We start from the raw sequence: 57,076 nt of genomic DNA, 5'->3' as shown, positions 1-57,076 counted from the left end.
GCGGCGTTGAAGAACAGCTCCGGCACCCGCATCAGCGCCGGGTCGGCGATGACCTCCAGCCCGGGGTGGTAGCTGAAAGGCAGTACGGTTCCGCTCACACTTCCCGCCAGTTCTTCGGCCTTGTCGCGGCCGGCGAAGGCGACGTAGGTGCCCTTCAGCGACTCCTTGACCGCCTGCAGGTCCAGGCGGGCGTCACCGGGAACCACGGCCAGCACATACCGGGTCCGCTTCTTGCCGAGCTTGACCATGACGATCAGGCACTTGGCCGCGTGCGCGACGTCGTGCCCGCGCAGCGCGCTCACCACCTCGGTACGTCCTTCGGGCGGATGGTCTATGAGTCGGTAGCGGGCCCCGGCCGCGTCCAGATCCGTGATCAACCGTGCGTGAAGCCCCGTGTCGAACGCGTCGGTAGCTTCGAGGCCGAGGCCGGCGGTATCGCCCTGCAGCTCACCACTCACCGCTCAACATCTCCTTCGCCTCGGCGATACGGTCCTCATCGCGCTGATAGAACACCCACTGTTTGATCTTCTTGCCGCGCACCAGACCCGCCTGCGAGAGCACCCGTAGATGCTCACCACAGGTCGGCTGGCTCACCCCGAGCTTCTGGGCGATCAGCAGCGAGCAGACGCCGTCACGCACCAGGTCACCGTCACGCTGTGGCGGAAAGTGGCGCTCCGGGTCACGTAGCCACTCCAAGATGAGCAGGCGCCTGTCGTTCGCCATCGCCTTGATCAGGTCCACATCGAGCACTTAGGGAATATGGCAATTTGCTAAGTGCCTGTCAAGCACGGACGGACGTGCACATCATGCGGTCTTGACGTTATGAGTGCTGTTCCTTGACACCGTCGCCGTGCCGGTTCTGGGACGCTGGAGTCGCGCACCGGGCGGGGGCGGCGCGCCCGGTCGGGCGGTACGGTCACGACCGTGCCGGCATGATCGTCGAAGGCCGGGGCCACCCGGTGCGATGTGGTCCGCACCTGGGGCGGGCATCTTCGGCGCCGTGTCCCGCGGCCGGTCCCCGCTTGCCTACAACGGACGTCGCCAGTGCAACATCCGTGGCAAACCCCGTAGGCTCGTGCCACACGCGAAGCCATGAGGAGCGCACGATCGTGAATCCAGGTGATGTCAACCTGCAGCAGTTGCTCGAGCAGGCGCAGCTCATGCAGCAGCAGCTCGCGACCGCACAGCAGGAGCTCAACGACGCGGAGGTCGAGGGCACGGCCGGCGGCGGCCTGGTCGTCGCCACCGTCAACGGGAGCGGCGAGCTGCTCGAACTGAAGATCAGTCCCAAGGCCATCGACCCCGGTGACCCGCAGGACACGGCCGACACGATCGCCGACCTGGTGATCGCGGCGGTGCGCGACGCCGTCCGCGCGGCGGCCGACCTCCAGCAGGAGAAGCTCGGCCCGCTGGCCCAGGGCCTCGGCGGGGGCGGATTCCAGCTTCCGGGGTTCTGACCGCCATGTACGAGGGGGTCGTCCAGAACCTGATCGACGAGCTGGGCCTGCTTCCCGGCGTCGGTCCCAAGAGCGCGCAGCGCATAGCTTTCCACCTGCTGGCCGCCGACCCGGCCGACGTCAAGCGGCTGGCGCACGCCTTGCTGGAGGTCAAGGAGCGCGTCCGCTTCTGCCGCGTCTGCGGGAACGTCGCGGCCGAGGAGGAGTGCCGCATCTGCCGGGACGCCCGGCGCGATCCCCATGTCATCTGCGTCGTCGAGGAGTCCAAGGACGTCGTCGCCATCGAGAAGACCCGCGAGTTCCGCGGCCGCTACCACGTGCTGGGCGGGGCGATCAGCCCCATCGAGGGCGTCGGCCCGGACGACCTGCGCATCCGCGAGCTGATGACGCGGCTGGCCGACGGGCGGGTCACCGAGTTGATCCTCGCGACCGATCCCAACCTGGAAGGGGAGGCCACGGCCACCTATCTGGCCAGGTTGGTCAAACCGATGGGTTTGAAAGTCACACGATTGGCCAGCGGTCTGCCAGTGGGCGGAGACCTCGAGTACGCCGACGAGGTCACCTTGGGCCGCGCTTTCGAAGGACGGAGGCTGCTGGATGTTTGACGAGTGGAACGCCATGGCGGACCGCATCGCCGCGCACGCGCAGAACTATCTCGACGGCTTGACGAGACTGGCGGGCGGCGAGGGCGGCGACGCCATGCTGCCCATGCTGCTCGTCGAGGTCTCGCAGGTCAGTCTGGCGGGTGCGCAGCTCGGAGCGGCGCAGGATGTGATCCTGCAGGGCAATTTCGAGCCCGCGACCGGTCCCGACCCCGACCTCGACGGGGTGCGCACGGCGCTCGCCACGCGTCTTGGCCCGGTAGACGACTACGCCGAGGTGTTCGACCCCTACAAGGACACCGGGGTCACGGCCTACCGCCTGTCGGACGACCTGGCGGCCGTCGCGGCCGATCTGATCCACGGGCTCGGCCACTACCGCGCGGGGCGCCCGCTGGAGGCGCTGTGGTGGTGGCAGTACTCGTACTTCAACACCTGGGGCAACCACGCGGGGGCGGCCATGCGGGCGTTGCAGGCGCTGGTCGCCCACACCCGCCTGGACGTGGTGGAGGAGACGACCACCGCGTGAGTCCGGCGGCCGGCGCGGGGGCCCCGCGCCGGCACGGTCGTCCGTGGGATCAGTTGTACACAGGCAGGTCCGGTTCGGGCTGGTCAGCGGGGTCGGTTGTCCACATGCTGGGCTTAATCGGCGGCGGTCATGGGTGCCCCCAGTAGACTGTGAGCTCCGCATACTGAACCTTTGGGAGACATCCCGTGGCGCTCGTTGTCCAGAAATACGGTGGTTCCTCCGTCGCCGACGCCTCCCGCATCAAGCGGGTGGCCCAGCGGATCGTCGCGACGAAAAAAGCCGGCAACGACGTCGTGGTGATCGTCTCGGCGATGGGCGACACGACCGACGAGCTGCTCGACCTGGCCCAGCAGGTGACGCCGCTGCCCCCGGGGCGCGAGCTCGACATGCTGCTGACCGCCGGCGAGCGCATCTCGATGGCGTTGCTGGCGATGGCCATCGCCAACCTCGGCGACGAGGCGCGGTCGTTCACCGGTTCCCAGGCCGGCGTGATCACCGACTCCACCCACGGCAAGGCGCGCATCATCGACGTGACGCCCGGCCGCATCCAGGAGGCCGTGCGCAGCGGGCAGATCGCCATCGTCGCCGGCTTCCAGGGCGTCTCCCAGGACACCAAGGACATCACGACGCTCGGGCGGGGCGGTTCCGACACCACGGCCGTCGCGCTGGCGGCGGCCCTGGGCGCCGACGTCTGCGAGATCTACACCGATGTCGACGGCATCTTCACCGCCGATCCGCGCATCGTCCCGGCCGCCCGCCAGATCCCCCGCATCTCCTACGAGGAGTCGATGGAGATGGCGGCCTGCGGCGCCAAGATCCTGCACCTGCGCTGCGTGGAGTACGCCCGGCGGTTCAACCTGCCGATCCACGTCAGGAGCTCGTTCAGCAGCAAGGAAGGCACCTGGGTCGTCTCCGATCCCCACACTGAAGGAACCGAGATGGAGCAGCCGATCATCTCCGGCGTCGCGCACGACCGGAGCGAGGCAAAGATCACTGTCGTCGGGGTTCCCGACAAGGTCGGAGAGGCCGCGGCCATCTTCAGAACGCTCGCGACCGCCGAGATCAACATCGACATGATCGTGCAGAACATCTCGGCCGCAGCCACCGGGCGCACCGACATCTCCTTCACGCTGCCCTCGGCCGACGGCACCTCCGCCGTCACGGCCCTCAAGCGCATCCAGGAGCAGATCGGCTTCGAGAAGATCCTCTTCGACGATCAGATCGGCAAGGTCTCGCTGATCGGGGCGGGCATGCGCTCCCACCCCGGCGTCACCGCCACCTTCTTCGGCGCCCTGGCCGACGCCGGCATCAACATCGAGATGATCTCGACCTCCGAGATCCGCATCTCGGTCATCGTCAGCCAGGACGAGGTGGACGCGGCGGTCGCCGCCGCACACCGGGCCTTCGACCTCGACAGCGACCAGGTCGAGGCCGTGGTCTACGGAGGCACCGGAAGATGAACGCCCACGAGCACACCGGCGAGGAGAGTGACCGAGCAGTGAGTTCCGACAAGCCCACCCTGGCCGTCGTCGGCGCCACCGGAGCCGTCGGCACGGTGATGCTGGAGATCCTGTCCAGCCGCCTCGACGTCTGGGGCGAGATCCGCCTCATCGCCTCACCCCGCTCGGCCGGCAAGAAGCTGGTGGTCCGCGAGCGGGAGGTCGAGGTCGTCGCGCTGTCGCCCGAGGCGTTCGACGGGGTCGACGTCGCCATGTTCGACGTGCCCGACGAGGTGTCGGCGCAGTGGGCGCCGGTGGCCGCCTCCCGCGGCGCGGTCGCCGTGGACAACTCCGGCGCCTTCCGCATGGATCCCGACGTGCCCCTCGTGGTGCCCGAGTGCAACCCCGAGGCGATCGCCCGGCGGCCCAAGGGCATCATCGCCAACCCCAACTGCACGACGCTGTCGATGATGGCCGCCCTCGGCGCTCTGCACCGCGAGTACGGCCTGCGCGAGCTGGTCGTGGCGTCGTACCAGGCCGTCTCCGGCATGGGCGTCGCGGGGCCCGAGCGGCTCTACGACGAGATCGCCGCTGTGGCGGGAAACCGGGCCATCGGCACGGTGGCCGGCGACGTCCGCAAGGCCGTCCCCGACCTGGTCGACTCGCCGTTCCCGGCTCCGCTCGCGTTCAACGTGGTGCCCGCCGCGGGCTCGCTCAAGGAGGACGGCTGGTTCTCCGAGGAGCTCAAGGTCCGCAACGAGTCGCGCAAGATCCTCGGCATTCCCGACCTTAAGGTCTCGGCCACCTGCGTCCGCGTGCCGGTCATCACCACCCACTCGCTGGCCGTGCACGCCACCTTCGACGAGCCGGTGACGGTGGCCGCGGCCCGGGCGGTGCTGGAGGCCGCGCCGACGGTGGTCGTTCTGGACGACCCGGCGAAGGGCGTGTTCCCCACCCCTGCCGACGTCGTGGGCACCGACCCCACCTACGTGGGGCGCATCCGCCAGGCGCTCGACTTCCCCAACACGCTCGACATGTTCGTCTGCGGCGACAACCTGCGCAAGGGCGCCGCACTGAACACCGCCGAGATCGCCGAACTGGTCGCCGCCGAACTCTCCTCCCGCTGACCCACCCGCACACCACTCGATCGCGTCCGCCCTCGGCCGTTACATCGCGTTCCGCCTCGGCCGCGGGCGGGTGCGGCGTGGGTGCCGGTAGTGGGTCGATAGTGGGTGTGCGCCGGACGCGCCGGCCGCCGTCCACCCGCGCGATCAAACGCGCGGGCGTGTCCCGTGCTGCCAGGCGCCCCCTCGGGCCGTCGAAACAGACCCGGAGCGGGCGATCGCTCCATCGCAAACGATCGCCCGCTCCGGGAGTCACTGGTCACACACACGGCTAGCGGCAAGCCAGGCCGTCAGTGGTGTGGGTGTGGGGTGGTCAGAGGAATGTGATGTCCCAGTGGCTCGGCTCGTTGGCGTAGGTGGTGTGGCCCTGAGGGCGGTGCTCGTAGAACAGCCGGGCGCCGTCGCCGCGGACCCGTCCCTGGTGCTTGCTTCTGATGAACCGGTCGATGCACCGGTTGTGGGCGACGTCGATCTTGTAGCCCTTGCCGTGGCTGAGCACGCCTCCGGCGTGGCCGGTCTCGGTGCCCCCCGTGACCAGGACGTCGCAACCGCTGCGGCGCTTGAGGTCGACCAGGCCCCACAGCGTCTGCAGTCGCACGGTGGCCAGCGAGGTGCAGGAGTGCCGGTGCCGGTTGACGCAGTTGCCCGACGACCGCCATCGCAGGCCCGCCCGCTGGAGCCGTCGCGCGGCCTGCGGGTGCCGGAGCCGCAGGCCCGGGTACAGCAGATGCTGCCTCCACAGCATCGGGCTGACCATCCCGGAGGCCATGGCGACGCGCTGAGCCATGCGCGGCGACGCCGCCGCGCGCCGCGCGGCGGCCACCCGGACGGCGACCGGCGCTCGGCGGACCCCCACCGCGGGCAGGCCTCGGCGGACGCCTACTGCGGGCAGGCCTCGGCGGGCTCCTACTCTGGGCATGCCTCGGGGGACGCCTGCCGTGGGCAGGCCTCGGCGGGCTCCTACTGCCGGTAGGCCTCGGCGGATGGGGGCGGCCATGCGGAGGAACGCTTCGCGACGCGAAAGGCCTGCTTTGGGAGCGAAGGACCCCCGGCGTGTGGCCTTCGGCGTGAGTGCTCTTCGACCGGCGCCGGCGGTGTTCACCATGAGGTTCGCGCGCCGCGTCGGAGCGGTCTCGATGGCAAGGCGTGCGCGCCGGGACGGAGCGGCTTCGACGGCAAGGCCTGCTCGCCGGTAGTTCGTGATCGCGCTGGAGGACATGGAGGTGCGGACCGCCGAGGTCTCCGGAGCGAGGGCCGCCGCGTTCCTTGACGTCGCGGTCACCCTGACGCGGGCGGCCTTCGGGGTCTGCGGAGTCTTCGGGGTCTCCGGGATGACCTTGACCCGAGCCGCTTTGGTGATGGCCGCGGTCGCCTTGAGCCGAGCCGCTTTCCGGAGGGCCGCGGTCGCCCGGGCGGGAGCCGCCTTCGGGGTGGTCGTGGTCAGGGTGGTGCGGGGCGCCTTTCGAGCGAGGGCGGTGTCCGCGGGGGTGGCGGACCGGGTGAGGGCGGTGCCGGTGCGGGTGGTGCCGGTGCGGGTGGTGGCGCGGCGGACTGCCGCGTCCGGGCCGGCCGCCTCAGGGATGCCCCTTTCGGGTGTCACCCGTTCCGGTACCGCCGGATCGAGGGCGACCTGCCGCGGGAAGCGGGCTGCGGCGCGGCCGGAGGCCATGCCGGAGCCGCTCGACGTCGTGCCGAGCCGATCGGGCGCGGAGCGGAGGTCCGTGCCGCCCGGCCGTGGAGCGGCCGCCGAGGCGGGCTCCGCCGAACCCAACGCCGTCACTGTGATCTGCACGGCGAGCAACGCGCAGGCACCAAGCCACGCGGGTCCCCGTGTGCATGGATGCACACCCATATTGATCCTCTGTCGCAGGGCGCCCCTCCGCCAGAGGATCTATCCCACCCGCCCAAAGTGCTGACTCCACTACTCTGCGTGTTTTTGCGGGAAAATGGCGGGCATGCTGTGCGTCTGTGACCATGGAGGGTTCCTGGCCGTACAGTTGCCACGTGGTCGAATCGACGCCGAGAGCGCGTGGGGGAGAAAAGACCCGGGAGGTCATCGTCGAGACGGCCCTGCGCCTGTTCAGGGAGCGGGGGTACGAGGCGACGACCATGCGGGCCATCGCGGCCGAGGCGGGCGTCTCCGTAGGAAACGCTTACTACTATTTTTCGTCGAAAGAGCAGTTGGTCCAGGCTTACTACGATCGGGCGCAATGCGAGCACGAGGCCGCCTGCCGGGAGCTCCTGGCGGGCGAGCGCAGGTTCGCGGCCCGGCTGAGCGGGGTGCTGCGTGCCTGGGTCCGGGTGTCCGAGCCGTACCACGGGTTCGCCGTCAAGTTCTTCAAGCACGCCTCGGAGCCGAGCAATCCGCTGAGTCCTTTCAGCGGGGAGTCGGCGCCGGCGCGGGAGGCGGCCATCGCGATCTACCGGGAGGTCGTGGAGGGCTCCGCCGACCGCATCGACGCGGAGCTGCGCGAGGAGCTGCCCGAGCTGCTGTGGTTGTCCTCGCTGGGAGTGGTGCTGTTCTGGGTCCATGACACCTCGCCGGGGTGCGAGCGCACGTACCGGTTGATCGAGGTCATGGTGCCGCTGATCGACCGGCTGGTGGGGCTGTCCCATCTGCCGGGCCTGCGCGGGGTGACCAAGGACTTCATCACCGCCATGCGGGAGCTGCGCGCCTGAGCCGGCGCGAACGGTGAGATGACCCGTGCGCGGCATACCGTCCGGTTGGTATGGTCGGCCGTCAGGAGGTGGACAGTGAAGCGCTGGGGCATCACGATCCCGTTCTTCGACCGCACGATGGCCGAGTCCAAGGAGCTGGTGGCCGAGCTGCCGGGGCTCGGTTACACCGACGCCTGGTCCGCCGAGGTCAGCGGCACCGATGGCTTCGTCCCGCTCGCCCTGGCCGCCGACTGGGCGCCCGCGCTCCGGCTGGGCAGCGCGATCATCCCGGTGTCCACCCGGGGTCCGGGCCTGCTCGCCATGTCGGCCGCCACACTCGCCGACCTGGCGCCCGAGCGGTTCGTGCTCGGCATCGGCGCCTCGTCCCCGGTGATCGTCGAACGGTGGAACGCCGGAGAGTTCGTCAAGCCGTACGCCAGGACGCGTGACACGCTGCGCTTCCTCAGGAAGGCCCTCGCGGGCGAGAAGGTCACCGAGAGGTACGAGACCTTCGAGGTGAAGGGCTTCCGGCTGGAGCGGGCGCCGAAGGTGCCACCGAAGATCGTCCTCGCCGCGCTGCGTCCGCGCATGCTGGGCCTGGCGGCGCGGGAGGCCGACGGGGCCATCACCAACTGGCTCTCCCCGCAGGACGTCCGCACCGTGCGCGCCGAGCTCGGACCGGAGACCGAGCTGATCGCCCGCCTGTTCGTCTGCGTCAGCGAGGACGCGGAGAAGGTCAGGAAGCTCGGCAGGCGCATGCTGACCGCCTATCTGACGGTGCCGGTGTACGCGGCCTTCCACGACTGGCTGGGACGGGGCGAGGTGCTTCGTCCCATGCACGAGGCGTGGGCGGCGGGCGACCGCAAGGGCGCGCTCGACGCGATCCCGGACGAGGTGGTGGACGCGCTCATCGTGCACGGCGACGCGGCGACCTGCCGGGCGCGCATCGAGGAGTACGTCGCCAACGGGCTGACGACCCCCGTGCTGGCTCCGATCGCGACGGGTGAGGTCCCGATGGCTCAGGCCGTCCGCGACCTCTCTCCGGCCGCCTCCACCTCCTCCCCGGCCGGCTGAGGGCTGCCAGGCGAGGACGGGCGGCCAGGATGCCCGGCCAGGGTGCGTGGGCAGGGCGCGTGGCCAAGACGCGTGGCCAAGGCGGGCGAGGGGAGTGCCGGCGGCGAGGTCGGGCGGGAGACCGCGCCGGCGGGCCGTCCAGGGCGGAACTCCGGGACGGGGGCGGGCGTTATCCGGGTGCGGTTGGGTAGTGGCGTCCCTCGACGAGTCCCGACCGTGCGCGTTTGGCGGTGGCACAGACGGAGGTGGCCCTCATGAGCAAGGCTGGACGCGCGGCCGCGGCCTACCGCGCCTATCAGGACATCAGCCGCCCGGGCTCGCCCGGGCTGATGGCGCGGCTCAGGGCGCTGCCGAGGATGATCGGTGGCGCGCTGCGCGGGGAGTACAGCGACCTGGGCAAGGGCAAGCTCGCTCTGATGGGCCTCGGCATCGTCTACATCGTCTCGCCGATCGACGTGCTGCCCGACTTCCTGCCGCTGATCGGGGTCGCGGACGACTTCGGCGCCTTCCTGTGGCTCATGAGCTCGCTGCTGGGCGAGAGCGGCCGCTACCTCGACTGGGAGCGCAAGCAGGTGCGGGGCGAGGTCTCGGGTGTCTCCGAGGTCTCCGAGGTCTCGCGGCGGCGGCGTCGCTCGCGGGCCTAGTCTTCGCCCTCGCGCAGCAGCCAGGCCCGGGACGGCAGGGGATGGCCGAACAGACGGGCGGCGTTGCCGTAGGCCACCCTGCCGATGTCGGCCGGGGGAAGGCTGCCCAGGTTGCGGGCCAGGGCCTGCTGGACATCCGGCCAGGTGGACTCCGAGCGCGGGTAGCCGCTCTCGAGCAGGACGTGCTCGAGCCCGACGGCCAGGCGCACGCCGGAGAGCGCGTAGTCGTCCAGCGTGCCGAAGTAGAAGTTGCGGCGGAGCACCTCGCTCGGCTTGAGCCCGCCCTCCCAGGTCGCCTCGTCCGCGACCGGATGGTCCAGGGCGTAGTCGGCCCGCGCGGCCAGCATGGGCAGCCATCCGACGCCGCCCTCGACGATGAGGATGCGCAGCTTGGGGAAGCGCAGCGGGATGCCCGACCAGAGCCAGTCGGCGCAGGCGAACATCGCGCTCGCCGGGATCATCGTGGTGATGGCCTCGATGGGCGTGTCCGGCGAGGGTACCGGCGACCACGACGAGGCGCCGGTGTGCAGGCAGACGACCGTGCCGGTCTCTTCGCAGGCGGCGAAGAACGGATCCCAGTGGCCGGTGTGGATGGAGGGCAGCCGCAGCCGGGTCGGGAACTCGGGGAAGACCACCGCCTTGAACCCGCGGGCGGCGTTGGCGCGGATCTCCTTGGCGGCGACCTCGGGGTCGGGCAGCCAGGGGAGCTGGAGCGCGATTATGCGCTCGGGGTAGGTGCCGGCCCAGACGTCGCAGTGCCAGTCGTTCCACGCGCGGATGAGCGCGAGGCCGAGATCCTGGTCGCGGGTCTTGGCGAAGGCCATGCCCGCCTGCACGGCCAGCATGCCGGGGAAGCTGAGCGCGGCCCAGACCCCGGCGATGTCCATGTCCTTGACGCGGGCCTCGATGTCGTGGCAGCCGGGCCGCATCTCCTCGAAGCGCACCGGGTCGAGCGTCCACTGGTCGCGCGGAAGGCCGGCGCCGGCGTCCATGCCGGCGCACGCGTAGGTGGCTCCGCCGTATCGCCACACCTGATGGCCCGCGTCGGTCTCGACGACCTTGGGGGCCATGTCGACGTACCTCTCGGGAAGCCGGCCTTCGAACAGATCCGGCGGTTCGATCAGGTGATCGTCGACGCTGATGATCACATAATCTCGCCGCCTCGGCTCGGGGTCAGGGGGCAGCGATGAGTTCACAGGGAAAACCGTATGCCGCAGGAATAACACCAGACAAGCTGGGAGGTCTCCGATCGGTATCCGTTCGCGCGCGCAGCGGTGTCCGCCGCCGTGAGAGCCCTTACCTCAAAACGTGACGATTACGACAAGCGGTCGGTCATGGGACGCTCGCTCGCGGCGCGGAAAGCGGCCGGTGGCAGGCCCGTGGCCGCCGGTGGCAGCCCGGTGGCAGGTCGCTGTCAATGGCCGGTGGGAGGCCGGTGGGAGGCGGCCGTCAATGGCCGCCGGTGGCGGGGGCTTCCCCGGCGACCGGCTGGTCGGCGCCGGGAGCGGGGAGGGCGTCGGCGGCCGGGGCGGCGTCGCTCTCGGCCCTGAGGTCGTGCGCCTCGCGGCGGATCAGGGTGAACCACCCGCCGATCGCGATGCCGATGAACAGCCACCACTGGACGGCGTAGGCGAGGTTGAGGCCGCCGCCTCCGCCCAGGTCGGGCTCGGGGACCGGGTCCGGCGCGGCGGCCGCCACTGGCTGCTGCGCCGTCAGCTCGACGTACCCGCCGAACAGCTTGTACGGCATCGTCCGGGCGAGCTTCGCGGTGTCGATCAGCAGGACCTGGCGGGGCGGCAGCCCGGCGCGGTCGGTGATGCCGGTGTTGTCCCCGGTCTCCGCGGGGCGTAGCCGGCCGGTGACACTTACCTCACCCGCGGTGGGCGGCGGCACCTCCGGCGGGGCCTCGGCGGTCGGTCCCATTTGAACCCAGCCCCGGTTGACGATGACGGCGGCGCCGTCCGCGGTCACCAGCGGAGTGATCACGTAGAAACCGGCCTGCCCGTTCTGCGGGCGGCGGCGAACCACCAGCTCATGCGCCTGATCGAAGCGGCCGGTGACCGTGACGGTGCGGAACTTCACCGCCTCGGGCACGCTCGCGCCCGGCCGGTCCAACTCGGCGAGCGGGACCGTCGCCGCGGCGATGTTGGCGTGCGCCCGCTCGCTGGCCGCCGACCGCTCCTCGTAGCGCCCGAACTGCCATCTGCCCAGGAAGACGAACGCGGGGATGAGCAGCAGGACCAGCAGGTGGAACGCCAGCCATCGCGGTCTCAGCAGGAACCGGTACACGCTTTCAGCCTAGGCAGGCCGGTGAGTGGTCCAGGACCCGGCCACGGCAGGCGGCCGACGCGGTCACGCCATGCGCGTCCTTGTACGTGGTGAAGGTCCCCCCACCGGCCGATCATGATCTCGTGGAACCACTCGCGGACGGGGGAGGCATGCCGTACGGTCGTACCGATTTCATCCACGGCACGTCGCTCTGTCCCGCAGGAGCCGTCTCGCATATGACCGCGTCCACTCTCGCGTCGCCGTCCGCCGCCGCCCCGCACCCGGCGTTGCCGAGGATCTCCGTTCTCGTCCGGCACGCGGCGCCGCGCGTGCTGGAGGGCATGATCCTGCCCGTCGCCGTGTTCTACGCGGGCCTCCTGGTGGCCGGGGTCAACGGCGGGCTGGCCATGGCGGTGGCCTGGGTGTACGGAGGGGCCGCGCTGCGGCTGGTCAGGCGGCAGAGCGTTCCCGGCACCGTGCTGCTGGCGATACTGGCGATCACGGTGCGGGCGGCGCTGGCGCTGGTCACCGGCGACGTGGTCATCTACTTCCTGCAGCCGACGCTCGGCGTGTTCTGCGCGAGCCTGGCCTTCCTGGCCACGGCCGCCGCGCCGCGCCCGCTGATCCAGCGGGTCACCACCGACCTGGTGCCGCTGCCCGAGCATCTGCTCCACCATCCGGTGATGCGCCGGTTCTTCCGGCACCTGTCGCTGTTGTGGGGAACGGTGCAGTTCGTCAACGGGACGCTGAGCCTGTGGCTGCTGTTCAGCGAGTCGATCGAGACCTACCTGATCGTCCGGACGTCCGCGGTGGCCGTCCTCATGGTCGCCGCGGCGGGGGTCTCGCTGCTGGCCTTCCGGCGGGTGCTCCGCGTCCTGCAGAGGCCGTGACCGGGCGGCCGTGTCGCGGCCGGGACGGGCTCGGGGCCGGTTCCTCGATGCCGCGATGGGCTGGCCGGGCGGATGCCCGGCGTCAGCCGGCCAGGCGCGCGCCGGGGCCGAGGCGGGGGGTGACCTCGCGGGGCGAGGGCACCTCGTGGCCGTCCGCGCAGCGCATGTGCAGTTCGACGGGGGAGCCGCAGTCGCGGTGGGTCAGGACGACCGAGGGGCCGTCGGGGTCGGCCACGTAGCGGTCGCCCCAGTGCATCAGGCTGACCATGATCGGGTACAGGTCGAGGCCCGCCTGCGTGAGGCGGTACTCGTCGCGGCTGCGGCTGCCGGGCTCGCGGTAGGGGACCTTGCGGAGCAGCCCTTCCTCGACCAGCCGCGTGAGGCGGGCGCTGAGCACCTGGCGGGGGGCGCCGGTGCCGGCCTGCATGTCGGCGAACCGGCGCACGCCGTTGAAGATCTCCCGTAGCACGAGGAGCGTCCATTTCTCGCCGATGACCGCGAGCGTGCGCTCGATCGAGCAGTTCTCCACCCGGAAATGGGTTCGCCCGGACATGGAGGCATCGTAGGCGTTCATTTCCCTCCCTCCAATGCGGCTAAGTCTAGTTGACAGACTCAGGCGGGCTGGGCGAGCCTGGGTTCATGATTCAGACTCAGGCCGACTTGCGTCGTGCGTTCCCCTCCGCTCCCGGGACGCCCGCGCCCCGACCCGGTACGGCGCCGGTCGCCGCGGTGCGCGTCCGTCCCGCCCGAATGGACGACGAGGACAGAGTGCGGGCCTTCGTCGCCGGACTGTCCCTGCGCAGCCGGTCGCTGCGCTTCTTCGGCGGAGTCTCGCGGCCCGGCAGGGCGCTGGTGAGCGCCATGGTCACCGTCGGCGAGGCGCGCGACGTCCTGCTGGCCGTGGACGCCGGCGAGCGGATCATCGGGCACGCGATGAGCTTCACCCGGGACGGGTCGACCGAGATCGCGGTGGTCGTCGCCGACGCGTGGCAGGGCGTGGGGCTCGGCTCGCGGCTCGTGCGCAGGCTGCTCGCCCGTGCCGTCGCCCGCGGCGCGACGGCGGTGACCATGGACGTCATGGGAGAGAACCGCAAGGTGCTGTCCATGATCGCCCGGTGGTGGCCGCACGCGCGGATGCGCGTGGTCTCCGGCACCGTCGAGATCGCCGCGTCGCTCGAGGCGGCGCCGGCCGCCGGCTGAGCCGCACGCCCCGCCGCCGCCGTCGCTCCCAAGGTCGTTAGGATGGGGTGCGCTCGGAGGGTTGCGCCCCGGGGTTTGCAGAACAAGGTTCTGTTGAGTCACCATTGACATCGTGAAGACCGCGAAGAACGGACGAGACGGCCGCACCCGCATCATCGAGGGTGCCCTGCGCCGCTTCAGCCAGGACGGAGTCTCGGCCACGACGCTCGCCAGCCTCCGCGAAGAGAGCGGCGTCAGCGTGGGGAGCTTCTACCACCACTTCGCCAGCAAGGAACACGTCTTCGGAGTGCTCTACTCCGAGATCCAGAACATGTACCAGCAGGCGTTCGTGGAAGAGCTGTGCCGCCATGACAGCGCCCGGGGCGGCATCGAGGCGATCGTCGCCATGCACATGGCCTGGTGTGGCGAGCACCCCGAGCGGGCCCGCATCCTGATCAGCGAACGCCCGCCCCGCCGCGACGAGCCGGGCGGCCCCGAGGTCGCCGAGTCCCGGCGGGCCTTCTTCCGCCAGGTGTCCGACTGGTGGCGCCCGCACATGAAGGACGGCGTGCTGCGGCCGGTGCATCCCACCATGTGCTACGTGCTGTGGCTCGGCCCGGCCACCGAGATGTGCCGCCTGTGGTTCTCCGGGGCCCACCAGCCGACCGAGGAGGAGATCAGGTCCCTCTGCGAGGCCGCCTGGCTGAGCCTCCGGCTCGCCTGACCCGGCGCGCCTGCGGCCGGGGGTCCCGGCCGGCCGCCTAGAGTGGGCCACCCCCGTTCCGCGCGGCACAGGACGGGGGCGACCATCATGGAGGTAGGGCTCGGGCTGCCCGTCGGTGACCTCACGGTGCTGCGCGACTGGGCGTCCCGCGCCGAGACCGGTCCGTTCTCGGCCCTCGGCCTGCTCGACCGCCTCGTCTACGACAACCCCGAGCCGCTGGTCACCCTCGCAGTCATCGCCGGGGCGACCTCCCGCGTCCGCCTGATGACCGAGGTGCTGGTCGCGCCCCTGCGACCGGTCGCCCTGCTCGCCAAGCAGTGCGCCACGCTCGATCGGCTCTCCGGCGGCCGCCTGACGCTCGGGATCGGGGTCGGCGTGCGCGAGGACGACTTCCGGGTCGCGCAGGTCGACTACCGCGGGCGCGGCCGGCGCCTGGACGAGCAGATGAGGACCATGCGGCGCCTGTGGGCCGGCGAGGCGTACGGCGGGGGCGCCGGGCCGATCGGGCCCGCGCCGGCCCGCACCGGGGGTCCCGAAGTGCTCTTCGGCGGCTTCGTCCCGGCGACCGCCGACCGCGTGGCGCACCACGGCGACGGTTTCCTCGGGGCGATGTTCGGGCCGCAGGACATGGGCCGCTTCTTCCGGACGGTGGAGCGGGCGTGGCGGTCGGCCGGGCGCGAGGGCCGTCCACGGCTGGTCGCGCAGGCCAACGTGGCCCTCGGCCCCGGACAGGTCGTGGACGACGCCGGGCGGGCCCTGCGGGCGTACTACGACTTCGGCGACTACCGGCACAAGGTGGTCCAGGGGCTGCTGACCACGCCGGACGCCGTCAGGCACGCCGTCACGGCCTTCGGCGACGTGGGCGCCGACGAGGTGATGCTCTACTGCTGGTCCGCCGACCCCGGCCAGGTCGGGCGCATCGCCGACGCCCTTCCTTGAGCCGACCGCTCCTGCGGTGCCCCTTCCCGTTTCGGCGCGCCCGCGCACCGAAAGCTCTAATCGTCTTGACAAGAAAGTTTGTCGGTGAGACGGTACGACCAGAGGCGCTGATCGGGGCCCGCGAAGGCGGCGATCACGCCGGGGACGACCGCGTGAACGACCACCGACCACGAAGGAATGTGCGATGAACGCCAATGGTGAGATCACCCCCGACCTGCGGGCCGGGCGGCGCGAATGGATCGGGCTCGCCGTGCTGGCCCTGCCGACTCTGCTGATGTCGCTGGACATCAGCGTGCTGTACCTGGCGCTTCCCCAGCTGAGCCGGGGCCTCGGCGCCGACTCCACCCAGCAGCTGTGGATCCTGGACATCTACTCGTTCATGCTCGCCGGGTTCCTGGTCACCATGGGCACCCTGGGCGACCGCATCGGCCGTCGCAAGCTCCTGCTGGCCGGCGCCGCGGCCTTCGGCGCCGCCTCGATCCTGGCCGCGTACTCGGTCAACCCGCAGATGCTCATCGCCTCCCGTGCGCTGCTCGGCATCGCCGGGGCCTCGCTCATGCCCTCCACGATGGCGCTGATCCGCAACATGTTCCGCGACCCCAAGCAGATGGGCGCCGCGATCGGCATCTGGTTCGCCTGCTTCATGGGCGGCATGACGGTCGGCCCGCTGGTCGGCGGACTGCTTCTCGAGCACTTCTGGTGGGGCTCGGCCTTCCTGCTCGGCGTCCCGGTCATGGTGCTGCTGCTGGTCGTCGGCCCGCGCCTGCTGCCGGAGTACCGCGACCCGAACGCCGGCCGCCTCGACCTGGCGAGCGTCGCGCTGTCCCTGGCGGCGATCCTGCCCGCCATCTACGGCCTGAAGGAACTGGCCCGCGACGGCGCGCACGCACTGCCCGTCGCCTCCCTGGTCGCCGGTGTCGCCATGGGCGCCGTGTTCGTCCTGCGCCAGCGCGGGCTCGCCAACCCGCTGCTCGACCTGCGGCTGTTCGCCAACCGCACCTTCAGCACCGCGATGGGCGTCGGGCTGGGGGCGGGCGTCGTGATGGCGGGCACCACCCTGCTGTCCAGTCTCTACCTGCAGACCGTTCAGGGCCTGGGCCCGATGGACTCCGGCCTGTGGCTCCTCCCGCAGAACGTGGCCATGGTGGCCGGCTCGATGGTCGCCCCGGCGCTGGCCCGCAAGATCCGCCCCGCCTACGTCATCGCCACCGGCCTGCTGATCGCTGGCGCCGGTCTGGTCGCCCACACCCAGGTCCCGGCCGTCGACGGCCTGCCGCTGCTGGTCACCGGCCTGGTGCTGGCGTCCTTCGGCATCGCCCTGCCGATGTCGCTCACCATGAACCTCATCATGGGCTCGGTCCCGCCGGAGAAGGCCGGGTCCGCCGCCTCGATCACCGAGACCAGCGGCGAGTTCGGCGTCGCCCTGGGCGTCGCAGCCATGGGCAGCCTCGGCACCTTCGTCTACCGCACCGAGCTCACCGGCGGCCTGCCCTCGGGCGTTCCGGCCGGCGCGGCCGACACGGCGCACCAGAGCATCACCGCCGCGCTCGGCGCCGCGCAGCAGGTCGGCGGGCAGCTCGCCGCCGACCTGGTCGAGACGGCCCGGGCCGCCTTCACCAGCGGGCTGAACGTCGTCGCCGCCGTCGGCGCGACCGTCTTCATCGGCCTGGCCGTCCTGTCGGCGGTCGTCCTGCGGGACAGCGGCGTCCCGGCCGCGCCGGCGCCGCGGACCGAGGACGCCGACGGTTCCGGCGAGACGGTCCACGCCGAAGCCGCCGAAGCCGCCGAAGCCGCCGAGGCCGCTGAAGGCGCCGAGGGCGCGCGCCTCCTGGCGAGCGTCGACTGACCCAGACCAGCCCAGCCCAGACCAGCCCAGCTCGGCCCGTTCCGAAGCCGGAGCCGGGTGGCCGCGAGACTTCGCCGGCCACCCGGCTCCATCCATGCGCGGCCCATGGCGCGCTGACCGTCGAGCCGCCACAGCCGATCGGGCCCTCGCCGGGACGTCAGGCCCGGGTGGTCTCGGCCGCTTCGGAGGCGGTCGGCGACGCCGGTGGACCAGGGACCGGGGCGCCGGGCCCGGACTCCCGGTGGTGGGCGGCCACGGCCAGATCGAGGAGGAACGGCGCGAACAGCGCCGTCAACGCCCCGAGCACGGCGCCCGGCGTGACCTCCCCGGCGAGGACCACGGTCAGCACCGCGAGGACGATGGAGCCGGCGGCCAGCAAGGCGGTCCGCCTCCGCGGCAGGTGGCGGACATGGCGGACCAGGCGCGGCGCCGCGTCGCCCAGGACCAGGCCGGCGACGTAGGCGCCGCAGACCAGGACCCCGACCAGCAGGACGACGCCGGGCGGCGGATGTCCGGTGAAGTGTGAGACCGCCGCCGCGATCGCCCCGGACACGACGGCCGCGAGCCGGTGGGGGTGTGAGACCCGCATGGAGACGCCTCCCTTCAGAAGTCCGCTATGAGATCGGTCAGCACCGTTCCCAGGGAGGCCGGATCGGTGGCGTAGTAGACGTGGCCGGACGTGGCGTCGGCGATCCGCCCCATGGCATTCGCCGTCGCCGAGTCGATGTCCGCGCCGTAGGCGACGATGAGGACCCGGACCGCGCACGGCCGATCAGGGCTGCCGAGCTTCTTGACCAATTCGTCGAGGGTCGGCCCGGTCTTCCTCGATCCCTTCGTGGTGGAGGTCTTCTGCTCGGAGTCCGCGCCGTCGGTCAGGACGACGACCGAGCTGGCGGAGCCGGTCGCGCACCGCCCGGCCATGTCCGTGACGGTGTCGGCGATGCTGTTGTAGAGCCCGGTCCGGCGCGTGCCCTCGCGGAACCCCATGGTGACGAACCGCTGGAAGTTCGCCTGTACGTCGGTCAACGTGCTCTTGGTGACGTCGGAGAGCGGGATGATGTCCTGCCAGTCGCGTCCCAGCTCGGGGTGCAGGGTGGCGAAGACGCGGACTCCGACCCTGTCGCCGTCGTGGAAGCCGGCGATCATCTGCTCGACCCCCGCCATCGCGATGTCGATCTTCCTGGCGCCCGTTTCCCGCACCGGGTCGCTCATCGACCCCGAATAGTCGACCAGCACGTGGGTCTGCACGGGTTTGCGAAGCTCTGTCGCCCAGGTGGTGAGGACGTCGTCGAAGAATCCACGCGGGCAGTCGATCGTGCCGTTGTTCCCGCCGGCGCCGACGGCGTCGTTCCCGCCGGCGTTCCCGGCGGGTTCGGTCGCGACGCACGGCGGATCCGACAGGTGATCATTGGTCCCCTCTTCGTAGACCGCGTCGTACCCGTCCGGATACAGATCCTGAATCTGCCGCGCACCCAGGGCGAGCCGATTATGGGCCGCCGGGTCGGGCACCCGGAATCCGAGGTCCTGGAATTCCTTCTGCAGTTCGGGTTGGAGAAGATGGCTCTGGAAAGCCTGTGCGACCTTGTTCTCCGCCGAATGCGCCCGCGGCGTGGGATCGATGAGCACGAATGGGTGGTCCGAAAGTATGGAGCGGTGTTTGAGGAAGATCGGCACCAGCGGGTCGTCCGGCCGTCGCTCCGTCCCGGCGCCGGGACAGCCCACCTTGGCCGGTCCGCCGGTGTTGTACAGCCACACCGTCTGTTCCTCGATGACGATCGCCTGGGCGGAGTCGCCGGACTTCCTGGTGAGCCCGCACAGCAGGTCGACCGTGGTGTGCCCGTAGTGGCCGAAGGCCTTCTCCATGGCGCGGACGCCCTCGCGCACCTTCCCCCGCAGTGCCGTGGTCTCGGCGGGGAACGGATTCCTGGCGTCCGGCTTGCGCACCATGTCGGCGATCTCCTTGACCGCGCCCCCCTTCTTCGGGTCTCCGGCCTCCCAGATCATGCCGAGCGCGGTCTCCAGCCCGATCGTCGACACGTTCGGATTGGTCTTCCCCAGGGGCGGATCGCAGGGCGCACCCCCGCAGTCGGTGAGGTCCTTCCAGGTGATGGTCGCGGTCTTGAACCTGTCCAGCGACCTCCGGGAGGAACGGCGTACGGCTATGACCATCGGTGAGCGCGCCAGGGACCTGGGCGGCGTGTTGGACAGGCCCAATTCGTTCTTTTCGCACTGGTAGGCGTTCACATGAGCACCGCACGAGTCGGTGCGCTCCTTGAGCTGCACCCACCACATGGAGGAGGCGGGCATCCAGATCAGCGGATAGTCGTCCAGCGGCCCGGGCGCGTCCACCGCGCCCGGCGCGCTGTGCCGGCGCCACGCTTCGATCAGTTTGAGAAGGGTCGACCCCGACTGCGAGTTGAGGACGTTCATGCAGACTCGCCTGCCGTCCATCTCGTAACCGTGCGGGCCGGTGAACCGCTGGGCCAGGCGCCGTATGACGCCGATCTTGTCGACGGACGCGACGACGGGAATGGTGCTGTCGCCGACGCATCCCTCTCCCCGCGGCCGGGTGGTCAGGGTCCCGGAGAACGGGACGAGCACGGAGGCGGCGAGCACGGCCGCGACCAGCCCGCCGATCCGGGGCCCTTGTGCGCGACCTGCCAAAGCCAGCCCTTCTTCTCGGAAATCGGTGCGAGAAGAATATGGTGCCAGATATGGCAATTACCGCCGTATCACTTGACTGATCCGGAGCTCCGCAACCGGGTGCCGAAAGAGGGTGCCGCCGATACGGTCTCGGCTTTTCATGCCATTCGGGTGAGCCGAATCGACGCCGTCGTAAACGCGGACCGATCTTAGGCGGCCCGGGCTGGGCCGCCTAAGACTGATTTATCCGATCTATCCGAAATAGCGAATAATAGAGGTTTGCTCCATATTCAGACCTGCTGCGGGAGCCGGTCGCGGAGTCCTGCCTGCTGGATCCAGGCCGGGTACGGAGGAAGGGCGTCGCGGCTCACCTCGTCGAGCCGGGCCAGGTCGTCCTCGGTCAGCGTCAGTTCGGTGGCCGCGAGGTTGTCGGTGAGCTGGTCCAGCCGCCTGGCGCCGATGATGACGCTGGTGACGGCGGGCTGTGCCAGCACCCAGGCGAGCGCGACGCGGGCCGCGCTCACCTCGTGGCGGGCGGCGACGGCCTTGAGCACGTCGATGACGTCGTAGGCCTTCTCCGTGTCGACCGGCACGAACTGCGCCTGGGCGTGCCGCGCGCCGGCGTCGGAGACGCCGTTCCGGTCGGTCTTGCCCGACAGCAGGCCGCCGGCGAGCGGGCTCCACACCATCAGGGCCAGCTCCTCCGACCGCAGCATCGGGATGAGTTCCCGCTCGACGTCGCGTCCCACCAGCGAGTAGTACGACTGCACCGAGACGAACTCCGCCAGGCCGCGCGCCGCCGACACGCCGAGCGCCTTGGCGACCTCCCAGGCCGCGAGGTTCGAGCAGCCGATGTAGCGGATCTTGCCCTGGCGCACCGCGTCGTCCAGCGCGCGCAGCGTCTCCTCGATCGGCGTATAGGGGTCGATGCTGTGGATCTGGTACAGGTCGATGTGGTCGGTCCCCAGCCTGCGCAGGCTGTCCTCGAGGCTGCGCGCGAGGTGCAGGCGTGAGAGGCCGACGTCGTTCGGGCCCGGCCCGGTGCGGGCGGCGAGCTTGGTGGCCAGGACGACATCGTCGCGGCGGCCCTTGAGGGCCCGGCCGAGCAGCGTCTCGGACTCACCGTCCGCGTACATGTCGGCGGTGTCGATGAAGTTGACCCCCGCGTCCAGGGCGGTGCCGACGATCTGGTCGGTGTCGTCCTGCCCCAGCCCGCCGACCATCTTGAACACCGGGTGGTCGGCGCCGCCGAACGTCATCGCGCCCAGGCAGAGCTCGGATACGTAGACCCCCGTACGGCCCAACGGTCGATATTTCATGTTTTGTCCCCCTTGTTACAGTTCGTCTTGCAGGTTACGGAGTTCGTCAACGACAATCCATGCGTGAAAGTCCGTTTTTCTTGACCGATCGTCCGGAGGTCGCGTGGACCCTCTGTCGACCGTGCTGTCGCTGCTGAACGTCGAGAGCGCCCTGCCCCTGCGTTTCGAGGCGGGCGGCTCCTGGGCGATGACCTTCGACGGGTACCCGCACGTGAAGTGCGGCGCCGTGCTCGCCGGTTCGTGCTGGATCGCCGTCGGCGACCTCGCGCCCGTGCTGGTCGAGGCCGGCGACTGCTACCTGATCAACGGCGGTGCGCCGTACCGCATGTTCAGCGACCCGCTGGTCGAGCCCGTCCACGCCTCCGTCGTGTTCCGCGAGACCGTGGACGCGGTGCTCCGCTGGGGCGGGGACGAGGTCGTCATCGTCGGCGGGCCGATCACTCTGGACATGGCGAACGCCCGGCTGCTGCTGGACGTCCTGCCGCCGTTCGTCCACGCGCCCGCCGAATCCGACCAGGCCGAGGTGCTGCAGGCGGCGCTGCGGCTGCTGGCCAGGGAGAACGCCGCCCCGGGGCTCGGCAGCGAGTTCATGACCGACCGGGTCGCGCAGATCATCTTCATCCAGATCCTGCGCGCCCACGCGCGGGCCGCCTCCGGCGAGGGCCGCGCGCCGGGCGGCTGGCTCAGCGCCCTCATGGACCCGCAGATCGGCACGGCCCTGCGGCTCATGCACCAGGACAACGGGCGCCGGTGGACGGTGGCCGAGCTGGCCGCCGAGGTCGGCATGTCACGGTCGAGCTTCGCGGAGAGGTTCAGGTCGGCCGTCGGCTCGGCGCCGCTGGACTACCTGCTGCGCTGGCGCATGCACTCGGCCGGTCAGGATCTGCGGGCGACCGGCCGGACGATCAGTGCCGTGGCGGCCGCCTGGGGCTACGGCTCCGAGAGCGCCTTCAGCAACGCCTTCAAGCGCGTGATGGGCGTCTCTCCGCGGGCCTACCGCGCAGGCCGCGGCGCGGCACAGGCGGCTAGGTGAGCTGACGGAGGCGGGTGGGGACGCGCCAGACCTCCTTGTCCAGGGAGATGTCCAGGCGCATGTCCATGCGGTGGCGGCGCAGGCCGGGGACCCGGAAGCGGTCGTGCACGTCGAAGCGCCCGCGGCGGGGATAGCCGAACCCGAGCGCGTCGGGCAGCACGCGCAGATCGTCCCGGTTGCCGCAGCGCGGACAGGTCCACGCGACCAGGTCCATGCCGCGGTTGTAGTCGTGGCAGGCGAGGAAGTACTCCTCCGGACGGAACCGGGACTCGCAGGCGAAGCACGGGATCAGCATGGAGATCCGCTCCTTGGTGCAGGTGGTGCGGGCGTACGCCCCAGGTCTACCTGTACCCGCTTACGTGCGGCTTGCCGTTCACTTGAGCGCCCGGTACCCCAGGTTGATCCGCCGAGGGCCCGCTTGCAGGGGTGCGATCGGCCGTTGATCCGACGTTGAACCCCGGGCGCGAGCCTTGACGGCAGAGGCGCGGAGCTTGGGGGGTTCAAGATCCGTGCTGACGTCCGGCCGGTCGTCGTCGTGAGGCGGCCGGTCGCCGCGAAGGCGCCACCGGTGACCAACCGGGCCCCCGGCGCCCCGCGGCGGCAGACGACCGGCCGGGCACTTTCACCCCCAGATAGGGCAGACAACGCCGTCATGCGACATATCGGGATGCAGAGTGATAAATCACGTGTGGATGACCAGGTTGGACGACGAACCCATGAGCGGGGTCCGCGAGCTAATCGCCGACCTGATCCAGCTTCAGGAGCGCGCGCAGGTCGTCGGCCTCGGGGGAGCCCAGCCGGGTGAAGATGTCCAGGGCCCGCTTGAAGCAGTCACCGCTGCGCCGGACGCTGCCGAGCCCGGTGAGGGCACGGCCTAGCACGGTCAGCGACAGCGCCTCGCCGTACGGGTGCCCGATCTCCCTGCTCAGCGTGAGCGCCTGCTCGGCGTACCGCGCCGCGTCCTTGTAACGCTCGGCGGCGATGAACGTCTCGGCGAGCCGGGTGCACACCCGCTGCTCCCACACCTTCTGGCCGCCGGCGCGGAAGAAGTCCAGGCACTCGGCGTGATGGACGACCGCCTCGGTGAGGCGGCCCACCCGTGACAGGACGATGCCGAGCTGGTACCGCGCGCGGGCCATGCCCGGCTCGCTCCCCAGCTCGGTGAAGATCGCCAGCCCCCGGTGGGCGGCGGCGATCGCCTCCTCGCTGTTGCCCAGGCCCAGGTGGTCGCGGGCGGAGTAGCTGGCCACCAGGGCCTCTCCGGCCGCCGCGCCGATGTCCTGGTAGGCCTTGAGAGCCGAGTCGAACAGGGCCAGCGCGTCCTGGTGGCGGCGCCTGCGCCCGGCGACGACGGCCAGGCCGTTGTAGATCTCTCCCCGGACGATGTGGTCGCCGGTCGAGTCGGCCAGGTCCAGGGCCGCGCGGAACTGCTCCTCGGCGTCGTCCATCCGGTTGCTGCCGAACAGCACGCGGCCCAGGACGTACCGGCAGCGCAACTCGCTGACCTTGTCGTTGACGGCCTGCGCCGCGGCGATCACCGCGCCGGTGCGCGAGACGAACTCGCGGCCGTAGGCGCCGGACTCCAGCAACGGCTCCATCGCGACCAGCAGGTCGGCGGCGGACGACAGCGCCTCGGCGGAGGGGCCCGACTCGGCGATCTGCCCGATGATGGCGAACATCGCCTCGGCCTCGACGGTCAGCCAGGTCACGGCCTCGTCGGCGCCCGCGAAGGTCCGGCCGGGCACGCCCGAGGACACCAGGTGGTCGGAGATCACACTGCCTTCGTAGGCGAGCCGGTGCGCCGCCTGGGCCGAGGTCAGGTAGAACCCGAGCAGCCGGCGCAGCGCCAGCGCCCCCGCCTCGGGGCTCTCGGTGGCCTCCGCCTGCTTGCGGGCGAACAGCCGCAGCAGGTCGTGGAAGCGGTACCGGCCGGGCGCCGGCGCCTCCAGCAGGCTGACGTCGACCAGCGACTCCAGGATGTCCTCGGTCTCGATCATGCTGAGCGACAGCACCGCCGAGGCCGCCTGGATGCCGATGTCCGGCCCGTTCGGCAGCGAGAGCAGGCGGAAGGCCCGCGCCTGGCCGGGGTCCAGGTGCCCGTAGCCCAGCGAGAAGGTGGCGTCCACGGCCAGGTGCCCGATGCGCATCTCGGAAAGGCGCCGGCGCTCGTCCGCGAGCCGGGGCACCAGCGAGGCCACCGTCCACGACGGCCGGGCCGCGAGCCTGGCCGCGACGATGCGGACGGCCAGCGGCAGGAAGCCGCAGATGGCGACCACGTCCATGGCCGCGGGACGCTCCGCCGCCACCCGCTCGGCGCCGGCGACCGCCGAGAACAGCGTCAGCGCCTCGTCCGGCTCCATGACCTCGAGATCCAGCAGCCGGGCCGAGGGCAGGTCGGCCAGCTTCCCCCGGCTCGTGATGATCGCCGCGCACCCGGCCGTCCCGGGCAGCAGGTGCTCCACCTGCTCGGCGTCGCGGGCGTTGTCCAGCAGGACGATCATTTGCCGGTCGGCGAGCAGCGAACGGAACAGCGCGCCGCGCTCGGCGAGGCCGTCGGGGATGATGTCCACCGGGATGCCGAGCGCGCGCAGGAACGCCGCCAGCACCGACTCGGGGGCCGTCGGCTCCTTGCCGTAGCCGCGCAGGTCGGCGTACAACTGCCCGTCGGGGAACACGTCGTGCAGCGAGTGGGCCACGTGCACGGCGACCGCCGTCTTGCCGACCCCGCCGATGCCCGAGACGGCCGCGACGGGCATGCCCTCGGAGCCGGTGGCGCTGGTCAGCAGCGTGCGCAGCCGGTTGACGACCTGCCTGCGGCCGGTGAAGTCGCTGACGGCCGCCGGGAGCTGGGCGGGACGGGGCATCTCCTGGAAGCCCTCGTGCTCGGCCTCGGCGCTCTCCGCGCCGGGGAAGGTCGTCTCGCCCGTGGTCCTCGTGGCGGGGGTGTGCGGGGCGCCGCCCTGCTCGCGGCGGTCGGTGGTCCCCGCCGGGGCGGGAGGGGCCGCGGGGCGCCGTTCCTGCGCGGTGGGCGCCCACGCGAGCCGCGGATCGGCGCCGAGGATGCGCTGGTGGAGCGAGGACAGCTCGTGGCCGGGGTCGATGCCCAGCTCCTCCACCAGGGCCCGCCGGGTGTCGGAGAACACCGCCAGCGCCTCGGCCTGACGCCCGCAGCGGTAGTAGGCGAGCATGAGCTGGCCGCGCAGTCGCTCGCGCAGCGGGTGCTCGGCCGTCAGGGCGATCAGCTCGGGGATGACGTCGGCGTGCCGGCCGAGCTGGAGGTCCAGCTCCATCAGGCTCTCGACGACGCCGATGCGCCGCTCGACGAGCCTGCCGCGCTGGCTCTCGATGTACGGGCCGAGCGCCCCGGCGAGCGGTTCACCCGACCACAGGGCGAGGGCGTCGCGCACGGTGGCGGCCGCGCCCGGCAGGTCGCCCGCCTTGCGCCGCGCCTCCGCGGCGGCCACGGAACGCTCGAAGAGCGCCAGGTCCAGGGCGTCGGGCGCCAGGCGCAGCGCGTACCCCCGTCCCACCGATGTGAGCAGCTCAGGGCGCATGCGGGGCGAGCGGTCCGGCTCCAGTACGGCCCGCAGCCGCGACACGTACGTGCGCAGCGCGCCGAGCGCGCGCGGCGGGGCGTCCTCCCCCCAGATGGCGTCGATCATCTCCATCGGGGTCACCGCGCGGCCCTCGCGGAGCAGCAGCATGGCGAGGATGGATCGTTGCAGAGGGGTGCCCAATTCGACCTCGCGGCCGGACAGCCAGGCCTGAACCGGTCCGAGCACCGCGAAGCGAAGGCCAGCCGCAGCCTCTTGACCAGCCATTTTCCCTGCTTCTCCACCCTCAAGACGGTTCTATTGGCAAATGATAGGTCCCCACATGCTTTATTCCCTATGCGGCGCCCGTCGCGTTAATCGAGTCGTTGATTTCTCGTTGATCTGCCGTTGACCGGTCGCGGCGATGCTGATGGCACGTCGAACGCGGCCCACCGAAGGGGGGCGGCCACGGGCGGCGGCGGCACCGCCGCCGGATCCGGGTCAGGGGAACCGGGATCCGGCAGGAGCCGGGCAAGTGCCTTGCAGGCGGAGGTAAGGCCGTTGTAAGCGCCCTGCAGGCGATGGGTTCTATCAATTTGGTCATAAGCCCCGAAGCACCAAGCACACGGGGGAACCCGCAATAGGAGAACCGCAATGCACCGCTCGATCCGCAACGTCCTGGGCCTGGCCGCAGCCTCCGCCGTCATCGCGGTGGGCCTCCCCGCCCTCGCCACCTCCGCCTCCGCGGCGACCGCCACGAAGACGGCCTCCGCCTCCAGCTACGACTTCGACGACGACTGGGGCTACTACTACTCCAAGTACTTCAACGGCTCCCGCGCCAAGGCCCGCGGCACCGTCTACGAGGACGAGGACGGCGACTTCCACGTCGAGGGCCGGCTGTACGACAAGTCCTCGCCGGGCTGGCTCTGCGGCTACGTCCAGGTCAAGTTCGAGAACGAGGACGGCGACGACTCGACGTACTGGGCCAAGAAGTGCGGCTCCAGCGGGTCCCGCTACTTCCACTTCTCCTCCGACGACGTCGACAACATCTCGGTCCGCGTCTGCTACTGGGACAACCACCACGCCGCGAAGAAGTACTGCGGCCGCTGGAACTACGTCTACGAGAGCGACGGCGACGAGTGATCCACGCCACCGAGGCGTCCGCCGGATGAGGCCACGGCCTGATCCGCGCGGCGAGCCCGCGGCACGTTGGGGACGCGCCGCGGGAGCACCACAGGGGACGCCCCAGGGGGTTGAACGGGGGAAGTGAGACCTCCTGGGGCGTTATTCACCGGGGAGACCCGGAGGACACGGGGGAAGTGCCGGGGAGCCGGGTCGCACGGGGGGTGCGGCCCGGGGAGCCGGGAACGCGGGGGAAGTGCCGGGGAGCCGGGTCGCACGGGGGGTGCGCCGGGGAGCCGGAGACACGGGGGTGGTGCCGGGGAGACCCGGAGAGCAGGGGGAGCTCGCAGTACACGGGGGAAGCGGGGGGAAACACACAGCCCGCCCAGTGGCCGGGGAGGCTACCGGGCGGGCTGCGCGTTCCATGGGTTCATCGAAGGGACGGGGAGCTCACGCGGCTTCCACGAGACCGAGTCTCGCGTGCATCCGTTCTCGAACCACCGGCCATTCACCGGCCAGGATGGAGTAGTACGCGGTATCTCGGACCGTGTCGTCGGCGCCTCGGCTGTCCGCCCGCCGCACACCGTCCAGGTGTGCGCCGAGGGCCTCGATGGCGGCCCGGGAACGCAGATTGCGTACGTCTGCCTTGAGGGTGATGCGGTGGACCTGCCAGGTCTCGAAGGCGAGCGAGAGCATCAGGTACTTGCTCTCCCGGTTCACGCTGGTGCCCTGGGCCGATGCGGCCAGCCAGGTGTAACCGATGTCCGCCACGGACGGGACCTCGCCCACCACGCCCCGCGTGCCGGGAGGCCAGGGCAGGGGTCCCTGCCAGTACTCCAGGTGCATGAGACGGGTGGCACCGACGACTCTGTCGGTGTGCAGCCACCGGATGGCGAAGGGCATGGTGCGGCCCTCCGCCTGCTCAGCCTGAGCGGCCTCGACGTACGAGGTCATCTCTTCCCGACTGGCGGGAACCCGAGTGAAGGCGTAGGTGGAACGGTCTTCACTCGCCGCGGCGACCAGGTCGTCGACCACCGCGAGGCTGAGTGGTTCCAGGCGCACGGAGCGCCCGGACAGGGTGACAAAAGCGGGCATGAGCACATGATGAGGGCTCCATTGCAGACTCTGCGCCAAATCGGATGGAACTTCTAGGTGAGCGTCCAGGAAAGCGGTGATCATGAGGGTAAAGGCGCAGGTCAGAGCCATGATCACCGCATTTTCCGGTGCTGGTTGACGGTAAAGGTTCGGTAATGCCGATCAGGGTGCCGCCGGTGCCAGCGAGGCGGGCGGCCAGGCCGCCGGACACCCCCTCGGAGTGAGCGCCGCGAGGGCGCCGTCAAGGTGTGAAAGGGCGGCCGCCACCCACGGCAGTTCGAGCGGTTCCGGGCTGTCGAGCGCGGCCAGCCGCCGCTCCTCGTCCTCGCCGTACAGCAGGCTCGTGGCGACCCGGACGCTCAGGTCGGCGGGCCGGTCGCCGAAGGCGGAGCCGGGCAGGACGCCCACGCCGTGCCGTTCGAGCAGGACGGTGGCCAGCTCGCCTGAGGTGCCGAACCGTCCGAGCGGAGTGAGGTCGGGATACAGGTAGAAGCCGCCCTGGGGCTCGGCCACGATGGCGCCCGCCCGCGTGAAGCGGCCGGCCACCGCGCGGGCCACGATGCCGTGAAGCCTCCTGCTCGCGGCCACCCGCTCGACCAGCTCCGGCGGTTCGGTGTAGGCGTAGGCCGCGGCGTGCTGCACCGGGGCGGCCGGGCTGGACCAGATCTCCGAGGCCACGGCGAGCATCGCCTCCCGGAGCGGCCACGAGGGCAGCCGCGCCACGCCGATGCGCCACCCGCCGAGGGCGAGGCTCTTGCTCAGCCCGCTGGTGACCACGGTGCGCTCGGGCGCGACGTCCGCCGGGCTGAGGAACTCGGCATCGGGATCGTGGACGAGGTCGCGGTAGATCTCGTCGGAGATGATCGTCAGGTCCAGCTCGCGGGCGACCTGGGCCAGGCGGCGCACGGTTCGCGGGGTCGCGAGCCTGCCGGTCGGGTTGTCGGGCAGCGTCACCAGCACCGAGCCGACCGTGCGTCCCCGGGCGCGCGCCCGTGAGACCGCCGCGGCCACCTGCTCGGGATCGGGCGTCCCCCCCTCGCCGGAGGGCGCCGGAACCATGATCGGCTGCACGCCGGCCAGACCGGTCTGGGCCGCGTAGCTCACCCAGCTCGGCATCGGCAGGACGATGTCGCCGCCGATCGCCAGCAGCAGGGCGTACAGCAGCGGCTTGCTGCCCGGGCCGCAGACCACCAGGTCGGGATCGGTGGGCAGCCCGCGGCGCTCCCAGTAGCCGGCCGCCGCCTCGCGCAGGGCCGCCGCGCCGGCGACCGGCCCGTAACCGTTCTCCCGCGAGGCCGCCTCGAGGCGCTCGCGCAGTGCCGGGTGGACGGGGAGGCCCGCCTCGCCGAAGGCCAGGTTGAGAACCCGTTCTCCGGCGCGGCGTCTTCGGGCGATGTCCTCATTAGCTGCCAGGGTTGCTGAAAGCGTGACATTCATCGTCATAACCTCCTGGTGTCTGGGGACCTGCCCAGCTTGAACGGGTACACCCATCGGCACAAGCGAGGCTTTTCGGTGGTGAGCACAAGGAGAACCGATGCTCGACTTACGGCGGCTGTCCCTGCTCCGCGAGTTCGCGCGCAGGGGCAGCATCGCCGCCACGGCGGCGGCGCTCGGCTACAGCGCCTCGGCGGTGTCGCAGCAGCTCGCGACCCTGGAACGCGAGTCGGGTTCGGCGCTGTTGGACCGCACATCCCGCAGCGCCGAACTCACGGAGGCCGGGTACCGGCTCGTCGAGCACGCCGAACGCATCCTCGCCATGGTGGAGACCGCCGAGTCCGACCTGTCGGCCCATGCCGCCACGCCCTCGGGGCGCGTGGTCGTGACCGCCTTCCCCACGGCGGCCGTCGCCTTCGCCCCGGTCCTCGTGCGGTCGCTGCGCCGGCACACCGCACTGTCGCTGCGGCTGCGCCAGGGCCGGTCCGGCCGCGGCATCAGGGAGGTCGAGGCGGGAGAGGCGGACATCGCGCTCGTGGACGACTGGTACGGCGGCATGCGTTCGCGTGGCACCGACACCTTGCGCGTGCTGCCGCTGCTGCACGACCCCATCGTGCTCGTCGTGCCCCGCCGGCACCGGATGGCCGACCCGTCGGTTCCGGTCGACATGCTGACCCTGCGCGACGAGCCGTGGATGGCCACCCCCGACGGAGAACCGTCGCGGATGGCGGTGGACCGCCTGCTGTCGGACGTCGGAGGCGCCCTGCCGGTGCCGTGGGAGTTCGAAGGGCTCGGCACCATCCTCAGCCTGGTCGCCAAGGGCATCGGCATCGCCGCGGTGCCGGCGCTGGCCCTGGCCGCCGGAGTGCGGGGCGTCGCGGTGCGCGAGATACCCGGCAACCCGGTCACCCGGGAGGTGCGGGCCGTCGTCAGGACGGCGAGCGTCAACCGTCCGTCGGTCGCCGCGACGCTGCGAGCCCTGCACGTGGCGGCCCGCTACCTCGCCGCCGACCTCGCGCCCGTCCGGTCCTCCACCGACTAGTGCGGTGACCACATGCGTTCACCGGGCGCGGCTCTCCACCCCCGGCCACGTGCCGCAGTGATCGGCGCCGCGTCGGCGGGTCGTGGTACGGCGATGCCGGCGCCTGCCCCGCGCCTCAGGTCAGCAGTCGACCAGGTCGGGCCGCTGGTTGAGGATCTGCGCGCGGGCGGTGACGAACTGCGCGTGCGCCTTCTCGGCCGCGGGGTCGAAGACCGCGACGCGGTGGCAGTTCTGGAAGGCGAGCCGCACTCCGAAGTGCCGTTCGAGCGCGCCGCGCATCGCGTCGCTCGCCAAGCAGCGTAGCAGCTGGCCCCGCGCCGCCTCGTCCGGCGGCGGCGTGAGGTTGTCGGCGAACTCGGCGCCGCTCTGCTCGCGTTCCCGGACCAGCCCGGTGATCAGGGACCAGGCGTACGGGAGCGAGTCGCGGACGCAGGCGAGGAACACCTCGTCGTCCACGTCGCCCGCGCGGGCCTGGTCGACGAGCTCGTTCGGAACGGTCAGCGACATGCGGGTTCTCCTCTCGAGATGGGCGGGTCCGACGTCAGGCGTCAGGTCGGACCGGCTCCAGGTGGCGATGGGGGGACGGTCACATGGGCGGCGCGTGCCGCCGCGGGGGTCGTCCGGCGTCGTCCGGCGTTCCGGCATCGCGGCCTCGTGCAGGCTCGTGCGGCGTCGTGCGGCGTCGTGCGGCGTCGTGCGGTGTCATCCGGCGGGGACGGTGGGGCGCTCGCCGAAGACGAAGCCGTGGTCGATCTGCTTGCGCAGGTCTTCCCCGGTGGCGCGGTTCGCCCAGGCTTCGGCGTTGCGGACGTGGAACTCGATGGTCTGCCGGCCGAACCTCTCCCAGTCCTTCTCCTGCGCCTGTACGCGCGCGAGGAGCGTCACGAGGGCCTGCCGGTTGGCCGGCTCCAGGTCCTCCAGGGTGAACGCGCGGCCCTGCTCCATGGCGCGGACGGCCGGCGAGTGCTCCAGGCACACCAGCAGGTCCTCGCCCACCTGCTCCTGGAGGAAGGCGACGTCGGCCGCGGAGTGGACCTTGTTGCCGACCACCGCGATGGGCACGTCGAAGTCGCGGGCGTGGTCGCGGTACTGGCGGTAGACGCTGACGCCCTGCCGGGTGGGCTCGGCCACCAGGAAGGTCATGTCGAACCGGGTGAACATGCCCGAGGCGAAGGAGTCGCCGCCGGCGGTCATGTCGACGATGACGTATTCGTCGCGGCCGTCGACCAGATGGTTGAGGAACAGCTCGACCGCGCCGACCTTGGAGTGGTAGCAGGCGACGCCGAGGTCGTCCTCGCTGAAGGGGCCGGTGACCATGAGGCCGAACCCCTGGACGGCGGTGGTGAACCGGTCGGCGAAGAAGGGGTCGTCGAGACCGACCAGGCGCGACCCGCGGCCGGGCGGAGTCGTCTTGACCATGGAGCCGGCGGAGGCGATCAGCGGATTCTCGCCGCGCAGGTACTCCTTGATCTCGCCGATGTGGACGCCCAGCGGCTCGGGCAGCGCGGCCGGGTCCAGGCCCAGGACCAGGCCGAGGTGCTGGTTGATGTCGGCGTCGATGGCGACCACGGGGCCGCCCTGTCGTGCGACGTAGCGGGCGAAGAGCGACGACAGCGTGGTCTTGCCGCTGCCGCCCTTGCCGACGAAGGCGACTCTCATGCGGGAAATCCAATCTGGTTATGAAAACCATTGCAAGTACCGGCGGCCTCATCATGCCACGCCGCACCGGCTCTGCTCGTCGGCTTCCGGCTCCTCCGGCTCGTCTTTCACCTGCTCTTGCCCTGCCCGAGGCTTGTCCGAGGCCCGCCGGGCAGTCCTGGCCCAGCCGGCGCGGCGGCCGTCCACAACCTGTGGGCGGCGGTCGGGCAAGCGTCCCTTGTCCCCGGCGGCCGGCCGGTGCGTTGTCCACAAGCGCGGTTGCTGTTCGCCCTTTCTGTCCGAGAAAAGCCGCGGGAAGACGTTCTCTGTCCACAGCCGGTGGATTCGGTGGGCTGAGGGCGGCGCGCGTTGAGTAGGGTTCCTGTCGTCCAAGCACTGAGAGGGTGATACGGGTGGCGGCCACTACGACTCCGCCGGCGTCCGACGAACGCGCCGACGACAAGCTCCGTGCCTGGCTGTTGCACGGGCTTCTGCAGTCCGACCGCAAGTCCGTCGGTCACCACGCCGAGCCGGCGCCGCACGAGCAGCACCACTGGTGGCAGGTCATGTGCCTCACCGGTGTCGACTACTTCTCGACCCTCGGCTACCAGCCGGGCATCGCCGCGCTGGCCGCCGGCGCGTTGTCCCCCGTCGCCACGCTGCTGCTCGTCGCGCTCACGCTGTTCGGCGCCCTGCCCACCTATCGCGCGGTGGCCGCCGAGAGCCCCAACGGCCTCGGCTCGCTGTCCATGCTCGAGGGCCTGCTGCCCGGGTGGCGAGGCAAGCTGCTCGTGCTGTTCCTGCTCGGGTTCGTCGCCACGGCCTTCGTCGTCACCATCACGCTGTCGGCCGCCGACGCGACGGCCCACCTCCTGCAGAATCCTTTCGTCCCCGACTTCTTCGAGGGGTGGAAGGTCCCGATCACACTGCTGCTCATCGCCCTGCTCGGCGTGGTGTTCCTCGGCGGCTTCAGTGAGGCCATCGGCCTGGCGGTCGTGCTCGTCGCGGTCTACCTCGCGCTGAACGTCGTGGTGGTGGTCACGGCCGTCGCGCAGGCGGTGGCCCACCCCGCCCTGGTGGGCGACTGGCGGCAGGCTCTGGTCACCGAGCACTCAGGGCCGCTCGCCATGATCGCCGTCTCGCTGTTCGTGATGCCCAAGCTCGCGCTCGGCCTGTCGGGCTTCGAGACCGGCGTCGCGGTGATGCCGCTGGTCAAGGGCGACCTGGCGCAGCGTGTCAAGGGCGCCAAACTGCTGCTCACCACCGCCGCGCTCATCATGAGCGTGTTCCTCATCGCCAGCAGCTTCGCCACCAGCGTGCTCATCCCGGCCAAGGAGTTCCACGAGGGCGGAAAGGCCAGCGGGCGGGCGCTCGCCTACCTCGCCCACACCTATCTCGGCGACCTGTTCGGCACCGTGTACGACCTGAGCACGATGGCCATCCTGTGGTTCGCCGGGGCGTCGGCCATGGCCGGCCTGCTCAACATCGTGCCGCGCTATCTTCCCCGCTACGGCATGGCCCCCGACTGGACGAGGGCCGTTCGGCCCCTCGTGCTGGTGTTCACGGCCATCTCCTTCGCCATCACCGTCTTCTTCGACGCCGGCGTCGAAGAGCAGGGCGGCGCGTACGCCACGGGCGTGCTGGCGCTGATCCTCTCGGCCGCCGTCGCGGTGACGCTGTCCTGCTGGCAGAAGCGCCATCTCCGCAGGACCATCGGTTTCGGCGTGGTCGCGCTGATCCTCGCCTACACCGCGATCGCCAACATCATCGAGCGCCCCGACGGGTTGAAGATCGCGTTCTTCTTCGTGCTGGCCATCATCGTCACCTCGCTCATCTCCCGGGCCACCCGCTCCACCGAGCTGCGGGTCAGCGCCATCGAACTGGACGAGGAGGCCAAGCGCCTCATCGACGTGCCCGGGAAGATTCGCATCATCGCCAACGAGCCCGACGCCCGCGACCGGCAGGAGTACGCCGACAAGGACCACGAGACCCGCCGCAACAACCACCTCCCCGACGACGAGCCTCTGCTCTTCCTGGAGGTCACCATCGAGGACGCCTCGGAGTTCCACTCCGAGCTGTGCGTGCGGGGCGAGGAGCGCCACGGCTACAAGATCCTCACGGTCGAGGCCGCGACGGTCCCGAACACGATCGCGGCCGTCCTGCTGCACATCCGCGACGAGACGGACAAGCTGCCGCACGTCTACTTCCACTGGTCCGAGGGCAACCCGATCGCCGCGCTCCTGCGCTACCTGGTCTTCGGCGGCGGCGACGTCGCCCCCCTCACCCGCGAGGTCCTCCGCCAGGCCGAACCCGACGACACCCGCCGTCCCCCGGTCCACGTCGGCTGACCCCCGGATCCACCTCGGTCGCCTGTCGGGGAGCCGGTGGGTGGGGCGTCAGGGGTGGGGGGTTGGGGGGTGGTAGTACTTCAGCACGGCGTCGTGGGTGGGTTTGAGGCGGTCCCACTCGGTGCGGGTGGTCACCCAGTCGATGACGCTGATCCGGCCGCCAGAGATGATCATCCGCTGCAGCTCGTGGTACGGGACGCCCTTGACGGCCCATGAGTGGTATCCGGGGCCGGTCCAGGTGCTCTCCCATTCCGCGACGACCACGCCCTTGGCGGGAGCGGAGCCCCTGCGCCCGGCCAAGGTGACTCCGGGTGTGCCGCCGTCGGCCGGTGTCGGCGGCGTCGCCGATGCTCCCGGCGTGGTGGGTGTCCTCGGTGTCGCCGATGCTCCGGGCGTCGTGGGTGTCCTCGCTGTCGTCGGTGCTCCCGGCGTCGTGGGTGCTCCCGGTGTCGGCGATGTGGTGGAGGTGGAGGATCGTGCGAAGCTCGCCGGTGTCGCCGGGGTGGCGGAAAGCTTCTCCAGGCGGATCCTGCGGTACTTGCGCACCGACCCGGACAGGGAGGTCTCGACCTCGGTGAGCAGGTCCAGCGGGTCCCGCCCACGGGCGTCGACGACCTCCACGCCCAGGTAGGCGGTGCCCGTCGGCGCCGCCCAGGTGTGCCGGCCGTCCTGTACGGACAGTCGCCAGCCGCGCGGCACGCCGGCCCTCCAGCCCGCGTCCGCGTCGTACCACTTCATCCGCAACCGGTCCGGGGCCGGTGACGCCGTCGCGGGGGCGGCCGCGCGGCTGGACAGCGTGCTCGACGTGGGAGCCTCCGTGGACGGCACGCCGTCCCGTCCGGGGGGCGTGGTGTCCGGCGGGCGCAGCATCGCCCACCCGCCGACGGCGCTCGCGATCACCACGGCCGCCGCCACGCCGGCCAGCAGCTTGGTGTGGCCGGCCAGTCTCGGAGCGGTCGCGGCGGGCGTCGTCGCCGGTGAGCGGAGCGGCTCCAGCAGCGCCTTGGCCGCCGACGCGCTCATCCGCTTCGCCGGGTCCTTGGCCAGCAGGCCGGCGAGCACCGGGCGCAGTTCGACGGGCACCCGGGCCAGTTCGGCGTCCTGGGTGAGCAGCGAGGCGAGCGGCCCCATGGAGTTCTCGAACGGCGGGCGGCCGACGACGGTCGCGAACAGCGTGGCGCCCAGCGACCACAGGTCGCCCTCCGGGGCGGCGGGCGCGCCGTCGAGGCGCTCGGGCGCGACGAAACCGGGCGACCCTATGGTGCCGCTGCGCTGCGCGTACGGGTCGCCGAGCGAGGTGGCGATGCCGAAGTCGCTGAGCACCACCCGGCCGTCGTAGCCGATCAGGATGTTCGCCGGTTTCACGTCACGGTGGACGACGCCGGCGGCGTGCGCGAGCGACAGGGCCGTGAGCACCTCGCTCGCGATCGTCGCGGCCCGGGGCACCGAGAGCGGCCCTTCACTGCCGAGGACGCGGTCCAGGGAGCGGGACGGGACGAGCTCCATGATGATCCAGGGGTGCCCCTCCTCCTCGGCCACGTCGTAGACGCCCACGATGGTGCGGTGGTTGAGCCGCGCCGCCGTGCGGGCCTCGCGCGAGGTCCGGTGGAGCATCTGGAGCCGCTGGCGGGAGTCGAGCCTGGGCGGGACCAGGACCTCCTTGACGGCGACCGGCCGGTCGAGGAGCGTGTCGTGCCCCTCCCACACCATTCCCATGCCGCCCTGCCCGAGGGCTCGCACCAGCCGGTACCGCTTCACCACCAGTTGCCCAGGTGTTCCCATCCAAAATGCCCCTTCGCGGGCGATAGAGCGAGAAGTCAGCAGATGGGAAGTCTTCCACAGTTGTCACCACCGCCGCGCTCCAACAACGCCGTCCCGCATGAAGGACGCCGGCGCCCACAGCCGCGCCGTCCCGCTCGGTTCACCGTGCCGGCGAGTGGTCTGCCGAGGCGCAGTCGAAAGGGTCCGGGTATGCCGACGGCGCGAACAGGTACGCGAACGGGTGGCCGTCCAGCCTGGGAGCCGCGAACGTGGCGGTGAAAGACCCCATGGCCGGGACTCCGTGCCCCCTGGCCACGAGTGGCTCGACACCACCACTGGGCCGGTGAAGACGAAACGGCCCGGACCTCCGTCGGCTGGGCAGAGCTCCGGTGCGGCTTGATGGGGTCCGGCCGCCTCCGGACGGACGCTGTTCACGCGCCTCAGCGCGCGGACGCGGTGATCGTGTCGCCGGGAACGACGCTTTCAGACAGGTGGGGCGGTGAGGGGTGGGAGGGAGCCGGTGGCGATGTGGGCGAGGGTGATCTCGGTGAGCGTCTCGTTCTCGAAGGTGCGCAGCGCGGACCAGACCTCGGCGAGCGGCCCCGCGACCCCGGGGAACCGCTCGCTGTGGGAGGGCACCCCCTCGACGACGAGGATGACGTCGGCCAGCGTGATCTCGGTGGCCGGCCGGGCGAGCCAGTACCCGCCCTCGGGACCCCGCTGGCTCTCGATGAGCCCCGCGCGCCGCAGCTGGAGCAGGATGTTGTCCAGAAATCTGCGGGGGATGTCCTGGGAGCTCGCGATCCGTTCGGCCGGCACCGGGCCGGGAGGAGCGGCCGCGAGCTCCGCGGCGGCGCGGAGGGCGTACTGCGTCCTGGCGGAGATCCGCATCAGCCGACCGGCTGGTCGAGCCCCCAGCGGCGCCTGAGAGCGTTGTCGGCCGCACCGAAGCACATGTCCACGACGATGCCGATGACCAGGATCACGATCATCGTCGCGAGGAGACCGGGTGCGTCGGACAGTTCACGTGCGTTGTCGAGCTGCTCGCCGATCGAGGTCTGGTGCGCGATGATGACCAGCAGCTCGCCGGCCATGAGGGACCGCCACGCGAACGCCCAGCCCTGCTTGAGGCCCGACAGGAACGAGGGCAGCGAGGCGGGCAGGATGACGTGCCGGTACAGCGCCAGCCGCCGCAGGCCGAGGATGTGCCCGGCGCGCAGCAGAATGGGCGGGGTGTAGTCGACGCCGGCGATCAGCCCGTTGGCGATGGACGGCGCGGCGCCGAGCACGACCACGAACAGGATGGCGCTCTCGCTCAGCTTGAACAGCAGGATCGCCAGCGGGAACCACGCGATGGACGGCATGGTCTGCAGGCCGGTGATCAGCGAGCCGAACGCCGCGCGCAGCGGGCGCACCCGGGACACCGCCGCGCCGACCACCAGCCCCACAAGGACGGCGACCGCGAACCCGAAGATGGCGCGGCGCATGGTCACCGCGACGGCCTGGTAGAAGTCGCCGTCGCCGAGGCGGTGCCCGAGCTCGCCGAGGACGGTGATGGGGCCGGGGAGGACGTACTCGGGACGCCAGCCGCTGAGCACCACCACCTCCCAGATGGCGAAGACCAGGAAGATCGCCGCGATCATCGGCCACGCCCGCGACCAGACGCGCGCGGCGACGCCGCGCCGCTCCTGGCCCGAGAGCTCGAGCGCGTCCAGTCCGGCGAGGTGCTGGGAGACGTCGGCGGTCATCGGTCGGCTCCCGCGGGGACGGCGCCGGCCGCGGACACCGCCTGCGCCGGCCTGGCGTGGCGCAGCACCTCCTGGCGGAGCCGGTCGGTGATGGTGGAGGCCAGACCGGCGACCTCGCCGGAGTCGGTGCGTCGCGGGCGCGGCAGGGTGACGGCGTAGTCCTCGATGACGGTTCCCGGCCGGCTGCTCAGCAGGACCACCCGGTCGCCGAGGCGGACGGCCTCGCGCACGTTGTGCGTCACGAACAGGACGGTCAGCCCCCGCTCGCGCCAGATGCGCTCCAGCTCGTCGTGGAGCAGGTCGCGGGTCATCGCGTCCAGCGCGCCGAACGGCTCGTCCATGAGCAGCACGTCGGCCCGCTGGGCGAGAGCCCTGGCGAGGGCGACCCGCTGGCGCATGCCGCCGGACAGCTCGTGCGGCCGCTTGCCGCCGAAGCCGGCCAGGTGGACCGTCTCCAGGAGTTCGGCGGCCCGCGCGCGGCGTTCCTTCTTGGTGGTGTTCCGGGCGGTGCCGGTCACCCGCAGGGCCAGCTCGATGTTGGACGAGACCGTGAGCCACGGGAACAGGGCCGGCTCCTGGAACATCATCGCGATGCGCGCGCCGCCGGTGTCGATCGTCCCGGCCGTCGGGCGGTCGAGCCCGGCGACCAGGTTGAGCAGCGTGCTCTTGCCGCAACCGGACGCGCCGAGCAGGCAGGCGAACTCGCCTTTGCCCACCGACAGCGTGACGCGGTCCAGGGCGAGCAACTCCCTGCCGTACACCTTGGAGACCGCGTCCAGCCGGACCGCGGGCTCGTGCCCGTCGACCCGGCTGGAGCGCAGCTCCCTGCTCGGAGCTGTCACTTCGACTCCTCACCCGGCGCCCCCGCCGGCCGGTGGCCGTCGGCGCCGTTTGGGCTGTTTCGACCTGCGGTGCCCGTCCGTCCGGGGGCGCCGGTGGAGCGGGGCGGCCGGCCCGCCCGGCCGCGGAGGCCGGACGGGCCGTGCTGAGCGTGATGAGCGGGGTGCCCGCCCGTGAGGGCGGGCGCGGTCACTTGTCGTTCACCGCCTGCTGGCCCTTGGCGGCGAGCACCTCGTTGAGGATCTTGAGGTCGTAGATGCCGTTGAGGTCCACCGGGTCCAGCAGCCCGACCTTCTGCGCGTGGTCGGCGCTGGTGACCAGGGAGGAGGCGATCGGGTCGTTGGTGAAGGTGATGTTCTTGAACGCGCTGTCCAGCACCTCGGGCTTCAGCGGCTTACCGGTGAGGTCCTGAAGTTCGGCGTTGATCGCCTCCTTGGCGCCCGCCGGGTCGGAGTTGATGTAGGCGGTCGACTCGACGTGCCCCTCGATCAGCTTCTTGACCAGGTCGGGGTGCTCCTTGAGGAACTGCTGCCGGACGATCAGATGGGTGATCACGAACTTCTTGTCCGGCCACAGGTCGGACTCGTTGACCAGGATCTTGCCCTTGCTCTCGAGCACCAGGCGGCTGGCGAACGGCTCGGGCACCCACGCGCCGTCGACGTCGCCGGTGGCGAAGGTCTGCAGGGTCTGGGAGTTCTCCTGCGGGACGATCGAGACGTCGCCGCCGCCCTTGGTGTCGGTCTTCAGCCCCTTCTCCTGAAGCCAGTAGCGCAGCGCCACGTCCTGGGTGTTGCCGAGCTGCGGCGTGGCGATCTTCTTGCCCTTGAGGTCGGCGACGTCGTTGATGGTGGGCTTGACGACGAGGTACACGCCGCCGGAGGCCGAGCCGGCGATGATCTTGATGGCCTGGCCCTTGGACTTGGACCAGGCGTTGATCGCCGGGTTCGGCCCGATGTAGGTGGCGTCCACCGCGTCCGAGAAGATCGCCTCGGTCGCGGCGGGGCCGGCGTTGAAGGTCGCCGTCTTGAGCGTGACGTTCGAGCCCAGGGCCTTGGCGAACAGGCCCTTCTTGACCCCGACCAGGGCCGTGGAGTGCGTGATGTTCGGAAAGAAGCCGAGGCGGACCTCGGTCTTGGCAGCGTCGCCGCCGGAGGATCCCCCATCCCCTCCGCAGGCAGCCGCGAGGGCGGTCACCGCGACCGCGGCCACCACGGCCGCCATCCCTCGTAGCCTGCGAACCCTCATTGACCTCTCCCTAATTCCTACTTAATAAGTCGGTTAGGTGTCATAACACGACATGCGGAGCCACATGTCAAGCGGGAGCGGGGTTTCGGACGCCTGTCGTTATCGCTTCGTGTCCCTGGCCGGTGGCCTCTACCAGCCCATATGACGAAATATGCCGTTATGTCGGCGAGGGGGCTGAGAGGCCGGGTCAGCCGATGGCGAGGCGGTAGGCGTGGCCGGCGCTCGCCTGGAAGGCGGCGGTGTCGCCCTCGACGGCGCACGGCACGCGCGTGCGGCAGCCGTTCAGGAACGCCGGGTTGCGCAGCCGTACCTCACCGTCATGGCCGGCCAGGACGCGCACCTCCACCAGCTCGCCGTCCCGCCAGGTGGCGCCCACCGCGTGGCCGCCCCGGGCGCGCAGCCCGTCGAAGGAGCCGTCCGGCCACGCCGAGGGCGGCGCGGGCAGCACGTCGATCACCCCGAGGTGGCTCTGCAGGAGCATCTCGGCGACGCCGGCCGTCGTCCCGAGGTTGCCGTCGATCTGGAACGGCGGATGCGTGCTCCACAGGTTCGGATGCGTGCTGTGCCGCAGCTGCTCGGCCAGCAGGTGGTGCGCCCGGTCGCCGTCCAGCAGCCGCGCCCAGAGGTTGATCTTCCAGGCCCTGCTCCAGCCCGGTCCCGCGTCGCCCCGGTGCTCCAGCGCCACCCGCGCCGCCTCGCCGAACTCCGTGCACGGGTGGATGCGGCGGCCCGGGTGCAGGGCGAACAGGTGGGACAGGTGCCGGTGGGCGTCCTCGGGGTCGTCCCAGTCGTCCCGCCATTCCTGCAACTGGCCGTAGGACCCGATGCGCAGGCCCTCGTCCAGCTCGCCCAGCGCCTTGAGCACGCGGTAGCCCGGCTCGATGCCGAGCTGGTCGGCGGCCTCGGCGGTGTTGGCCAGCAGGTCCCACACGATCTGCTGGGAGACGGCGGGGCCGGCCGAGAAGGGCCCGTGCTCGGGGGAGTGACCGGGCGAGACCACCAGGCCGCTGTCCTCGACCAGGTTCTCCAGCCAGAACTCGGCGGTCTCGCTGAGCAGGGGGTAGGCGTGGTCGCGCAGGTAGGCGAGGTCGCCGCCGAACAGGTAGCGCTCGTAGACGTGCTGGGCGAGCCACGCGGCCGCCTCGGGGAACCAGAACGCGGTCGGCCAGTCGTGCACGCCGGTGAACCCGAAGGGGTTGGTGCTGGAGTGGACCACCCAGCCCGGGGAGCCGAACATGGTCGCCGCGGTGACCCTGCCGGGGACGCGCAGCGCGTCGACGAAGCGCGTCAGCGGGGCGGCGCACTCGCTCAGCGCGGTCACCTCGGCCGGCCAGTAGTTCATCTGCACGTTGACGTTGGTGTGCCAGTCGCCGTTCCAGGGCGGGGCGGGGCTGTCGTTCCACAGGCCCTGGAGGCCGGCCGGCAGCGGCGAGTCCTCCCGGGAGGAGGCGATGAGCAGGTAGCGGCCGTAGGCGAACAGCAGCGCCTCCAGCGCACGGTCGCCGGGCCCGCCCCGGCCGTACGCCGCGAGCGCCCGGTCGGTCGGCGGCGGGCAGCCCGCCGCGCGGCCCCCGATGTCGAGCCGGACGCGGTCGAACAACCCGCGGTGGTCGGCGACGTGCTCGGCGCGCAGCTCGCCGTACGGGCGGGCGCTCGCGCGGTCCACGTGCGCGGTGACCGCCGCGCCGGGAGGCGCCCCGCGGTAGGCGGGGTGGGCGCAGGCGTAGTCGGTGCCCGCCGAGAAGACCAGCGTGACCGCGTCGGCCTCTCGGACGGCGATCGCGCCAGGCTCGTCGGTCCGGGCGCCGCCCTCCGCGAGCACCTGGACCTGGCCCTCGTAGCGCAGCCCGTTGTCCTCCAGCGTCCCGCGCAGCGTCAGCCGGCCCCCCGCCGCAGCGTACTCCGGCGGCGCGGTCAGCGGACCCGGGGCCAGGCGCACGGTCAGCGAGATGTGGGCGGGACGGTCGGCGGCCAGGCGGACGACGACCGCCTGGGCGGGGTGACTGGCGAAGTGCTCGCGGGTGAAGCGCACCCCGCCGGCGGTGTAGCGCACGGTGGCGACCGCCGTCGTCAGGTCCAGCTCCCTGCGGTAGTCCGACACGTCGCCGCCGGGGGAGGCGATGTCGAGCAGCAGGTCGCCGAAGGGCTGGTAGGCGCCGAAGCCGGGGATGCGGCCGTCCAGGCCGGCGGGGTTGCCGAGCAGGCGGGCGGCCTCCACCGGGTCGAGGCGGCCGTGTTCGGCCAGGCGCCGCCTGACCTCGGCCAGGACGCCCGGCCGGGGGGCGGGCCAGTCGCCGGACCGGTAGCCGCCGGGCCCGGCGTCCTTGGACCCCGGGCCGCCGGTCCACAGGGTGCTCTCGTTGAGGGCGAGCCGCTCGGAGCCGAGCCGGCCGAACACCATCGCGCCCAGCCTGCCGTTGCCGATGGGCAGCGCCTGCCGTTCCCACGCGTCGTGCTCATCCGGCCCGTCGGCGGGCCGGTCGTACCACAGGCTCTGCATGTCTCCCCGATCAGCGTGGTGATCGAGTGAATCCTAACGAGATTTATAAGATTCAGTTACAAGAAGCGTTAGGTGACGTTTGTTCCGTTTGTGGCGATATGGAGGACGGGGTCGCGGAGGCGCGCGACCCGCTCGCCGCCGGGTCGCCGGGGGCGCCTCGCCGCGTGCGGGTGGAGGCGGGCAGCGGCACCCCGGTCGTCTCGGAGACCTTCTCCCTGATCAGCGCCCAGTCGGGGGCGGCCGTGTCGATCAGCGGCGGAACGAATTGCACGCTCTCCAGAGGGGCGTCCTTTATCTTGCGAGAAAGGGTGATAAACGCTGGAAGCGATTCTTGAGGTATATCTGTGGATATGTAGCGCTTTGCCGCATCGGCGAGCCGGCCGAAGCTCCTGATCACCGTGAACGGGTCCGCCTGCCGGGCGACCGCGTCCAGCAGGCACCGCTGACGCCCCATGCGGACGTAGTCGTCGCCGTCCGACCGGGACCTGCCGAACCACAGGGCCTCCGCGCCGCTCAGCCTGCGGGTGCCGGCCCGCAGCACGCCGCCCGCGAGGCCGTACGGGATGTCGTTCTTGACGGTCACCCTGACGCCGCCGGTCGCGTCGATGATCCGCGCGAAGCCCTTCATGTCGACCATCGCGTAGTAGTCGATCGGAAGGCCGAGGATGCCGCCGATCGTGCGCTTGAGCAGCTCGGGCCCGCGCCGTCCCGCCGGGACGCCCGGCACCGCCTCCGGGTGGTCCTCGGCCCACTGGTACACCTCGTTGAGCAGGCCGGGGTGGTTGAGCGTGCCGTCGCCGGCGAAGCCGCCGGGGAACATCCGCCGCGCCGGCCCCGCGGGCATGGGCACGTGCTGCAGGTTGCGCGGCAGGCTGAACAGCACCGTCCTGCCCGTCCTTGTGTCGACGGCCGCCACCGACATGCTGTCGGTGCGCGCTCCCGGACGCCTGGCCGCCGCGTCCGCCCCGAGCAGCAGGACGTTCACCCGGTACCTGCCCTGCCACGGATCGGCGGAGGCGGCGCCGCGCGTGGCGAACACCGTGGTCACCACGTCGCGGCCCACGTACGCCAGCCGCGCGGCGTAGAGGGTGGGCAGCAGGGCGGCGGCGCACATCACGCCCACCGCGGCCCGCCCGAGCGAGCGTCCCGGCCCGTCGAGCCCCGGGGGCCGGACGAGCCGGTAGGACGAGACGATCACCGTCGCCCAGGCGAGGCCGAGCAGCACCGCCGCGACGGCGAGGCCCGCCAGCCGGCCGGGCCGCGCCACGAGCGCGAGCACCTCGGGGCGCAGCGCCGTGGCCGCCGCCGTCAGGCCCGCCACCAGCAGGACCTGCGCCGCGAGCAGCGCCGCGCCGGCCGCGCGCCGGCCGGCGAGCAGGTGGGCCAGGCCCCACACCAGGGCCGCCGCGAGGGTGAGCCCGAGCGCCCCGCTCAGCCGCAGGGATCCCCGATCGCCTCTCATCGGCATCGCGCCTTCCGAAACTCCCACTCCGTCGGTAATCGATAACAGATTAGTAACGGAGAGTGGCGGCACGTCCGTGTAAGCCCGCGACACACCGGAACGATCTTCCGGCGGCCGCGGGACGAAACGGCGACCATCGGGCGGAAACCGCGTTTCGCTGGTCGCGCGCCGGCCGCCTCGACCGGAACGGTCGTCCGGCGGTGGTGCGACGGAGGCGCTTCGCGCGACCGGGCCGTGCGCCGGTCGTGCGAAGCGGTCGCGGGTCACCGCCGGACCGGCGTTCCGCCGGCCGGCGGGCGGTCACCAGGTGACGGGGACCTCCAGCAGGCCACCGGTCAGACGGTCCGTGCGGGTGCGCAGCTCCTCCACCGGCACCGCCAGCTCCATCGTCGGGAACCTCTGGAACAGGGCGCGGAACACCTCGGTCAGCTCGACCCGGGCCAGGTTGGCGCCGATGCAGTAGTGCTGGCCGTAGCCGAAGGCGACATGCGGCTCGGAGGTCTCGCGCCGGATGTCGAAGACGTCGGGGTCGTCGAAGACGCCCTCGTCGCGGTTGGCCGCCGAGGGGATGAGCACGACCGCCTCCCCCGCGCGGATGGTCACCTCGCCGTACTGGATGTCGGTCTTGGCGTACCGCGGCAGGCCGTGGTCGGACGGGGAGGTCATGCGCAGGATCTCCTCGACCGCGGCGGGCGCGAGCGAGGGGTCGGCCGCGAGGGCGTCGCGCTGGGCGAGGTCGCTGAGCAGGAACACCACCCCGTAGTCGATGCGGTTGAGCGTCGTCTCGTGCCCGGCGAACAGCAGGCCGGCCCCCAGTCTGGCGATCTCGGTGTCGTCGGCGTCCATCCCGGCCAGGTCCGACAGCACGTCCTCGGACGGGTGCCTGCGCTTGTGCTCCACCAGTTCCAGGATGTAGGCGGAGAACTTCTCCATCGCCGCCGAGGACGCCGCGGGGTCGGTGGTGATGGCCATGCCGTCCGACAGCGCCCGGAACAGGTGGCGGTCCTCGAACGGCACGCCGAGCAGCTCGCAGATGACCAGCACCGGCAGCGGGAAGGACAGGTGCTCGTGCAGGTCCAGCGGAGGCGCGTTGCGCGCCATCTCGTCGAGCAGGCCGCCGACCAGCTCCTGGACGTGGCCGGACAGCGCCTTCATCCGGCGCGCCGAGAACGCGGGCGCCAGGAGCTTGCGCATCCTCTGGTGCTCCTGCTTCTCGGTGTCGAACTCGCCCATCGGGCCGCCGAGCATCACCGATCCCGACACCCTGGCCGCCGAGGCGGGGTCGGGGTGCGAGCGGCCGAGACGGTCGTCGGCGAACATCCGGCGGACGTCCTCGTAGCCGGTGACCAGCCACACCTCGTCGCCGACCGGCGTGCGGACCCTGGTGATCGGCGCGTGCTCCCGTAGTTCGCGGTACGTCGGCGGCACGTCGAGCTTGTGACGGCGCTGGAACGGCATCTGCGGGAGATCTGACACGGTGGCGCCCCTCTGGTCGGTTCGCTTCCCCATCGCGAACGGTCATCTCGACCGTCGCATTTGCGCATCGATCCCGCAATGCCCATTGTCAATACTTGTCATGACAGATTGTGATCCACTGGGCCACGGCCAGCGGGTTCACCAGTGCGCCGCTCCGCGGAAGGACGTCGGAGAAGGACGGTATCCGAGGCGCTCGCGGGCCGCGGTGATGTCCAGCGTGCGCTCCACGGCGAGATGGCCGGCGGCGTACCGGGTGAGGCGCGGCGGGTCCGGGCGTCCCAGCACGCGGAAGGCGGTCTCGGCGGCGGCCGCCAGTGGCCGGGCGACGGCGGCGGGCAGGTACGCCGGGCGCGCCGGGACGCCCCGCTCTCGCAGGAACCACCGCAGGGCGTCGTCCAGCACGACCGGCTCGGCGTCGGTCACGTTGAACACCCCCGCCGCCACCGGACCGGCGGCGGCGAGCACGCACGCCTGGGCCAGGTTCTCCACCGAGGTCAGGCTGATGCGCTGATGTCCGTCCCCGACGGCCCACAGACGGCCGCCCCGGACCGCGCCGAGCAGCCGGGGCAGCAGCGTGCGGTCGCCGGGGCCGTAGACGGCGTGCGGCCGCAGCACCACCGCCGAGTCCCGCACCAGCCGCTCGGCCAGCGCCTTGGATGCGCCGTAGGCGTTGACGTGCCGCGCGGCCCGGCACTCGTCCTCGCGCGCCATCACGGTCGGCCGGAACGGGTCGTACACGCTGGCGGTGCTGACGTGGACGAACCGGGCGCCGGGGAAGGCCCGCAGGACCCGCAGCGTGCCCCGGGCGTTCACCTCGAAGAACTCCCGGGCCGGGCCCCAGTCGGTCACGCTGCCCGCGCAGTGCACCACCGCGTCCACCTCGGGCAGCTCATCGGGCGGCGCCCCGGTGATGTCCCACGAACGGTACGGCGCCATGGTGCCCGTGGACGGCGGTGACACGGCCGCTCCCCGGTGACCGCCCGTCATCCCCATGGGCACGTGGGAGCGGCGGCCGAAGGCGTGGACCTCCCATCCCGCCGCCGTCGCGGCCCTGCACACCGCCCCGCCCACGAACCCCGACGCCCCGGTGACCGCCATCCTCATCGACCGCCGCCGCCGGTGTGTCTCGCGACCGCCGCGCGCAGGCGGGCGCGGTCGAGCTTGTCCGTCCGGCCCGCGCGGGGGAAGTCGGGCAGTACCTCCACCCGGTCGGGCAGCGCCCCGGCGTCCACCCGGTCCGGAAGGGCACGGCGCAGCGCCGCCGCGTCGAAGCCCTCGTCGGGGCGGACGGCGAGCACGACCTCCTCGTCACCGGTCTCGGGGTCGGCGACGCCCACGATGGCCGCCTCCGCCACGCCGGGCAGCGCGGCCAGCGCCGGCTCGTACAGGCCCGGGTAGATGTTCACCCCGTTCCGCAGGATCATGTCCTTCTTGCGGCCGAGCAGGATGAGCCGGCCCTGTTCGTCGAGGCGGGCCAGGTCTCCGGTGGCCACCTCTCGCAGCGGCGGTTCACCGAGGTATCCGCGGGCGAGCTGCGGTCCTGAGATGTACAGTTCCCCGTCGGCGGCGATCCGCGCGGCGACGCTGGGGAGCGGCGCGCCCAGCAGGTCGCCCTCCCGGCAGGCCAGTTTCTCCTCGGCGGAGACGATCGCGATGGGCAGGGCCTCGGTCATCGCGTACACCGACCAGATCTGGGCGCGCGGGGCCGCGGCGCGGGCGCGGCGCAGTACGGCGGGCGGGGAGGGGGCCGTGCCGAGCAGCAGACAGCGCAGGGTGCCGGGAAGCCGGCCGTCCTCCCGCAGGATGCGGTCCAGCCGCACCGGGACGCAGAAGGCGTGGGTGGCGCCCCGCTCGGCCAGCTCGCGGGCGAATGGCCGTGCGCCGGGCAGCGACCAGGTGGCGCCGGCCATGAGGGCGGGCAGGCCCAGCATGAGCTGGTCGGTGTGCACGACGTCGCCGGGGGCCAGCGGGACCGCCGAGCCGAACGACGCGGACCCTTCGGCGAGCGACCCGCGGGTATGGACGACGCCGCGCGGCCGTCCCGTCGTGCCCGAGGTGAACGCCACCACGGCCGGCTGGTCCGGCCGCGCGGCCGGGCCGTCGCGGCCGGGAGGGCCCGGGTCCTCGAACGGGCCGGCTCCTTCCAGCGGCGCGGGGTGAGGCGAAGAGGCGCGGTACACGGCGCGCAGTGGTATGGCGTCGCGGGGGACGCCGGGGAGCCACGGGCCGGCGTACAGATGGCGCACCGGACGGCCAGGGGCGGGGTCGCGCAGGTGCGGCAGCGCCAGCCCGCGATGACGGGCCAGAGCACGCAGGGGCCCGCTCAGCGTGTATGCCACCGAGTCGGCGACCACCCATGCCGGCACGGCGGTGGCCAGCCGCGCGGCGGCCACGTCGGGGGCGAGGCCGGGGTCGGCGAGGACCAGCATCCCTCCGGCCGCCACCGCGCCGAGGGCGAGCGCCACGGCATCGGGGCCCGGACGCGCCGCGAAGAGCACCCCGTCGCCCGGCCGGAGCCCGGTCATGGCCCCCGCGACGGCGAGGACCCGGCGCCGGAGTTCGCCGTACGTCAGCGTCGCGCCACGCCCGTCGATGACCGCGACACCGCCGGGGGCGCGCCGGGCGGTCTCGAGGACGCCGGTGACAACGTCGTTCACGCGGGCACCCGCCTTGTCGGGAGGTCGCCGGCGGGGCCGGTGTCACCGGGATGGTGTCCGTGCGAAGTCGCCGCCGTCCGAAGGTCGTTCACGCGGGCACCGCCGTTATCCACAGATGCCGGTAGGTGGGGATGAGCACGCCGCGCGCCGCGCCGCGGCCGCTCACCCGGACATCGTGCGCCAGGACGGCGCCGGCGATCGCGCGGATCTCGGCCAGCGCCAGCGGGTAGCCGATGCAGAAGTGCGGGCCGGCCCCGAACCACAGGCGGCGCAGCTCCGGCGGATGCGTCCGCGCAGGGTCGAACGGGCCGTAGGCGCGCGCGCAGTTGTGGGTCACGATGAGCACGCGGTCGCCCGGCCGCACCGGCACCCGCCCGACGCGGGCGGAGGCGGCGACCGAGCGCAGCATCACCGGCGTCGGGGTGGTGACCCGCATCGCCTCCTCGATCGCCCGGTCCAGCTCCAGCGGCCCGGCCGGCCGGGACCGCGCGTCGTGCAGCAGCGCGACGAGCCGGGGGACGAACGTCGCCACCGTCTCGGTGCCGGTGAGGAAGAACGCGCCCGCCGCGCCGCGCGCCTCGGCCGCGGACAGGCCGAGGGACCGCATGCGGCCCATGACCGTCGTCTCCTCGCCCCGCTCGTAGGCCGCCGCGGCGATGTCGCCGACGCGGTCCAGCACCCGGCGGGCGAGCGCGACCTGCCGCGCGGACAGCCGGCGCGAGCGCAGCGACACCATGGACACGATGCGCTCGCCGTCGGCGTACATGGCCCGCGCTTCGCCGGGGGAGACCTCGCCCATGCCGATCAGCCGGCAGATCACCGCGCCCGCCATCAGCCGCGTCTCCGCCACCAGGTCCACCGCCTCGCCGCGCGCCAGCCGCTCCGACAGCCCGGCGAGCGGCGCCCGGAGCACCTGGTCCACCAGCGAGGCGACCTGGGCGGGGGTGAACAGCGGCGCCAGCTTGCGGCGCAGCGCGGCGTGCGCCTCGCCTTCCATGTTGAGCAGCACGGACGGGCCGAGCACCGGCGTCCACAGGTCGCCGGGGGAGCCGGGGCCGTCCTTGCGGAAGCGTTCGTCCATCAGCACGGCGCGGGCGGTCGCGGCGTCGTTGACCACGACGCCGAGGCCGGGAACCCGCACCACCGGGCCGAGCCGGGCGAGCAGCCGCATCAGCGGGTAGGCGAACGGATGGGCGGCCAGGTGGAGGCGGGTCTCGTGGGAGGCGCCGTCCGGGGCCCACCGGCGCGGGCGGGCGCTCGCCGTGTCGCTCACCTGGCGCTCATCGCACGTCGACGACGTCGGGACGGTAGTGGTGGTCGGCGTACCAGGCCAGCGTGCCCGCCAGGCCGTAGGCGCGCAGGCGGCGCACCGAGCCGTACACGACCACGTCCCGCCGCGAGGCGTACGCGCCGGTCACCTTGCGCACCCGGTTGACCAGCGCGCGGTCCTCGTGCACCTCCTCGATCGCCGTGCGGGGGAAGCCGCCCGACCGCTCGTAGAGCGAGGCGGTGATGGCCAGCGTGGCGCCGGGCATCATGACGTAGGGCCCGAGGTAGGCGGCGTCGCGGTTGCCGGGACGCAGGCGGCCGAACGCGGCGGCGACGCCGACCACGAACGGGATGAGGCGCCGCTCCCACAGCTTGAGCGGGAACTCGTCGGTGCGGGGGCGCAGCTTGCCGCCGACCATCTCCAGCCCCTCGCCGAAGGCCCGCCTGATCGCCCGCACCCAGTCGCGGCGCGGCACGCAGTCGGCGTCGGTCCTGGCCAGGTGGGTGGCTCCCTGGGCGATGGCGTGCCGCACGCCGGTGTCGGAGGCGGCGCCGGTGCCCTTGCGGGACTCCTGGACGACCCGGATGGCCATCGAAGACGTGGCGGCATAGGACTTCACCACCTCAGCGGTGCCGTCGGTGCTCATGTTGTCGACCACGAGCACGGTGAAGGCGGAGTCGTCCTGCGCTTCGAGCGCGCGCAGGGTGGCCTCGATGCCCGTGGCCTCGTTGTACGCGGGGATGACCACCCACAGGTCCATGGCGCCGGCCGTCACAGGTCCGCGAACAGGACGCCGAGGCTGACGCCGCCGCCGAGGCCGAGCAGCGCGACGCGGTCGCCGGGCCGGGCGCCGGCCGCGCAGAGCTGGAGCGGCAGGGTGGCCGAGGCGCAGTTGCCGTGCTCGGGCAGCGTCACCGCCAGGCGGTCCTCGGGGATTCCCAGCGCCTGGGTGAGCACCGCCAGGTAGGGCAGGGCGACCTGGTGCACGGCCACCAGGGAGAAGTCCTCCCAGGTGAGCCCGGTGCGCTTGAGCGCGTCCAGGAAGATGTCCGGTCCGACCAGCTCGAACGCCTCCTTCAGCCGACGTCCGTCGCCGCGGAAGTAGGAGTACTCGGGGTCGCGCGGGTGGGCCGAGCCGCCGCCGGGCAGCGTGCCGATCGCCCACGCCCTGGAGTCGGCGGAGAAGTCGCGGTAGAAGATGCCGCGGTCGGCGTCCGCGGTGACCAGCACCGCCGCTCCGGCGTCCGACAGCGTGTATCCCGCGAAGGCGTCCACGAACTGCGCGCGCCCCTCGACCCGCCAGCGGACCGCGCGGGAGGGCATCTCGCCCGTGCAGACCAGCACCTTGCGATGCGCCTCCGTGCGGATCAGCGCCTCGGCGACCTGAAGCCCGTTCAGCAGGCTGTTGCAGGCGTTCTTGACGTCGAACACCGGGCACGACAGCCCGAGCTTCGCCGCCACGATGTGCGCGGTCGCCGGCTCCACCATGTCCTGCGAGGCCGAGGCGAAGATCAGCAGGTCGGCGTCGCGGTGGTCCAGCAGGCGCGCGGCGGCCACGGCCAGGTCGGAGGCCTGCTGGTCGTCGGGCGCCACGTGCCGGCGCACGACGCCGGTCATCCGCTCGATGACGCCGCGGTGCGGAACGTACCCCTGGATCCGCGCCTCCACCTCGTCACTGGTCATGGTGTGCTCGGGCAGATGCGTCGCGACGCCCGATATCCGGGCCTTCATCGCGCCCCTTAGTGTCATCGAATGACCCCCGTTGTCGGCAATCTACCGAACTTGGACGCATCAGCGGCGCGGCCGGTGCGCGCGGCTCAGGTCGCGGGGATGAGCCCGGTGCTCACGGCGGCGATGACCAGGACGCCGACGGCGACGCGGTAGACGATGAACGGCGTGAAGCGGTGGGTGCTGATGTACCGCATGAGCCAGGCGATCACGGCGTAGCCGACGACGAACGACACCACGGTGGCCACGATCGTCGGCCCCCACTCCGGCGCCCGGCCCTCCCCGATCTTGAACAGCTCCAGGACGCCCGACATGAGCACGGCCGGGATCGCGAGCAGGAAGGAGTACTCGGCGGCCTCCTCGCGGCGGTAGCCGAGCAGCAGGCCGGCGCCCGTCGTGCCGCCGGACCGCGAGACGCCCGGGATGAGGGCCAGAGCCTGGGCCAGGCCGTAGGTCAGGGCGTGCGGCAGGTTGAGGTCCTTGTCCAGGATCAGCTCGTTGCGCGCCATGCGGTCGGCGACCGCCAGCAGCAGGCCGAAGACGATCAGGCACCCGCCCACCAGGCGCAGGTCGCGCAGCGTGGTCTCGATCGTGTCCTGGAACGCCAGGCCGAGCACGCCGATCGGGACGCTGCCCGCGATCACGTACCAGCCCATGCGCGCCGGCGGTTCCTGCCGCAGCGCGGGCGTCCACAGGGACCGCGTCCAGGTGGAGATGATCTCCCAGATGCGCGCGCGGAAGTAGATGAGCACGGCCGTCTCGGTGCCGAGCTGGATCACCGCGGTGAAGGCGGCGCCCGGGTCGTGCCAGCCGAAGAACGCCGACACCACCCTGATGTGCGCGCTGGAGGAGATGGGCAGGAACTCTGTCAGCCCTTGCACCAGACCGAGCACGAGCGCCTCGAACCAGCCGATCAATGCACAACACCTTCCGGGGGAGGGCGGCCGGAAGAGGGGACCGGCGGCCACGCGTGGCGGGGGTCTCGCGCGGCGCCGCCCGCCTCTCGCGGCCATCCGGCGATCGTCGGCGGACCGCGCTTCAGGCGAGGCTAGCGGACTCGGGGGTCGCGGTGACCGGCCGGACGGCGGGCCGGTCAGAGGGGGGAAGGGAACGGGCCAGCTCACGGGCCAGGTCGGTCATGCCGCACGCGCGGACGCCGTCGACCATCATGCGAAGGTCGCCGGCGACCCGGGTGGAGCGCACCTCCGCCGCCAGCGCGACCGCGCGCCTGGCCTGCTCGGCGCCGGCGTCGCGGTCGCCCTCGCGGACGCGCAGCACCGCCAGGCGGATGAGGCAGCGCAGCCCGGTGCGCGTGCGGCTCTCCCCGAGCCGGCCGAGCGCCGCCGTCAGGTGGTCGCGTGCCCGCGCGTCCTCGCCGAGCTGGAACAGCGCGAGGCCGAGCGCGCTGTCGTGGTGGCCGGGGGCGACGGTGATGTGGTGCGCCCAGTCGGGCGCGAGCGCCGGCTCGGCGCGGCCCAGGGCCTCCTCGGCGAGCCCGATGTGCCGCAGCCCGGCGGCCCGGTCGCCGGCGGTGGCGCAGTGGCGGGCGGCGACGGCGTGGAGGTTGGCCCGCTCCGCACTGGAGATGCGCTCGTCGCCGAGCGCGAGGCGGAGGATCTCGACGCCGTCGCGGGGGCTGCCGAGGTCGGTGAGGGTGACCGACAGGTCGAGCATCGTGTGCGCCCGCAGGTCGCGGTCGGCGCCGCGGGCCGCGGAGTCGAGGGCGAAGGTGAGGATGCGCGCCGCCCGCTCGGCCCTGCCCTGGTCGTAGGTGGCCCAGCCCAGGCGGTCGGCCAGCAGCCCGACGGCGGAGGAGAGCCGTTCTCGCGTGGGCTCGGCCATGGGGCGGTCGTGCAGCTTCACCGCCCATTCGAGCGTGCCGCGGGCCATCGCGATCGCCGCGTCGCCTCCGCGGGCGAGATCCATGCGCATGTAGAGGTCGGCGGCGGCCTCGACGGCGTGCACCTCGGGTAAGCCGACCCTGGTCGGCAGGTCGCCGGCCAGGCCGTCGAGGAGGCGCGTCACCGGCTCGCCGGCGGCGACTCCCATGGACGCCGCGGCGATGACTGAGAGTAAGCCCCTGCGCTTCATGTCATCGACGGTACCCTTTTCAGGCGCACCGCTATCGGAGTCAAGAAGTGCGGCAAGGGCGGTGGCCGCGGGCCCGAGAGCGGTCTGGTAGTGCAGGACGAGCGAGGGGGTCACCTCGCGGTCCCCGCGCTCCACCCGGCTCAGGTGACCTGCGGAAACGCCCGTTCTGGCCGCGAGCTGCCCCAGGCTGAGGCCGGCGTCGCGGCGGGCCGCGCGCAGATCGGCACCGACGATCATGGCCACTCCAGCTGTTGCGGCAACGCCGTGCGGCATCACAGAAACGGTGACACCGCGTCATCGAACCCTCACACTGACCGTAGCGCGGATGTCACTCGCGCAGACCGATGACGCCGTAAATGGCAGGCCGATATGCGTGCATGGTGTGCCTTGAGCGGATTTGATGGGCAAGCGAGGTGCACTCAAGTGCGACAGCTCAGCACCCTTCCCGCCCGCCGGCCGTCCTTACCCGGACGCCCGCACGAGGGGGCGAGGTGAGCCGCCCGCCGGCGGACGCGCCCGGGTGGATCGTGTTCCGCTCGGACGCCGGCCGCTTCTGGGCGACCCGCCTCCGGTTCGACGACGCGATCGAGGCGGCGGGGGTGTGGCGGACCGTCGACGCCGACGACGCCGCCACCCTCGCCGCGCTCATCGCCGAACAGGAACGCCGCGCCCGCAGGGACCCCTGAACCGCGGCGCGCCGTTCCCCTGCTCGTCTTCAGAGCGCGGCGCGCCGCTCACGCGGTCGCCCTCCCGGCGGCGGCGCGCCCCTTCCTCTCGCGGGCCGCGGCGCGGCCGTCAGACGTCGACGCGGGCCTCGGGACGGTCCGGCAGCTCCCAGTGGGTGTGGTACACCCCGTCGCGGTCGGTCCTGCGGTAGGTGTGGGCGCCGAAGAAGTCCCGCTGCGCCTGGATCAGCGCCGCCGGCAGCCGGTCGGCGCGCAGCCCGTCGTAGTAGGCCAGGGAGCTGGCGAAACCGGGAGCGGGGATGCCGTTCTTGGTCGCGGTGACGGCGACGTCGCGCCAGGCGTCCTGGGCGGCGCCGACCTCGGCGGCGAACCGCGCGTCGGTCAGCAGGGTGGGGGTGCCCGGGTCGGCCTCGTAGGCCTCGCGGATGCGGTCGAGGAACTTGGCCCGGATGATGCAGCCGCCCCGCCAGATGGTGGCCATCGCGCCGAGGTCGATGTTCCACCCGTACTCGGCGCTGCCCGCCTGGATCTCGTTGAAGCCCTGCGCGTAGGCCACGACCTTCGAGGAGTACAGGGCCTGCTCGACGGCGTCGGCGAAGGAGTGGTCCAGCCCGCCGCCGGAGGGGCCGGCGAGCTCGCGCGCGGCGCCCCGCATGTCGACGTGGCCGGACAGCGACCGGGCGAAGACCGCCTCGGCGATGCCGGTGACCGGCACGCCGAGGTCGAGGGCCGCCTGCACGGTCCACCGGCCGGTGCCCTTCTGCTCGGCCTGGTCGAGCACCACGTCCACGTAGGGCCTGCCGGTGGCCCGGTCCACGTGGGAGAGCACGTCGGCGGTGATCTCGATGAGGTAGGACCCGAGCCGGCCCTCGTTCCAGGTGCGGAAGGTCTCGGCGATCTCGCCGGGCGACATCCCCGACGCCCTGCGGAGCAGGTCGTAGGCCTCGGCGATGAGCTGCATGTCGGCGTACTCGATGCCGTTGTGCACCATCTTCACGAAGTGGCCGGCGCCGTCCGGTCCGACGTAGGTGCAGCACGGGACGCCGTCGACCTTGGCCGCGATGTCCTCCAGAATCGGGCCCAGCGACTCGTAGGCCTCGGGCGACCCGCCCGGCATGATGCTCGGGCCTTCCAGGGCCCCCTGCTCGCCGCCGGAGATGCCGACGCCGACGAAGTGGATCCCCCGGTCGCGGAGCGCGTTCTCCCGCCGCCGGGTGTCGGCGAAGTGGGCGTTGCCGCCGTCGATCAGGATGTCGCCGGGTTCGAGCAGCGGCGCGTACTCCTCGATCACCGCGTCCGTCGAGGCGCCGGCCTGAACCATGATCACCATCTTGCGCGGCCGGGCCAGTGAGGCGACGAACGCCTCGGGCGTCTCCGCGGGGATGAACTCTCCCTCGTGGCCGAACTCGTCCATCAGCGCCTTGGTCTTGGTGCTCGTCCGGTTGTGGACGGCGACCGTGTACCCGTGGCGGGCGAAGTTGCGGGCGAGATTGCGGCCCATGACCCCTAGCCCTGTCACACCGATGACCGCTTGCTGTGCCATGTCCGATCACTCTCCTTCTGATCCGGCAATACGCCGTGCGTGCCCACCCGGTTCGATGGAGTGAGGGAACCCCCACGCTGGGCCATCTAGGTAACCCGGGCATCGGCCGGATCAATTCCGGAGAAGTCGTCCTATCGGGCTGTCCTCCAGGTGGCTGAGGAGATCATGGCAGTCCTTGTAGACGGCTTCGGCCCCGGCCTCCACCAGGGAGGCGGTGTCGATGCCCCCGGAGCGCAGGCCCGCGCAGGTCACCTTGGCCGAGCGGGCGGCCAGCATGTCCCAGACGGAGTCGCCCAGCATGACGGCGTCCTGCGGGCGCAGGCCGGCCTTCTCCAGTGCCTGCCGCACGGGTTCGGGATGGGGTTTGGACTTGTCGACGTCGTCCGCGTGGACCATCTCGGAGACCGCGTCCTGCGCGCCGGTCACGGCGATCAGCCGCTCGGCCTGGTCCTTGGGCGCGCTGGTCGCCACCACGACGATCAGGCCGCGCGCGGCGACCGCCTTGAGCAGCTCGCCCGCCCCCGGCACCGGCCGCACCTCGTCCATGCGCGGCTTGTAGAGCCGGGAGTGCGTCGCCGAGATCGCCTCGGCCTCCTCCGAGGTCGCCCCGGGCAGCAGATAGTCGATGAGCGCCTGGTCGGCCCGCCCGATGGCCCCGTGGACGTCCACCATCAGGATGTCATGGCCCTGCCGCCGGAAGCCCTCCCACCAGGCCACCACGTGCAGGTAGTTCGTGTCGACCAGCGTTCCGTCGATGTCGAAGATGACTCCGCGTCGCATCCTTCACCGTCCCTGTGTGACGCCGGGCACTCGCCCGCCCCCGTGCCGCTCGGGCTCCCCATGGCGGACCCGGCCCGCCGTGCCGGATCTCGCCGCATGGATCGCGGAGAGCGGCACATGCCCGTTCCCGTACCCCGGACGGCGCGGATCCAACTAGCCGGCGGCGCGGTGGCGCGCGCGGCCGGCGGGGTGCCGGGCGCCCGAGCAGGACTCCCTGGGGTGCCGGGTGCCGGAGCAGAGGTCCTGCGGGCGGCCGGGACGGGAGTTCCCCGGAATCAGGTGTCGGAGCAGGAGTCCTGCGTCGCGTCGATGCCCTTGAGGTCGTCCTCGGAGGTCGCCATCGGCTTGAGGCCCTTCCAGTCGGCGCCGATGACCAGCACGAGCCGCGCCGTCTTCACATCGGTGACCGGCAGGTTGCGCGAGAGCACGAGGTCGCCGGCGAGCGTCGGCACCCGGGTCTGTCCGTCGGCCGCGTATCTGATCGTCGTCTTGGCGTAGGGCTTCTTCTTCAGGTCGCCGACCTTGACGACGCTGTAGCCCCGCTGCTCCAGCGCCGCGGCGACCTGGGCTCCGAGGCCGCTGCGGTAGGTGCCGTTCTGCACCGAGATCTGGATCTTGGACTTCGGGATCTTGGTGGTCTGGCGGCCGGTCCTGACGTTCGAGCCCTTGATCTTGGTGTCGGTCGCCACCAGCCGGAAGAGCTGCCTGGCCT

General features: G+C 71.8%; 51 protein-coding genes (2 of these 51 cut by a window edge). 18 read left to right on the top strand and 33 right to left on the bottom strand.

The window, feature by feature from the left end:
• A protein-coding gene (locus ABZT47_RS34170; protein ID WP_354851672.1) for a YbaK/EbsC family protein crosses the window boundary here: on the bottom strand, window positions 1–458 show its 5' portion. It extends 88 nt beyond the left edge of the window; the window shows 458 of its 546 coding nt (coding positions 1–458); the start codon lies at window positions 456–458; the stop codon falls past the left edge of the window.
• Complete coding sequence (locus tag ABZT47_RS34165; RefSeq protein WP_354851670.1) at window positions 448–750, bottom strand: helix-turn-helix domain-containing protein; 303 nt, start codon at window positions 748–750, stop codon at window positions 448–450. Before ABZT47_RS34165 ends, ABZT47_RS34170 begins: the two co-directional genes overlap by 11 nt.
• Window positions 751–1,109: 359 nt before the next feature.
• Here ABZT47_RS34165 and ABZT47_RS34160 point away from each other — a divergent pair, with 359 nt between their 5' ends.
• The 5 genes from ABZT47_RS34160 to ABZT47_RS34140 all read left to right on the top strand — a co-directional run bounded on the left by ABZT47_RS34160 (window position 1,110) and on the right by ABZT47_RS34140 (window position 5,151).
• The gene (locus tag ABZT47_RS34160; protein WP_354851668.1) at window positions 1,110–1,457 is read left to right on the top strand and encodes a YbaB/EbfC family nucleoid-associated protein; all 348 of its coding nucleotides are present in this window, start codon (window positions 1,110–1,112) and stop codon (window positions 1,455–1,457) included.
• Window positions 1,458–1,462: 5 nt separating this feature from the next.
• Complete coding sequence (gene recR, locus ABZT47_RS34155; RefSeq protein WP_354851666.1) at window positions 1,463–2,062, top strand: recombination mediator RecR; 600 nt, start codon at window positions 1,463–1,465, stop codon at window positions 2,060–2,062.
• Window positions 2,055–2,585, top strand: coding sequence for a DUF5063 domain-containing protein (locus ABZT47_RS34150; RefSeq protein WP_354851664.1), 531 nt, complete (start codon window positions 2,055–2,057; stop codon window positions 2,583–2,585). Before recR ends, ABZT47_RS34150 begins: the two co-directional genes overlap by 8 nt.
• Before the next feature lie 185 nt (window positions 2,586–2,770).
• Window positions 2,771–4,045, top strand: a complete 1,275-nt coding sequence (locus ABZT47_RS34145; RefSeq protein WP_354851662.1) for an aspartate kinase — start codon at window positions 2,771–2,773, stop codon at window positions 4,043–4,045.
• Window positions 4,046–4,083: 38 nt separating this feature from the next.
• A complete protein-coding gene (locus ABZT47_RS34140; RefSeq protein ID WP_354851660.1) occupies window positions 4,084–5,151 on the top strand; it encodes an aspartate-semialdehyde dehydrogenase in 1,068 nt (355 codons plus the stop codon).
• 310 nt (window positions 5,152–5,461) lie between these two features.
• On the opposite strand, the gene ABZT47_RS34135 is transcribed toward ABZT47_RS34140, so the two are convergent.
• Window positions 5,462–6,004, bottom strand: a complete 543-nt coding sequence (locus ABZT47_RS34135) for a hypothetical protein (protein WP_354851658.1) — start codon at window positions 6,002–6,004, stop codon at window positions 5,462–5,464.
• 1,148 nt (window positions 6,005–7,152) lie between these two features.
• Between ABZT47_RS34135 and ABZT47_RS34130 the strand changes: the two genes are divergently transcribed.
• The 3 genes from ABZT47_RS34130 to ABZT47_RS34120 all read left to right on the top strand — a co-directional run bounded on the left by ABZT47_RS34130 (window position 7,153) and on the right by ABZT47_RS34120 (window position 9,524).
• Window positions 7,153–7,827 (top strand): TetR family transcriptional regulator, encoded by a 675-nt coding sequence (locus tag ABZT47_RS34130; RefSeq protein WP_354851656.1) that lies wholly within the window; start codon window positions 7,153–7,155, stop codon window positions 7,825–7,827.
• Window positions 7,828–7,902: 75 nt separating this feature from the next.
• Complete coding sequence (locus tag ABZT47_RS34125; protein ID WP_354851654.1) at window positions 7,903–8,880, top strand: LLM class F420-dependent oxidoreductase; 978 nt, start codon at window positions 7,903–7,905, stop codon at window positions 8,878–8,880.
• Window positions 8,881–9,134: 254 nt separating this feature from the next.
• Window positions 9,135–9,524, top strand: coding sequence for a YkvA family protein (locus ABZT47_RS34120; protein ID WP_354851651.1), 390 nt, complete (start codon window positions 9,135–9,137; stop codon window positions 9,522–9,524).
• Here ABZT47_RS34120 and ABZT47_RS34115 read toward each other — a convergent pair.
• On the bottom strand, window positions 9,521–10,720 hold the full coding sequence (locus ABZT47_RS34115) for an amidohydrolase family protein (RefSeq protein WP_354851648.1): 1,200 nt from the start codon (window positions 10,718–10,720) through the stop codon (window positions 9,521–9,523). The genes ABZT47_RS34120 and ABZT47_RS34115 overlap by 4 nt on opposite strands.
• A gap of 253 nt (window positions 10,721–10,973) precedes the next feature.
• Window positions 10,974–11,813, bottom strand: coding sequence for an SURF1 family protein (locus ABZT47_RS34110; protein WP_354851646.1), 840 nt, complete (start codon window positions 11,811–11,813; stop codon window positions 10,974–10,976).
• Window positions 11,814–12,028: 215 nt separating this feature from the next.
• Here ABZT47_RS34110 and ABZT47_RS34105 point away from each other — a divergent pair, with 215 nt between their 5' ends.
• Window positions 12,029–12,682 carry a VC0807 family protein gene (locus ABZT47_RS34105; RefSeq protein WP_354851643.1) on the top strand — a complete coding sequence of 218 codons (654 nt, stop codon included), beginning with the start codon at window positions 12,029–12,031 and terminating at the stop codon, window positions 12,680–12,682.
• Window positions 12,683–12,764: 82 nt separating this feature from the next.
• Here the strand turns inward: ABZT47_RS34105 and ABZT47_RS34100 are convergent, their stop codons facing one another.
• Window positions 12,765–13,235, bottom strand: coding sequence for a helix-turn-helix domain-containing protein (locus ABZT47_RS34100; RefSeq protein WP_354851641.1), 471 nt, complete (start codon window positions 13,233–13,235; stop codon window positions 12,765–12,767).
• Between the two features lie 86 nt (window positions 13,236–13,321).
• On the opposite strand from ABZT47_RS34100, the gene ABZT47_RS34095 reads away from it, so the two are divergent.
• From ABZT47_RS34095 to ABZT47_RS34080, 4 genes are all read left to right on the top strand, one after another.
• Complete coding sequence (locus tag ABZT47_RS34095; RefSeq protein ID WP_354851639.1) at window positions 13,322–13,882, top strand: GNAT family N-acetyltransferase; 561 nt, start codon at window positions 13,322–13,324, stop codon at window positions 13,880–13,882.
• Between the two features lie 112 nt (window positions 13,883–13,994).
• Window positions 13,995–14,585 (top strand): TetR/AcrR family transcriptional regulator, encoded by a 591-nt coding sequence (locus ABZT47_RS34090; RefSeq protein WP_354851637.1) that lies wholly within the window; start codon window positions 13,995–13,997, stop codon window positions 14,583–14,585.
• A gap of 87 nt (window positions 14,586–14,672) precedes the next feature.
• Window positions 14,673–15,524 (top strand): LLM class flavin-dependent oxidoreductase, encoded by an 852-nt coding sequence (locus ABZT47_RS34085; protein ID WP_354851634.1) that lies wholly within the window; start codon window positions 14,673–14,675, stop codon window positions 15,522–15,524.
• Between the two features lie 184 nt (window positions 15,525–15,708).
• Window positions 15,709–17,370: an MFS transporter gene (locus ABZT47_RS34080; RefSeq protein ID WP_354851631.1), complete on the top strand. Its 1,662-nt coding sequence runs from the start codon at window positions 15,709–15,711 to the stop codon at window positions 17,368–17,370.
• Between the two features lie 157 nt (window positions 17,371–17,527).
• Here the strand turns inward: ABZT47_RS34080 and ABZT47_RS34075 are convergent, their stop codons facing one another.
• The 3 genes from ABZT47_RS34075 to ABZT47_RS34065 all read right to left on the bottom strand — a co-directional run bounded on the left by ABZT47_RS34075 (window position 17,528) and on the right by ABZT47_RS34065 (window position 21,332).
• Window positions 17,528–17,959 (bottom strand): hypothetical protein, encoded by a 432-nt coding sequence (locus ABZT47_RS34075; protein ID WP_354851628.1) that lies wholly within the window; start codon window positions 17,957–17,959, stop codon window positions 17,528–17,530.
• A gap of 14 nt (window positions 17,960–17,973) precedes the next feature.
• The gene (locus ABZT47_RS34070) at window positions 17,974–20,034 is read right to left on the bottom strand and encodes a substrate-binding domain-containing protein (protein ID WP_354851625.1); all 2,061 of its coding nucleotides are present in this window, start codon (window positions 20,032–20,034) and stop codon (window positions 17,974–17,976) included.
• 269 nt (window positions 20,035–20,303) lie between these two features.
• On the bottom strand, window positions 20,304–21,332 hold the full coding sequence (locus ABZT47_RS34065) for an aldo/keto reductase (protein ID WP_354851622.1): 1,029 nt from the start codon (window positions 21,330–21,332) through the stop codon (window positions 20,304–20,306).
• A 103-nt stretch (window positions 21,333–21,435) separates the two neighbouring features.
• On the opposite strand from ABZT47_RS34065, the gene ABZT47_RS34060 reads away from it, so the two are divergent.
• Entirely contained in the window at window positions 21,436–22,365 is a 930-nt protein-coding gene (locus ABZT47_RS34060) for an AraC family transcriptional regulator (protein WP_354851620.1), read from the top strand.
• Here the strand turns inward: ABZT47_RS34060 and ABZT47_RS34055 are convergent.
• Window positions 22,358–22,660 (bottom strand): hypothetical protein, encoded by a 303-nt coding sequence (locus ABZT47_RS34055; protein ID WP_354851618.1) that lies wholly within the window; start codon window positions 22,658–22,660, stop codon window positions 22,358–22,360. The genes ABZT47_RS34060 and ABZT47_RS34055 overlap by 8 nt on opposite strands.
• Before the next feature lie 439 nt (window positions 22,661–23,099).
• On the bottom strand, window positions 23,100–26,147 hold the full coding sequence (locus ABZT47_RS34050; RefSeq protein WP_354851615.1) for a BTAD domain-containing putative transcriptional regulator: 3,048 nt from the start codon (window positions 26,145–26,147) through the stop codon (window positions 23,100–23,102).
• A gap of 405 nt (window positions 26,148–26,552) precedes the next feature.
• On the opposite strand from ABZT47_RS34050, the gene ABZT47_RS34045 reads away from it, so the two are divergent.
• A complete protein-coding gene (locus ABZT47_RS34045; protein WP_354851612.1) occupies window positions 26,553–27,041 on the top strand; it encodes a hypothetical protein in 489 nt (162 codons plus the stop codon).
• A 429-nt stretch (window positions 27,042–27,470) separates the two neighbouring features.
• Here the strand turns inward: ABZT47_RS34045 and ABZT47_RS34040 are convergent, their stop codons facing one another.
• Both ABZT47_RS34040 and ABZT47_RS34035 read right to left on the bottom strand, forming a co-directional pair.
• A complete protein-coding gene (locus tag ABZT47_RS34040) occupies window positions 27,471–28,226 on the bottom strand; it encodes a GNAT family protein (protein ID WP_354851700.1) in 756 nt (251 codons plus the stop codon).
• Window positions 28,227–28,277: 51 nt separating this feature from the next.
• A complete protein-coding gene (locus ABZT47_RS34035) occupies window positions 28,278–29,552 on the bottom strand; it encodes a pyridoxal phosphate-dependent aminotransferase (protein ID WP_354851609.1) in 1,275 nt (424 codons plus the stop codon).
• 97 nt (window positions 29,553–29,649) lie between these two features.
• On the opposite strand from ABZT47_RS34035, the gene ABZT47_RS34030 reads away from it, so the two are divergent.
• Window positions 29,650–30,591 carry a LysR family transcriptional regulator gene (locus ABZT47_RS34030; RefSeq protein ID WP_354851607.1) on the top strand — a complete coding sequence of 314 codons (942 nt, stop codon included), beginning with the start codon at window positions 29,650–29,652 and terminating at the stop codon, window positions 30,589–30,591.
• A gap of 120 nt (window positions 30,592–30,711) precedes the next feature.
• On the opposite strand, the gene ABZT47_RS34025 is transcribed toward ABZT47_RS34030, so the two are convergent.
• Window positions 30,712–31,098 (bottom strand): SCO5389 family protein, encoded by a 387-nt coding sequence (locus tag ABZT47_RS34025; RefSeq protein ID WP_354851604.1) that lies wholly within the window; start codon window positions 31,096–31,098, stop codon window positions 30,712–30,714.
• 195 nt (window positions 31,099–31,293) lie between these two features.
• On the bottom strand, window positions 31,294–32,250 hold the full coding sequence (locus ABZT47_RS34020) for an ATP-binding protein (protein ID WP_354851601.1): 957 nt from the start codon (window positions 32,248–32,250) through the stop codon (window positions 31,294–31,296).
• Window positions 32,251–32,642: 392 nt separating this feature from the next.
• Here ABZT47_RS34020 and ABZT47_RS34015 point away from each other — a divergent pair, with 392 nt between their 5' ends.
• Window positions 32,643–34,577 carry an amino acid transporter gene (locus ABZT47_RS34015; RefSeq protein WP_354851598.1) on the top strand — a complete coding sequence of 645 codons (1,935 nt, stop codon included), beginning with the start codon at window positions 32,643–32,645 and terminating at the stop codon, window positions 34,575–34,577.
• A 48-nt stretch (window positions 34,578–34,625) separates the two neighbouring features.
• Here ABZT47_RS34015 and ABZT47_RS34010 read toward each other — a convergent pair whose 3' ends face one another.
• The 15 genes from ABZT47_RS34010 to ABZT47_RS33940 all read right to left on the bottom strand — a co-directional run bounded on the left by ABZT47_RS34010 (window position 34,626) and on the right by ABZT47_RS33940 (window position 53,592).
• The gene (locus ABZT47_RS34010) at window positions 34,626–36,359 is read right to left on the bottom strand and encodes a serine/threonine-protein kinase (protein WP_354851595.1); all 1,734 of its coding nucleotides are present in this window, start codon (window positions 36,357–36,359) and stop codon (window positions 34,626–34,628) included.
• A 462-nt stretch (window positions 36,360–36,821) separates the two neighbouring features.
• Window positions 36,822–37,229: an Rrf2 family transcriptional regulator gene (locus tag ABZT47_RS34005; RefSeq protein ID WP_354851592.1), complete on the bottom strand. Its 408-nt coding sequence runs from the start codon at window positions 37,227–37,229 to the stop codon at window positions 36,822–36,824.
• Complete coding sequence (locus tag ABZT47_RS34000; RefSeq protein ID WP_354851589.1) at window positions 37,229–38,086, bottom strand: ABC transporter permease; 858 nt, start codon at window positions 38,084–38,086, stop codon at window positions 37,229–37,231. Before ABZT47_RS34000 ends, ABZT47_RS34005 begins: the two co-directional genes overlap by 1 nt.
• The gene (locus ABZT47_RS33995) at window positions 38,083–38,928 is read right to left on the bottom strand and encodes an ABC transporter ATP-binding protein (RefSeq protein ID WP_354851586.1); all 846 of its coding nucleotides are present in this window, start codon (window positions 38,926–38,928) and stop codon (window positions 38,083–38,085) included. The genes ABZT47_RS34000 and ABZT47_RS33995 overlap by 4 nt, the downstream gene beginning before the upstream one ends.
• 187 nt (window positions 38,929–39,115) lie before the next feature.
• Window positions 39,116–40,171, bottom strand: a complete 1,056-nt coding sequence (locus ABZT47_RS33990; RefSeq protein ID WP_354851583.1) for an ABC transporter substrate-binding protein — start codon at window positions 40,169–40,171, stop codon at window positions 39,116–39,118.
• Between the two features lie 187 nt (window positions 40,172–40,358).
• Complete coding sequence (locus ABZT47_RS33985) at window positions 40,359–42,671, bottom strand: glycoside hydrolase family 95 protein (RefSeq protein WP_354851580.1); 2,313 nt, start codon at window positions 42,669–42,671, stop codon at window positions 40,359–40,361.
• A gap of 52 nt (window positions 42,672–42,723) precedes the next feature.
• Window positions 42,724–44,133 carry an LCP family protein gene (locus tag ABZT47_RS33980; RefSeq protein WP_354851577.1) on the bottom strand — a complete coding sequence of 470 codons (1,410 nt, stop codon included), beginning with the start codon at window positions 44,131–44,133 and terminating at the stop codon, window positions 42,724–42,726.
• A 300-nt stretch (window positions 44,134–44,433) separates the two neighbouring features.
• Window positions 44,434–45,609 carry a cytochrome P450 gene (locus ABZT47_RS33975; RefSeq protein WP_354851574.1) on the bottom strand — a complete coding sequence of 392 codons (1,176 nt, stop codon included), beginning with the start codon at window positions 45,607–45,609 and terminating at the stop codon, window positions 44,434–44,436.
• Window positions 45,610–45,747: 138 nt separating this feature from the next.
• Window positions 45,748–46,713, bottom strand: a complete 966-nt coding sequence (locus ABZT47_RS33970) for an NAD-dependent epimerase/dehydratase family protein (protein ID WP_354851571.1) — start codon at window positions 46,711–46,713, stop codon at window positions 45,748–45,750.
• Window positions 46,710–48,266, bottom strand: coding sequence for a class I adenylate-forming enzyme family protein (locus ABZT47_RS33965; protein WP_354851567.1), 1,557 nt, complete (start codon window positions 48,264–48,266; stop codon window positions 46,710–46,712). The genes ABZT47_RS33970 and ABZT47_RS33965 overlap by 4 nt, the downstream gene beginning before the upstream one ends.
• An 88-nt stretch (window positions 48,267–48,354) precedes the next feature.
• Window positions 48,355–49,539, bottom strand: coding sequence for a cytochrome P450 (locus ABZT47_RS33960; RefSeq protein WP_354851564.1), 1,185 nt, complete (start codon window positions 49,537–49,539; stop codon window positions 48,355–48,357).
• A 7-nt stretch (window positions 49,540–49,546) separates the two neighbouring features.
• A complete protein-coding gene (locus ABZT47_RS33955; RefSeq protein ID WP_354851561.1) occupies window positions 49,547–50,296 on the bottom strand; it encodes a glycosyltransferase in 750 nt (249 codons plus the stop codon).
• 11 nt (window positions 50,297–50,307) lie between these two features.
• Complete coding sequence (locus ABZT47_RS33950) at window positions 50,308–51,267, bottom strand: 3-oxoacyl-[acyl-carrier-protein] synthase III C-terminal domain-containing protein (RefSeq protein ID WP_354851559.1); 960 nt, start codon at window positions 51,265–51,267, stop codon at window positions 50,308–50,310.
• Between the two features lie 86 nt (window positions 51,268–51,353).
• Complete coding sequence (locus tag ABZT47_RS33945; RefSeq protein WP_354851556.1) at window positions 51,354–52,181, bottom strand: undecaprenyl-diphosphate phosphatase; 828 nt, start codon at window positions 52,179–52,181, stop codon at window positions 51,354–51,356.
• 121 nt (window positions 52,182–52,302) lie between these two features.
• Window positions 52,303–53,592 carry a helix-turn-helix domain-containing protein gene (locus ABZT47_RS33940; protein ID WP_354851554.1) on the bottom strand — a complete coding sequence of 430 codons (1,290 nt, stop codon included), beginning with the start codon at window positions 53,590–53,592 and terminating at the stop codon, window positions 52,303–52,305.
• 254 nt (window positions 53,593–53,846) lie between these two features.
• Here ABZT47_RS33940 and ABZT47_RS33935 point away from each other — a divergent pair, with 254 nt between their 5' ends.
• Window positions 53,847–54,041 (top strand): hypothetical protein, encoded by a 195-nt coding sequence (locus ABZT47_RS33935; protein WP_354851551.1) that lies wholly within the window; start codon window positions 53,847–53,849, stop codon window positions 54,039–54,041.
• 109 nt (window positions 54,042–54,150) lie between these two features.
• Here the strand turns inward: ABZT47_RS33935 and gndA are convergent, their stop codons facing one another.
• From gndA to ABZT47_RS33920, 3 genes are all read right to left on the bottom strand, one after another.
• Window positions 54,151–55,584 carry an NADP-dependent phosphogluconate dehydrogenase gene (gene gndA, locus ABZT47_RS33930; protein ID WP_354851548.1) on the bottom strand — a complete coding sequence of 478 codons (1,434 nt, stop codon included), beginning with the start codon at window positions 55,582–55,584 and terminating at the stop codon, window positions 54,151–54,153.
• Window positions 55,585–55,695: 111 nt separating this feature from the next.
• Window positions 55,696–56,364, bottom strand: a complete 669-nt coding sequence (locus ABZT47_RS33925) for an HAD family hydrolase (RefSeq protein WP_354851545.1) — start codon at window positions 56,362–56,364, stop codon at window positions 55,696–55,698.
• 275 nt (window positions 56,365–56,639) lie between these two features.
• Window positions 56,640–57,076, bottom strand: partial view of an LCP family protein gene (locus tag ABZT47_RS33920; RefSeq protein ID WP_354851542.1) — the final stretch only. Its footprint extends 1,003 nt past the window's final position; only the last 437 of its 1,440 coding nucleotides appear in the window; its start codon lies beyond the right edge, outside the window; the stop codon is at window positions 56,640–56,642.

Source organism: Sphaerisporangium sp. NPDC005289 (assembly GCF_040607455.1).
In the GTDB taxonomy this organism is placed as follows: Bacteria; Actinomycetota; Actinomycetes; order Streptosporangiales; family Streptosporangiaceae; genus Sphaerisporangium; species Sphaerisporangium rhizosphaerae.
Note: the sequence above shows the minus strand (reverse complement) of the source record. Positions and strands in the feature narration are given on the sequence as shown.

Coding starts and splice junctions, on each gene's coding strand:
- ABZT47_RS34150 (WP_354851664.1), top strand. CDS start 2,055: ATGTTTGACGAGTGGAACGCCATGGCGGACCGCATCGCCGCGCACGCG.
- ABZT47_RS34045 (WP_354851612.1), top strand. CDS start 26,553: ATGCACCGCTCGATCCGCAACGTCCTGGGCCTGGCCGCAGCCTCCGCC.
- ABZT47_RS34020 (WP_354851601.1), bottom strand. CDS start 32,250: ATGAGAGTCGCCTTCGTCGGCAAGGGCGGCAGCGGCAAGACCACGCTG.
- ABZT47_RS33970 (WP_354851571.1), bottom strand. CDS start 46,713: ATGAGGATGGCGGTCACCGGGGCGTCGGGGTTCGTGGGCGGGGCGGTG.
- ABZT47_RS34000 (WP_354851589.1), bottom strand. CDS start 38,086: ATGACCGCCGACGTCTCCCAGCACCTCGCCGGACTGGACGCGCTCGAG.
- ABZT47_RS34095 (WP_354851639.1), top strand. CDS start 13,322: ATGATTCAGACTCAGGCCGACTTGCGTCGTGCGTTCCCCTCCGCTCCC.
- ABZT47_RS34035 (WP_354851609.1), bottom strand. CDS start 29,552: ATGAATGTCACGCTTTCAGCAACCCTGGCAGCTAATGAGGACATCGCC.
- ABZT47_RS34120 (WP_354851651.1), top strand. CDS start 9,135: ATGAGCAAGGCTGGACGCGCGGCCGCGGCCTACCGCGCCTATCAGGAC.
- ABZT47_RS34005 (WP_354851592.1), bottom strand. CDS start 37,229: ATGCGGATCTCCGCCAGGACGCAGTACGCCCTCCGCGCCGCCGCGGAG.
- ABZT47_RS34010 (WP_354851595.1), bottom strand. CDS start 36,359: ATGGGAACACCTGGGCAACTGGTGGTGAAGCGGTACCGGCTGGTGCGA.
- ABZT47_RS34105 (WP_354851643.1), top strand. CDS start 12,029: ATGACCGCGTCCACTCTCGCGTCGCCGTCCGCCGCCGCCCCGCACCCG.
- ABZT47_RS33940 (WP_354851554.1), bottom strand. CDS start 53,592: ATGATCGTCGGTGCCGATCTGCGCGCGGCCCGCCGCGACGCCGGCCTC.
- ABZT47_RS34080 (WP_354851631.1), top strand. CDS start 15,709: ATGAACGCCAATGGTGAGATCACCCCCGACCTGCGGGCCGGGCGGCGC.
- ABZT47_RS34100 (WP_354851641.1), bottom strand. CDS start 13,235: ATGTCCGGGCGAACCCATTTCCGGGTGGAGAACTGCTCGATCGAGCGC.
- ABZT47_RS33980 (WP_354851577.1), bottom strand. CDS start 44,133: ATGAGAGGCGATCGGGGATCCCTGCGGCTGAGCGGGGCGCTCGGGCTC.
- ABZT47_RS33950 (WP_354851559.1), bottom strand. CDS start 51,267: ATGAAGGCCCGGATATCGGGCGTCGCGACGCATCTGCCCGAGCACACC.
- ABZT47_RS34025 (WP_354851604.1), bottom strand. CDS start 31,098: ATGTCGCTGACCGTTCCGAACGAGCTCGTCGACCAGGCCCGCGCGGGC.
- ABZT47_RS34085 (WP_354851634.1), top strand. CDS start 14,673: ATGGAGGTAGGGCTCGGGCTGCCCGTCGGTGACCTCACGGTGCTGCGC.
- ABZT47_RS33955 (WP_354851561.1), bottom strand. CDS start 50,296: ATGGACCTGTGGGTGGTCATCCCCGCGTACAACGAGGCCACGGGCATC.
- gndA (WP_354851548.1), bottom strand. CDS start 55,584: ATGGCACAGCAAGCGGTCATCGGTGTGACAGGGCTAGGGGTCATGGGC.
- ABZT47_RS33925 (WP_354851545.1), bottom strand. CDS start 56,364: ATGCGACGCGGAGTCATCTTCGACATCGACGGAACGCTGGTCGACACG.
- ABZT47_RS34065 (WP_354851622.1), bottom strand. CDS start 21,332: ATGAAATATCGACCGTTGGGCCGTACGGGGGTCTACGTATCCGAGCTC.
- ABZT47_RS33985 (WP_354851580.1), bottom strand. CDS start 42,671: ATGCAGAGCCTGTGGTACGACCGGCCCGCCGACGGGCCGGATGAGCAC.
- ABZT47_RS34030 (WP_354851607.1), top strand. CDS start 29,650: ATGCTCGACTTACGGCGGCTGTCCCTGCTCCGCGAGTTCGCGCGCAGG.
- recR (WP_354851666.1), top strand. CDS start 1,463: ATGTACGAGGGGGTCGTCCAGAACCTGATCGACGAGCTGGGCCTGCTT.
- ABZT47_RS34075 (WP_354851628.1), bottom strand. CDS start 17,959: ATGCGGGTCTCACACCCCCACCGGCTCGCGGCCGTCGTGTCCGGGGCG.
- ABZT47_RS34055 (WP_354851618.1), bottom strand. CDS start 22,660: ATGCTGATCCCGTGCTTCGCCTGCGAGTCCCGGTTCCGTCCGGAGGAG.
- ABZT47_RS33990 (WP_354851583.1), bottom strand. CDS start 40,171: ATGAGGGTTCGCAGGCTACGAGGGATGGCGGCCGTGGTGGCCGCGGTC.
- ABZT47_RS34040 (WP_354851700.1), bottom strand. CDS start 28,226: ATGGCTCTGACCTGCGCCTTTACCCTCATGATCACCGCTTTCCTGGAC.